Source organism: Aurantiacibacter sp. MUD61, assembly GCF_027912455.1.
Lineage (GTDB): Bacteria > Pseudomonadota > Alphaproteobacteria > Sphingomonadales > Sphingomonadaceae > Alteraurantiacibacter.
In genome coordinates, this window is the sequence record NZ_CP115446.1 from 2269194 (window position 1) to 2326864 (window position 57671).

49 protein-coding genes and 2 tRNA genes (2 of these 51 cut by a window edge) are annotated in these 57671 nt (G+C 60.8%); 34 read left to right on the plus strand and 17 right to left on the minus strand.

Going from position 1 to position 57671, the window contains the following annotated elements; genetic code table 11:
- The 3 genes in view from era to lepB are tightly spaced (each overlapping or abutting the next) and all read right to left on the minus strand, a layout consistent with a single transcriptional unit that may run on beyond the window.
- Positions 1-375, minus strand: the beginning of a protein-coding gene (gene era, locus O2N64_RS10945) for a GTPase Era (RefSeq protein ID WP_271077630.1). It extends 528 nt beyond the left edge of the window; only the first 375 of its 903 coding nucleotides appear in the window; it begins with the start codon at positions 373-375; the stop codon falls past the left edge of the window.
- On the minus strand, positions 372-1043 hold the full coding sequence (rnc, locus tag O2N64_RS10950; RefSeq protein ID WP_271077631.1) for a ribonuclease III: 672 nt from the start codon (positions 1041-1043) through the stop codon (positions 372-374). Before rnc ends, era begins: the two co-directional genes overlap by 4 nt.
- Positions 1040-1888 (minus strand): signal peptidase I, encoded by an 849-nt coding sequence (lepB, locus tag O2N64_RS10955; protein ID WP_271077632.1) that lies wholly within the window; start codon positions 1886-1888, stop codon positions 1040-1042. The genes rnc and lepB overlap by 4 nt, the downstream gene beginning before the upstream one ends.
- Positions 1889-2009: 121 nt before the next feature.
- Between lepB and pgi the strand changes: the two genes are divergently transcribed.
- The 11 genes from pgi to O2N64_RS11010 all read left to right on the plus strand — a co-directional run bounded on the left by pgi (position 2010) and on the right by O2N64_RS11010 (position 13166).
- Entirely contained in the window at positions 2010-3530 is a 1521-nt protein-coding gene (gene pgi / locus O2N64_RS10960) for a glucose-6-phosphate isomerase (RefSeq protein ID WP_271077633.1), read from the plus strand.
- 412 nt (positions 3531-3942) lie between these two features.
- Positions 3943-4428: a TspO/MBR family protein gene (locus O2N64_RS10965; protein ID WP_271077634.1), complete on the plus strand. Its 486-nt coding sequence runs from the start codon at positions 3943-3945 to the stop codon at positions 4426-4428.
- A gap of 109 nt (positions 4429-4537) precedes the next feature.
- Positions 4538-5581, plus strand: a complete 1044-nt coding sequence (locus O2N64_RS10970; RefSeq protein ID WP_271077635.1) for a PAS domain-containing sensor histidine kinase — start codon at positions 4538-4540, stop codon at positions 5579-5581.
- Between the two features lie 254 nt (positions 5582-5835).
- Positions 5836-7314, plus strand: a complete 1479-nt coding sequence (locus O2N64_RS10975) for a DEAD/DEAH box helicase (RefSeq protein WP_271077636.1) — start codon at positions 5836-5838, stop codon at positions 7312-7314.
- A 35-nt stretch (positions 7315-7349) separates the two neighbouring features.
- Entirely contained in the window at positions 7350-8378 is a 1029-nt protein-coding gene (locus O2N64_RS10980; protein WP_271077637.1) for a hypothetical protein, read from the plus strand.
- A 71-nt stretch (positions 8379-8449) separates the two neighbouring features.
- On the plus strand, positions 8450-9802 hold the full coding sequence (gene gorA / locus O2N64_RS10985; RefSeq protein ID WP_271077638.1) for a glutathione-disulfide reductase: 1353 nt from the start codon (positions 8450-8452) through the stop codon (positions 9800-9802).
- Between the two features lie 90 nt (positions 9803-9892).
- Positions 9893-10534 carry a DUF2975 domain-containing protein gene (locus tag O2N64_RS10990; protein WP_271077639.1) on the plus strand — a complete coding sequence of 214 codons (642 nt, stop codon included), beginning with the start codon at positions 9893-9895 and terminating at the stop codon, positions 10532-10534.
- Positions 10534-10758, plus strand: a complete 225-nt coding sequence (locus O2N64_RS10995) for a helix-turn-helix domain-containing protein (protein WP_271077640.1) — start codon at positions 10534-10536, stop codon at positions 10756-10758. The genes O2N64_RS10990 and O2N64_RS10995 overlap by 1 nt, the downstream gene beginning before the upstream one ends.
- A 61-nt stretch (positions 10759-10819) precedes the next feature.
- Entirely contained in the window at positions 10820-11665 is an 846-nt protein-coding gene (locus O2N64_RS11000) for a hypothetical protein (protein ID WP_271077641.1), read from the plus strand.
- A gap of 80 nt (positions 11666-11745) precedes the next feature.
- Complete coding sequence (locus O2N64_RS11005) at positions 11746-12093, plus strand: DUF488 domain-containing protein (RefSeq protein WP_271077642.1); 348 nt, start codon at positions 11746-11748, stop codon at positions 12091-12093.
- Between the two features lie 74 nt (positions 12094-12167).
- Complete coding sequence (locus tag O2N64_RS11010) at positions 12168-13166, plus strand: isoaspartyl peptidase/L-asparaginase family protein (RefSeq protein ID WP_271077643.1); 999 nt, start codon at positions 12168-12170, stop codon at positions 13164-13166.
- Here the strand turns inward: O2N64_RS11010 and aroB are convergent.
- Positions 13154-14263, minus strand: coding sequence for a 3-dehydroquinate synthase (aroB, locus tag O2N64_RS11015; protein WP_271077644.1), 1110 nt, complete (start codon positions 14261-14263; stop codon positions 13154-13156). The genes O2N64_RS11010 and aroB overlap by 13 nt on opposite strands.
- Entirely contained in the window at positions 14251-14829 is a 579-nt protein-coding gene (locus O2N64_RS11020; protein ID WP_271077645.1) for a shikimate kinase, read from the minus strand. The genes aroB and O2N64_RS11020 overlap by 13 nt, the downstream gene beginning before the upstream one ends.
- Before the next feature lie 224 nt (positions 14830-15053).
- Here O2N64_RS11020 and O2N64_RS11025 point away from each other — a divergent pair, with 224 nt between their 5' ends.
- The 4 genes from O2N64_RS11025 to O2N64_RS11040 all read left to right on the plus strand — a co-directional run bounded on the left by O2N64_RS11025 (position 15054) and on the right by O2N64_RS11040 (position 20396).
- Complete coding sequence (locus O2N64_RS11025; protein WP_271077646.1) at positions 15054-16907, plus strand: hypothetical protein; 1854 nt, start codon at positions 15054-15056, stop codon at positions 16905-16907.
- Positions 16908-16951: 44 nt separating this feature from the next.
- Positions 16952-17830 carry a tyrosine recombinase gene (locus tag O2N64_RS11030; protein ID WP_271077647.1) on the plus strand — a complete coding sequence of 293 codons (879 nt, stop codon included), beginning with the start codon at positions 16952-16954 and terminating at the stop codon, positions 17828-17830.
- 9 nt (positions 17831-17839) lie between these two features.
- The gene (locus O2N64_RS11035) at positions 17840-18799 is read left to right on the plus strand and encodes an acetyl-CoA carboxylase carboxyltransferase subunit alpha (protein WP_271077648.1); all 960 of its coding nucleotides are present in this window, start codon (positions 17840-17842) and stop codon (positions 18797-18799) included.
- Positions 18800-18887: 88 nt separating this feature from the next.
- Complete coding sequence (locus O2N64_RS11040; protein WP_271077649.1) at positions 18888-20396, plus strand: M48 family metalloprotease; 1509 nt, start codon at positions 18888-18890, stop codon at positions 20394-20396.
- A 160-nt stretch (positions 20397-20556) separates the two neighbouring features.
- On the opposite strand, the gene O2N64_RS11045 is transcribed toward O2N64_RS11040, so the two are convergent.
- Both O2N64_RS11045 and O2N64_RS11050 read right to left on the minus strand, forming a co-directional pair.
- Positions 20557-20739: a Flp family type IVb pilin gene (locus tag O2N64_RS11045; RefSeq protein ID WP_271077650.1), complete on the minus strand. Its 183-nt coding sequence runs from the start codon at positions 20737-20739 to the stop codon at positions 20557-20559.
- A 95-nt stretch (positions 20740-20834) separates the two neighbouring features.
- Positions 20835-20999, minus strand: coding sequence for a Flp family type IVb pilin (locus O2N64_RS11050; RefSeq protein WP_271079650.1), 165 nt, complete (start codon positions 20997-20999; stop codon positions 20835-20837).
- A 109-nt stretch (positions 21000-21108) separates the two neighbouring features.
- Here O2N64_RS11050 and O2N64_RS11055 point away from each other — a divergent pair, with 109 nt between their 5' ends.
- The 6 genes from O2N64_RS11055 (at position 21109) to O2N64_RS11080 (ending at position 24933) form a co-directional block, all read left to right on the plus strand.
- Positions 21109-21510 carry an NUDIX domain-containing protein gene (locus tag O2N64_RS11055; protein ID WP_271077651.1) on the plus strand — a complete coding sequence of 134 codons (402 nt, stop codon included), beginning with the start codon at positions 21109-21111 and terminating at the stop codon, positions 21508-21510.
- Positions 21511-21557: 47 nt separating this feature from the next.
- A tRNA-Arg gene (locus tag O2N64_RS11060) sits at positions 21558-21634 on the plus strand.
- Between the two features lie 146 nt (positions 21635-21780).
- The gene (locus tag O2N64_RS11065; RefSeq protein WP_442866731.1) at positions 21781-22266 is read left to right on the plus strand and encodes a hemerythrin domain-containing protein; all 486 of its coding nucleotides are present in this window, start codon (positions 21781-21783) and stop codon (positions 22264-22266) included.
- Positions 22267-22417: 151 nt separating this feature from the next.
- Positions 22418-23029 (plus strand): GTP cyclohydrolase I FolE, encoded by a 612-nt coding sequence (gene folE, locus O2N64_RS11070; RefSeq protein WP_271077653.1) that lies wholly within the window; start codon positions 22418-22420, stop codon positions 23027-23029.
- Positions 23030-23137: 108 nt separating this feature from the next.
- Positions 23138-24430: a UDP-N-acetylglucosamine 1-carboxyvinyltransferase gene (locus O2N64_RS11075; RefSeq protein ID WP_271077654.1), complete on the plus strand. Its 1293-nt coding sequence runs from the start codon at positions 23138-23140 to the stop codon at positions 24428-24430.
- A complete protein-coding gene (locus O2N64_RS11080; RefSeq protein WP_271077655.1) occupies positions 24430-24933 on the plus strand; it encodes a hypothetical protein in 504 nt (167 codons plus the stop codon). The genes O2N64_RS11075 and O2N64_RS11080 overlap by 1 nt, the downstream gene beginning before the upstream one ends.
- Before the next feature lie 88 nt (positions 24934-25021).
- On the opposite strand, the gene O2N64_RS11085 is transcribed toward O2N64_RS11080, so the two are convergent.
- Positions 25022-26809 (minus strand): multicopper oxidase family protein, encoded by a 1788-nt coding sequence (locus O2N64_RS11085; RefSeq protein ID WP_271077656.1) that lies wholly within the window; start codon positions 26807-26809, stop codon positions 25022-25024.
- A gap of 287 nt (positions 26810-27096) precedes the next feature.
- Positions 27097-27576 (minus strand): peroxiredoxin, encoded by a 480-nt coding sequence (locus tag O2N64_RS11090; RefSeq protein ID WP_271077657.1) that lies wholly within the window; start codon positions 27574-27576, stop codon positions 27097-27099.
- Between the two features lie 191 nt (positions 27577-27767).
- Between O2N64_RS11090 and ahcY the strand changes: the two genes are divergently transcribed.
- The 8 genes from ahcY to trxA all read left to right on the plus strand — a co-directional run bounded on the left by ahcY (position 27768) and on the right by trxA (position 40617).
- Positions 27768-29180 carry an adenosylhomocysteinase gene (gene ahcY / locus O2N64_RS11095; RefSeq protein ID WP_271077658.1) on the plus strand — a complete coding sequence of 471 codons (1413 nt, stop codon included), beginning with the start codon at positions 27768-27770 and terminating at the stop codon, positions 29178-29180.
- A gap of 135 nt (positions 29181-29315) precedes the next feature.
- Positions 29316-31655, plus strand: a complete 2340-nt coding sequence (locus tag O2N64_RS11100; RefSeq protein ID WP_271077659.1) for a PAS domain-containing sensor histidine kinase — start codon at positions 29316-29318, stop codon at positions 31653-31655.
- Positions 31652-32089 (plus strand): tRNA (adenosine(37)-N6)-threonylcarbamoyltransferase complex ATPase subunit type 1 TsaE, encoded by a 438-nt coding sequence (tsaE, locus tag O2N64_RS11105; protein ID WP_271077660.1) that lies wholly within the window; start codon positions 31652-31654, stop codon positions 32087-32089. The genes O2N64_RS11100 and tsaE overlap by 4 nt, the downstream gene beginning before the upstream one ends.
- Complete coding sequence (locus O2N64_RS11110; RefSeq protein ID WP_271077661.1) at positions 32086-33078, plus strand: aminoglycoside phosphotransferase family protein; 993 nt, start codon at positions 32086-32088, stop codon at positions 33076-33078. Before tsaE ends, O2N64_RS11110 begins: the two co-directional genes overlap by 4 nt.
- Complete coding sequence (locus O2N64_RS11115; protein ID WP_271077662.1) at positions 33075-33791, plus strand: nucleotidyltransferase family protein; 717 nt, start codon at positions 33075-33077, stop codon at positions 33789-33791. The genes O2N64_RS11110 and O2N64_RS11115 overlap by 4 nt, the downstream gene beginning before the upstream one ends.
- On the plus strand, positions 33784-36750 hold the full coding sequence (locus tag O2N64_RS11120) for a PD-(D/E)XK nuclease family protein (RefSeq protein WP_271077663.1): 2967 nt from the start codon (positions 33784-33786) through the stop codon (positions 36748-36750). Before O2N64_RS11115 ends, O2N64_RS11120 begins: the two co-directional genes overlap by 8 nt.
- A complete protein-coding gene (gene addA, locus O2N64_RS11125; RefSeq protein ID WP_271077664.1) occupies positions 36747-40199 on the plus strand; it encodes a double-strand break repair helicase AddA in 3453 nt (1150 codons plus the stop codon). Before O2N64_RS11120 ends, addA begins: the two co-directional genes overlap by 4 nt.
- 97 nt (positions 40200-40296) lie before the next feature.
- A complete protein-coding gene (gene trxA / locus O2N64_RS11130; protein ID WP_271077665.1) occupies positions 40297-40617 on the plus strand; it encodes a thioredoxin in 321 nt (106 codons plus the stop codon).
- A gap of 4 nt (positions 40618-40621) precedes the next feature.
- Here the strand turns inward: trxA and O2N64_RS11135 are convergent, their stop codons facing one another.
- Both O2N64_RS11135 and argJ read right to left on the minus strand, forming a co-directional pair.
- Entirely contained in the window at positions 40622-41428 is an 807-nt protein-coding gene (locus tag O2N64_RS11135) for an inositol monophosphatase family protein (protein ID WP_271077666.1), read from the minus strand.
- Positions 41425-42651, minus strand: a complete 1227-nt coding sequence (gene argJ / locus O2N64_RS11140) for a bifunctional glutamate N-acetyltransferase/amino-acid acetyltransferase ArgJ (protein WP_271079651.1) — start codon at positions 42649-42651, stop codon at positions 41425-41427. The genes O2N64_RS11135 and argJ overlap by 4 nt, the downstream gene beginning before the upstream one ends.
- 107 nt (positions 42652-42758) lie before the next feature.
- Between argJ and O2N64_RS11145 the strand changes: the two genes are divergently transcribed.
- The 3 genes from O2N64_RS11145 to O2N64_RS11155 all read left to right on the plus strand — a co-directional run bounded on the left by O2N64_RS11145 (position 42759) and on the right by O2N64_RS11155 (position 46584).
- On the plus strand, positions 42759-43022 hold the full coding sequence (locus tag O2N64_RS11145; RefSeq protein ID WP_271077667.1) for a hypothetical protein: 264 nt from the start codon (positions 42759-42761) through the stop codon (positions 43020-43022).
- A gap of 90 nt (positions 43023-43112) precedes the next feature.
- Complete coding sequence (gene secA / locus O2N64_RS11150) at positions 43113-45914, plus strand: preprotein translocase subunit SecA (protein ID WP_271077668.1); 2802 nt, start codon at positions 43113-43115, stop codon at positions 45912-45914.
- Between the two features lie 64 nt (positions 45915-45978).
- The gene (locus tag O2N64_RS11155) at positions 45979-46584 is read left to right on the plus strand and encodes a hypothetical protein (protein ID WP_271077669.1); all 606 of its coding nucleotides are present in this window, start codon (positions 45979-45981) and stop codon (positions 46582-46584) included.
- Here the strand turns inward: O2N64_RS11155 and O2N64_RS11160 are convergent.
- The 3 genes from O2N64_RS11160 to O2N64_RS11170 form a co-directional block, all read right to left on the minus strand.
- On the minus strand, positions 46581-47663 hold the full coding sequence (locus O2N64_RS11160) for a phosphatase PAP2 family protein (RefSeq protein ID WP_271077670.1): 1083 nt from the start codon (positions 47661-47663) through the stop codon (positions 46581-46583). The genes O2N64_RS11155 and O2N64_RS11160 overlap by 4 nt on opposite strands.
- A 112-nt stretch (positions 47664-47775) precedes the next feature.
- Positions 47776-47850: transfer RNA gene (locus O2N64_RS11165), tRNA-Asn, on the minus strand.
- 97 nt (positions 47851-47947) lie between these two features.
- Entirely contained in the window at positions 47948-48757 is an 810-nt protein-coding gene (locus O2N64_RS11170; protein ID WP_271077671.1) for an NAD kinase, read from the minus strand.
- A gap of 88 nt (positions 48758-48845) precedes the next feature.
- Between O2N64_RS11170 and O2N64_RS11175 the strand changes: the two genes are divergently transcribed.
- Positions 48846-49661 (plus strand): EAL domain-containing protein, encoded by an 816-nt coding sequence (locus O2N64_RS11175; RefSeq protein WP_271077672.1) that lies wholly within the window; start codon positions 48846-48848, stop codon positions 49659-49661.
- Positions 49662-49665: 4 nt separating this feature from the next.
- Here O2N64_RS11175 and O2N64_RS11180 read toward each other — a convergent pair whose 3' ends face one another.
- The 3 genes from O2N64_RS11180 to O2N64_RS11190 form a co-directional block, all read right to left on the minus strand.
- Entirely contained in the window at positions 49666-52077 is a 2412-nt protein-coding gene (locus O2N64_RS11180) for a prolyl oligopeptidase family serine peptidase (RefSeq protein ID WP_271077673.1), read from the minus strand.
- Positions 52078-52182: 105 nt separating this feature from the next.
- On the minus strand, positions 52183-55680 hold the full coding sequence (gene mfd, locus O2N64_RS11185) for a transcription-repair coupling factor (RefSeq protein ID WP_271077674.1): 3498 nt from the start codon (positions 55678-55680) through the stop codon (positions 52183-52185).
- Between the two features lie 65 nt (positions 55681-55745).
- Positions 55746-56015, minus strand: coding sequence for an FAD assembly factor SdhE (locus tag O2N64_RS11190; protein WP_271077675.1), 270 nt, complete (start codon positions 56013-56015; stop codon positions 55746-55748).
- A gap of 120 nt (positions 56016-56135) precedes the next feature.
- Here O2N64_RS11190 and recG point away from each other — a divergent pair, with 120 nt between their 5' ends.
- Positions 56136-57671, plus strand: partial view of an ATP-dependent DNA helicase RecG gene (recG, locus tag O2N64_RS11195; protein ID WP_271077676.1) — the 5' portion only. Its footprint extends 534 nt past the window's final position; the window shows 1536 of its 2070 coding nt (coding positions 1-1536); it begins with the start codon at positions 56136-56138; the stop codon falls past the right edge of the window.

The following is a 57671-nucleotide window of genomic DNA, read 5'->3' on the forward strand; positions in this document are numbered from 1 at the left end:
CTTGTTCAGGACGAGGATTTTCCGCTCTGGCCGGTCTTTCAGCAATTCCAGCAGGGGCATCAGCTCGTGGCGGCGCTGCTTGACTGGATCGACGACCAGCAACACAGCATCTGCAGCGGTAGTGCCTTCCCATGCGGCGCTCACCATTGCGCGGTCGAGCCTGCGCTTCGGCTCGAAAATGCCGGGCGTATCGACCAGCAGTATCTGTGTGTCCCCATGCAGCGCGATGCCGAGAAGGCGCGCGCGGGTTGTCTGCGCCTTGGCGGATGTGATCGCGACCTTCTGGCCCACCAGTTGGTTGACCAAGGTGGACTTGCCCGCGTTGGGAGCACCGATCACGGCGACCAGGCCGCATTTGGTCTCTGGCTGGCTCATCCGAATTTCTCCATAAACAGTTTTGCGGCTTCGGTTTCTGCATCGCGCTTTCCGCTGGCGGTCGCTTCGACTTCACCGACTTTGTAAACGCTCACCTTGACGGTGAAGCGGCGTGCATGATCGGGGCCTTGCACGTCGGTGACTTCATACTCGGGCGGCCTGCGCTGATTGCCTGCAGCCCATTCCTGCAGAGCGCTCTTGGGATGTTTGCTCTTGCCGGTTTTGCCTTTCAAGGCATCGTCCCACAGGTCCCGGATCAGCTGCTCTGTAGGGGCAAAGCCATTTTCAAGAAAGCTCGCACCCAGCAAGGCTTCCATAATGTCGCCCAGTACATTGTCGCTGTTCTGCGCGCCGTCCTCGCGGGCCTGCTTGCCCATGATGACATGATCGGAGACGCCGATTTCGCGCGCGCGGTCAGCACAGGTCTGCTTGCTGACGAGGGCGTTCAAGCGCTGCGCCATGCGGCCCTCATCATTCCGGCCGGTCTCATACAGCCTATGCGCGATGGTGAGGCCGAGTACGCGGTCTCCCAGGAATTCGAGCCGCTGGTAATCGCGCACTTCGCCGGTGCTTCCGTGGGTCAGCGCTTCGCGCCACAGGCTTTCGTCGTCGACGGCAAAGCCGATGTCCTCCAGCCAGTCACGCGTCGCACGCTCAAGCTTGCTCAAATGCCGTCCCCGATGCGGCCCCAGCGCGCAGCCGAGAACCACGTCCACGGCAACAGCCATTCGGCATTCCCATCGGTGGACCAGTACATGAAGCTGGCTTCGGCGACGAGGTTTTCCTGCGGCACAAGGCCGATGCCGCGACCCGGCTCTGCGGGAAAGCGACTGTCGAGCGAGTTGTCCCGATTGTCGCCCATGAGGAACAGCATGCCTTCCGGCACGACCACGGGCGCGGTATTATCCTGCGGCAGTTCGCCCAAATCCATGATGTTGTACGAAGCACCGCCCGGCAGAGTCTCGCGGAACTGCGGATAGGCGCAGGCAGGCGCGCCGTCCTCCGTGGTGGTGGCGAAGCGCTGGCTGCGGCACTGGTGGTTTGGCGTGACCGGCAGGACATAATCCTCGATCCGCTCCATCCCGACAGGCGCGCTGTTCAGGTGCAACACGCCGTCGACCATCTGAACCGTATCGCCCGGCAGACCGATAACGCGCTTGATATAGTCGGAGCGGTCGATCGGATGCTTGAAGATCACGATGTCCCCGCGATCGGGCTGGCTGCCGAAGATCCGCCCGTCGCCCGCGTCGATTCCGAAGGGGAGCGAGGCGCTGGAGTAGCCGTATGACCATTTCTGGCTGAACAGGTAATCGCCTACCAGCAGGCGCGGCATCATGCTCTCGGACGGAATGTTGAAGCTGGTGAAGAAGAAGGTGCGGAAAATCAGCACTACAATCACCAGTTTGACCAGGAACCAGCCGAAGCTTTTCCAGTCTTCTTTCTCTTCCGTAGCCTCCGCTTTGCTGTTCGCAGCGGCGGGCTCGTCGATCTCTCTGATATGCTCTTCAGTCATCGGTTTGGGTCATGTTGCGCAGCGCCGCGAAGGTCAAGCATGCTTCGCATAGGAATTCGCGGTTTTCATTCGGATGCGAAGCGCCTAGCCGTGAGACAAAGCTGCAAGAAAGGATTTCGTTTTGACCCTGTCGCGCGATGAAGCCTGGGAAAAGGTCGCTCTCCATCCCGATCCTACGCTGGAGGAATTATTCGCAGAGGACCCGAACCGGGTCGACAACCTGGCAACGCGGCTAGAGCTGGGCGGAGACATGCCGGGCATCTTGTTCGACTGGTCCAAAACGCATCTGACCGAGGATATCCTCGTCGATTTTGAAGAGCTGGCTATAGCGAGCGATTTTGACGGGATGCGTGCGAAGATGTTCGCAGGCGAAGTGGTCAATCCCACGGAAGGACGCGCGGCAGAACACTCCGCGCTGCGCGGTGTGGGCAAGGACAGCTCGGTCGAGGAAGCAGAGGCTTTGCGCGAACGCATGCGGCTCCTCGTCAGCGCTTTGCACGAAGGTGCGTTCGGCGAAATCAAGCACCTGATCCATGTCGGCATCGGCGGCAGCGCACTGGGGCCGGACCTTGCGGTAGATGCGCTCGCGCGGGACCTGCCGCTGGTGGACGTGCATGTCGTTTCCAACATCGATGGTGTGGCGCTGGAAGAGGCTTTCGAAGCCTGCGATCCGCAGACCACATTCGTCGCAGTCGCCTCCAAGACCTTCACCACCATCGAGACGATGACCAATGCGCAGAGCGCGCTCAAATGGCTCGCTGACAATGGCGTTTCCGATGCTAGTGGCCGGGTGATCGCGCTGACTGCTGCGCCGGAGAAGGCCGTCGAATGGGGCGTCGATGAAACCCGCATCTTGCCCTTCGCTGAAAGTGTGGGCGGCCGATATTCGCTGTGGTCCTCCATCGGCTTTCCTGTGGCGGTTGCAGTGGGCTGGGAGGACTTCCAGGCGATGCTCGACGGCGCAGCGGCGGTCGACCAGCACTTCCGCGACACTAACGGGCGCGACAATCTGCCGCTCCGCGCTGCCTTTGCAGACTTGCTCTATGCCCGGATCAAGGGCGCTCAGACCCGTGCGGTGTTCGCCTACGACGAGCGGCTACGGCTGCTGCCCGATTACCTCCAGCAGCTGGAGATGGAATCGAACGGCAAAAGCGTGACGGTGGATGGCAAGCCGAGCGGCCCGACCGCGCCGATCACCTGGGGCGGTGTAGGGACGGACGCGCAGCATGCCGTCTTCCAGCTTCTCCACCAAGGCACGCATCTGGTGCCGATCGACTTCATCGCCAGCATCGAGCCGGGCGATACGCTGGACGCGGCGCACCACACGATCCTGTTGATGAACTGCTTCGCCCAGGGCGCTGCGCTGATGGCAGGCAAAAGCTCAGACGATCCGCACCGCAATTATCCCGGTAACCGCCCCAGCGCGACAATCCTGTGCGACGATATCGACGCGGCAACCTTCGGTGCGCTGATCGCGTTCCACGAACACCGCACCTTCGCCAACGCCGTGCTGATGGACATCAACCCCTTCGACCAGTTCGGCGTGGAGCTGGGCAAGGAAATCGCGAAAAAGATTGAAAAGGGCGGCGAGCGGTTTGATGCGAGTACTGAGGCGCTACTAAAAGCTGCGGGGGTGGGGTGATGGGCCCAGATTACGCTTCCCAATTCGCGCGGCTACCGGATAACGAGTTAACGGCAATCGCATTCGCGCCTAATGGTGACGAATATGAAAGAGACGCTGTTGCAGCCGCGCTCGCAGAATTGCGCAGCAGGCGTTTGGATCAACGGGAACTCGGGTCACACATCGCTGAAGAGAACCGAATTCTCGAAGCTACTTCTGCACGTGCAACGGCGTCGAACGAGTGGTGGCGAAGGTCATTGGTCGTATTGTTGGCCCCGACCCTCTTAATTCCGCTCATGATGGCATCGCGACTAGACGCAAAGGGGTATCTGACGAAGGCCAAAGACACCCAAGCATGGGGTATCAATGCATTTCTTGGGTGGCTCTTGTTGTTCGTGCTTTTCTCCTTGGAATTGATCTGAGGGTACTGGAAATGACCTTCCCCCTCATCTTCGCGATCGCATGGGCGCTCATTCTCGCAGCGGGAGGAGGGCTGCTCACCACGATTGGCGAGTGGTACTATGATCTCAAGAAGCCGAGTTGGCAGCCGCCTGACTGGCTCTTCGGTCCGGCATGGACGACGATCTTCGCGCTGGCCGCGTGGGCTTTCGTGCGCAGTTGGGACGGGGCCGAAGCGGCGGGTGAGACATCGTTGCTCATCGCGCTTTACGTGATCAACGGTGTTGCCAATTTCGTCTGGTCGCCGATGTTCTTCACGCTCAAGCGGCCCGACTGGGCGCTGTATGAAGTACCGATCCTGTGGGCGAGCGTCCTCGCGCTGGTGCTGACGCTTGGCCGATACGACGATCTCGCGCCGTGGCTGATCGTGCCCTATCTCGCGTGGGTCAGCTTTGCGACGGTGCTCAATTGGAAGATCGTGCAGATCAACAAGCCTTTCGGCGAGGCGAGTGGCGGATAGCAGCGGATCGAAGGTTTTCGACAGCGCGCCAGAATTGCGGTAGAGCTGAATAATTGCGGCGGTACTGGGCCGTTTGGCCAAGTGGAGGTACCGGCAAGTTATGGCGTCTATGGACCACGCCGATCAGCAAGCGAGCGCAACCTGGCGGGTCTCCCCCGACATGATGTGCTTCTTTCACGCAGACGGAACATTTGCCTCGGTCAATCCGGCCTGGCACCGCACGCTTGGCTGGGCGCCAGACGAGCTTGTCGGCGAGCCATACATTCAGTTCGTCCACCCAGATGATGTCGAACGCTCGCAGGAGGCTTTTGGCGAAATTCTCGCGGGCCGACCGGTCCTGCGCTTCGAGAACCGCTACCGTCACCGCGATGGTGGCTATCGCTGGCTGTCCTGGGTCGCGGTGCCGGAGGATGACATGTATTTCTGCTCTGCCCGCGACATCACGATCGACCGCGAGCAGGCGCGCACGATCGAGACGCAGCAGGAGGAAGCGAGCCTGCGCGAACAATTCCTCGCCATCATCGGGCACGATCTGCGCAATCCTCTGGCCGCACTCGGGTCCGGATTGACGATACTGGAGCGGCGCAGTGAGGAAGAAAGCCTGCTCCCCATCATCAAGCAGATGCGCAGCAGCGTCACGCGCATGAATGAGCTGATCGACAACATTATGGATTTTGCCCGCGTCCGGCTTGGCGATGGGATCGGGCTGGACATCGGCGAGCATGACGATCTGGGCGAATCCATTGCGCGCGTGATCGCGGAGGTCAGCCTTGTTACGCCGGGGCTGAAATACAATTTTGATAACCAATCGACGCGGCCCGTGCGCTGCGATGCTTCGCGTGTTCAGCAGGTTGTATCGAACCTGCTCGCGAATGCAGCGAGCCACGGCGACTGGGATAAACCCGTCCAAGTTGTCTTTTGCACGAAGGAGGATCATTTCTTCGTGGAAGTCGCCAATGGAGGCGATGGCATGAGCGCCAATGCGCGGCAGAACCTGTTCCAGCCGTTCTTCCGGGGCGAACCGGAGGAAAGCAAGCAGGGTTTGGGGCTGGGTCTGTACATCGTGTCCGAAATCGTGAAGGCGCATGATGGGCGTATCGATGTGGAGTCCGACGATCTTGAAACGCGGTTTTCGCTCTGCATTCCAGGATAGTCGCTACTGCGAGCGTTAACCCCTCGGGCCGAATTGCCTTGCAATTTATGCTGCAATGCACCACATGCGGGCCATCGAAGAGAGCGCCAGCGTGAAGCGGCGATGGTGAGAAAGCCATCAAGCCCCGGCAGCCCTTCGGTCCTTTTCCTGAGACTTCCCTTTTCACGCGGGTCGTTTTGACACCCGCGCCGCGCCCGGATTCCATCTCGGATTCCGGATAGCGCGCCGCATATATTGCGAGTTTAATACATATAATGACTACCAAATTTTCCGATCTCGGTCTGTCGCAGCCTGTAATGCAGGCGCTCGATATGCAGGGATATGACACGCCGACGCCGATCCAGGCGCAGGCCATTCCGCCTGTCCTCAAAGGCCGCGACCTCCTCGGTATTGCGCAAACGGGTACGGGCAAAACCGCTGCCTTCATGCTTCCCAGCATCGACAATCTGCGCGCAGCCGACAACCGCATCCCGTTCAAGTCCTGCCGCATGCTTGTGCTGGCTCCGACGCGTGAATTGGCGGGTCAGATCGCCCAGAGCGCCAAGGATTACGGCGCGCTTGCTGGCCTGAAGGTCCACTCGATCGTTGGCGGTACCAGCGTCAACAAGGATCGCAACAAGCTGCACCGGGGCACCGATATCCTTGTCGCGACACCTGGCCGCCTGCTCGACCTGATCGACCAGAAAGCATTCAACCTTTCGGGTCTCGAGATCCTCGTCCTGGACGAAGCGGACCAGATGCTCGACCTCGGCTTTATCCATGCGCTGCGCCGCATTCGTGAGCTGGCCCCGGCAGAGCGCCAGACGCTGTTCTTCAGCGCCACCATGCCCAAGCAGATCAAGGAGCTTGTCTCCGGCTATTGCACCAATCCGGTGCAGGTCAGCGTCACGCCCGAAAGCACGACGGCAGAGCGCATCGACCAGTACCTCTTCATGGTGCAGGCCGACGAAAAGCAGAGCCTGCTCGAGCTGATCCTGTCGGGGCGCCACGATGTGCCCGGTAAGTTCGAGCGCGTTCTCATTTTCGCGCGCACCAAGCATGGCTGCGACCGGATCGTGAAGAAGCTTTCGCAGGTGGGCATCGCCGCCAATGCCATTCACGGCAACAAGAGCCAGCCACAGCGCCAGCGCGCGCTCGACGAGTTCAAGCGGGCGAAGACGCCTGTACTGATCGCGACCGACGTTGCCGCACGCGGGATCGACATTCCGGGCGTGTCGCACGTGATCAATTACGAGCTGCCCAATGTGCCGGAGCAATATGTCCACCGCATCGGACGCACCGCGCGTGCGGGTGCAGACGGGATTGCGATCGCTTTCTGTGCCGAGGACGAGCGCGCCTATCTGAAGGATATTAGCAAGACGACCGACGCCGAATTCGATCGCCTGCCGTTGCCTGAAAACTTCCGCGCAGTCGTTGAAGGGGTTGGCCCCACGAAGCGGGCGCAGCCGACCAAGCAGAAACGCATACACCCCAAGCCGCGCGGGAAGTCCGCAGCGATGCGGGGCGAGGGCGGCGGCGCTGCCGCTCCCAAAAAGAAGCATCCTGCGCGCAAGGGCAAGCCCAATCACGGCCCGCAGGGTGGCGGTCAAAACCGTGGCGGCAAGCCCGGCGGAAATCGCGGCGGCAGCAATTCTGGCGGTCGCAGTTTCAACAATCGGCGCAGCGGTGGCGGCAATCGCAATCGCGGCGCTGGTGGAGCTGGCGGTCAGGGCAATTCATCGCGCCAAGGCTAAGCCAATCTTAAGCATAGCGGCATAGCGTCGCGCCCATGATCAGAACGAAAACAACACTGGTCGTGGGCGCGGGCGCGTCTTGCGAGCTGCAATTTCCTGACGGGCGTGAATTCCTTGCCCGCATCTCCGCCGGTTTTGATTTCCAGCGTCTCGGTACGTCGCTCGAAACGCCCGATATCAAGGCGATGGCGGACCATATCGCCGATATCGCCAAGAAGGCGCGGGTGAAGAAGGCAGCGCTGATGGAAGCTGGGCAGACCATCCGCTCTGCCGCCCGCATTTCAAGCTCGATCGATTCCATTCTTGAGCAGCATGGCGACAATCCAATGGTGCTCGCCGTCGGCAAGCTCGCCATCGCGCATTACACGCTGGATGCAGAGGCGCAGTCTCCGCTGGGAGAGGAGCCGAAGGATCCGGGCGACCTGCCGGTACGCGGCAATGAGAATTGGTTGTTCCAGCTCGCTCGTGCGGTTGTGAACGGCGTTCCCCGCTCCGAAGCCGAGCGGTGCTTCGACAATCTCTCGATCATCTGTTTCAATTATGATCGTTCCATCGAGCATTACCTGCCGTGGACGCTGCACATGGCGTTCGGCATGAGCCTGACCGATGCGCGCTCACTAGTCGCGGAGAAGCTCAAAATCATCCATCCCTATGGCATGCCGGGGAAGCTCGACTGGCAGTCCGCAAAAATGCCTGTCGCCGAATGGGGAGCTGGCGAGCTTGAGGATTTGCCCTCCGTTGTCGAGCAGATCCACACACTTTCCGAACGTAAGGAAGAGCGCGGTTTCAGCCGCCAGATGTTCGCCGAAGTGGTGCAGGGCAAGCGCCTTGTCTTCCTCGGCTTTGGCTTTGATCCGATGAATTGCGCAATGCTTTTCGATGCGCCGTTCGAGCATAATCCCGATGTCCTCGTTACCCTGCCGCGCGCCAGCGATACGCAGCGCGCCGCGGTGATGCGCCTGCTGAAACGGCAGGCGGGCATCAAGGATGAGGGTCTGATTACAATCGAAGACCTGCGCGCGTGGGAGCTTATGCGCGATTACGCGCCTCTCCTGGAAAGCTAGTAACCCGGAACGGTTGCCCCGCGAATAGTGTTGGACCATAGCGCCTTCACGCAAACGGAGAACCTTCCCGCATGTCCGACAGTTACGATTTCGACCTTTTCACCATTGGTGCAGGCTCTGGCGGAGTGCGCGCGAGCCGCGTTTCCGCAGCCCACGGCGCGCGCGTCGCGATTGCGGAGGAGCACCGGGTAGGTGGAACCTGCGTCATTCGTGGCTGCGTGCCCAAGAAAATGCTCGTCTACGGCGCGCATTTTGCGGAGGATTTGGAGGACTGCCAGCAGTTCGGCTGGACGGTGGAGGGAAAAAGCTTCGACTGGATAAAGCTGCGCGACAATGTGCTTGCCGATGTCTCCCGCATCGAAGGCGCTTACACGGACACGCTGGAAAACCACGATGTCACGATTTTCAAGGAACGCGCCGAGATTACCGGCCCTCACGAGATCACTCTGGCAAGCGGCAAGACGGTCACCGCGAAATACATCCTGATTGCGACTGGCGCGCATCCGCACGTCCCCGAGTGCGACGGAATGGAGCATGCGATCACGTCCAATGAAGCATTTCATCTGGATGAGTTGCCGAAAAAGGTGATCATCGCTGGCGGCGGTTATATCGCCAATGAGTTTGCCGGCATTTTCAATGAGTTCGGCAGCAAGGTCACACTCGTCAATCGCGGCGACCGTCTGCTGCGGTCTTATGACGAAGCCGTGCGTGATCGCCTGTTGCAGATATCGACGATGAAAGGCATCGAGTTCAAGTTCAATACGGTGTTCGAGTATATCAAACCGTGTGACGATGGCGGCTATTTCGTCAAACTTTCGGATTGCGATGAAGAACATGTCGACCTGGTGATGTTCGCCACAGGGCGCGTGCCCAACACCAAGGGGCTGGGCCTGGACAAGGCTGGGGTCGAATTGGGCGATAAGGGCGAAGTCATCGTCGATCGTTTCAGCAAGACCAATGTCGATCATATTTATGCCGTTGGCGATGTGACCGACCGTGTGCAGCTTACCCCCGTCGCCATCCGCGAAGGTCAGGCCTTCGCCGATAGTGTGTTTGGCGATAGCGATCCGGTCGCCGTCGACCACTCATGCATCCCCAGCGCCGTGTTCAGTCACCCTCCGATCGCCGCTGTCGGAATGACGGAAGGGGAGGCGAAGAACGCGCTTGGCAGCGTGAAGGTCTACCTGTCCGATTTCCGCGCAATGAAAAACGTGGTGGCGGGGCGCAATGAGCGCAGCCTGTTCAAGATGATCTGCGATGGAGACAGCGGGCGGATTGTCGGAATCCACATGATAGCACCCGAAGCGCCCGAAATGATGCAGGCCGCCGCGATTGCCGTGAAAGCCGGCCTGACCAAGGCCGATTTCGACGCCACCACTGCCATACACCCCACTATGGCTGAAGAGCTCGTCCTTATGCGATGAGATGATTATTTTACGTAAAACATAAAATATCTATTGCGAAGCGCAAATCACCGCGGCATAGACCCCTTCAACGAATATTGGAGGGAAATCATGAGTGCGATTTGGACGAAACGGTTTGTCAATTTTCTGCTTGTGATCGTCGCGCTCGCGGCGGTCGGCGCGCTGTTGCAGGCGTGGAGCGCCTATAGCGAGGGCAAGTTCCACATGGTGGCCTACCCTGCCAAGAGCGAAAACATCATCATGCATTCGCTCGATGCTGCGGGAGATAACGACACGTTCTGGCAGCTTCAGGAAGGCACCGTCAGGGTCGATAATCATAGCTGGCTGCGCGGGGCGAGGCTTGTCGGGCGTCTCGCAGCGCTGGGGCTGATAGGCGCTGTCTTCTGGCAGTTACGGGGCCTGCTTTCCCGGATCGGAGTGGGCGAGGTTTTCTCTGATCAGAATGTCACCTCACTGCGCAATATCGGTAAGCTGCTGGTCGTCGGCAGTGTGCTGTCGATCTCAATGACGGTGATGACGCAATACGCGATCCTGGAAGCGATGCCCGATGTCATCGATAGCAATCGCGCCATCCACCCTTCGATCAGTTGGGGAGTGCAGGGCAAGGAAAATATCTGGATGGATTACACACCGCCGATCCTACCGATGCTGATGGCCATGATCGCCTTCATCACCGCAGGCGCATTCAAATCGGGTCAGCAGTTCCGCGAAGACAGCGAGAGTGTGGTCTGATGGCTATCATTACAAATCTCGACGTCGTGATGGCGCAGCGCAAGGTCAGCTTGAAAGAGCTGGCCGAGCGGGTGGGAATCTCGGCCACCAATCTCTCGCTGCTGAAAACCGGAAAGGTGAACGGGGTACGCTATCGGACTCTGAATGCCATCTGCCGCGAGCTCGATTGTCAGCCGGGAGATATTTTCGAATATCGCCCCGGTGACGACGATGAGGACGCTTAGAAGACATTCATTCAGAATGACGACAGGAGTGGCGGCGCAAATTGCGGATGAGGTGAAATTCATGCGTTTTTTGCTATTGTTACCGCTTGTTTCGCTCATTGCCTGTGCAGCTGGCGATGCGTCATCCGATCCCGGTGCTCCCACGCCCGGTTTCGCTACGCAGCGCGAAGCGCCCACGCCCGATTATGCGGAGATCATCGCCAACGCGCCAATGCTCGAGCCGCATGTGGGAAGTCGCGAACCCAGCGAAGCGGCGCCGGACAATGCAGCGGAGATCGGGCAGCTATGGCGTGGCCGTCTCGAAAGCCTCGGAGTCCTCGATGGCTACGGCCTTTCAGGCAATTCTGACAATTCGCCGATCTCCAGTTTCAGCCTGCGCATGACCGCGAGCGATTTCGACGACTGGCTGATGGAGAACGCATGGGAAGCGCCGCGACACATTCGCTTCGATTTCGTGCCGCCGATGGGCTGGCCGCGAATAACGCCAGAAGCAGAAGAGCAAGTTCGCATTTGGCCGGCGAGTGAGGCACGTACGGGTCTCCAACTCGAGGCGGCGAGTGGCGGGCAGATTTACCTCGAAGACGGTTGCTTCTTTGTCCTGCGGACAGGGCGGGAAGAGCCTGAACTGGCCTGGTTCCACACGGAAACCGGGTTGGATGTGGATTCTGACGGATATTTCGTCCTCGTCAATCGCACCTCAGGACAGGTCGAAGGCAGGCTGGGTGAGGAATTCACCTGGGCATCGCCAAATCCGATCACGCCTGGCGGACCTCCTGTCGAGGAGCTTCGCGCAGCCTGCGGTGTGGCGGAGATTTACGGCGTCGGAAATCCCACTGCGAATGCCAAGCTTGGCGAGATGTATCCACGCTCCGCGCCCGACGCCATTCCGCCGCCAGACATCCATTGATCTGCAAAATACATACCATCGGCTACGCGAGCCGCACGCAGGATGAGCTGGTCTCCGCCTTGCGACACGCGGGCATCACCATGCTGGTTGATGTGCGCGCGATAGCCAATTCTCGAAGGGCAGGTTTCTCCAAAACTTCGCTCAGATCAGCGGTGGAAGAGGCGGGAATCGCCTATCTCCATCTGCGTCAGCTCGGCACACCAAAAGAGGGGAGAGACGCCGCGCGGCGTGGTGATCAAGAGACGCTGGAGCGCGTTTATTCAGGACAATTGGAATTGCCGGAAGCGCTGGCGCAAATGGCGGAATTACAAAGCCTCGCGGAAGACCAAACAGTGTGCTTGCTCTGCTATTGCGAGGAAGCCGATCACTGCCACCGCCGCCTGCTGGTTGATGCGGTGTTTCCAGACCGGAAGCGCGTGGATCTGTAAACAGCCCTTTGGGCCCTTGAATTCGCGCCATGCTTGGCGGACAAGGTGCGCAAACAACAAAACGGGACTGCATCATGAACCGCCTCTTGCGCATTTTCCTTCCGCTTTTCGCAATCCTGCTGCCTGCTGCGGCAACAGCGCATGATGCGGAGCATTCCGAATGGTCGATTGCCATCCATGGCGGGGCAGGGACTATTGAGCGGTCGTTGATGACGCCGGAGCGGGAAGCCGCCTACAATGCGTCGCTTCAGGCCGCGCTCGATGCAGGTGCCGCGGTGCTTCGTGAAGGCGGCACGGCGGAAGATGCGGTGATCGCAGTCATCACGCTTCTGGAAGACGATCCGCTTTTCAATGCCGGGCGCGGTGCGGTGCTGACCTGGGAAGGCGGCATCTCGCTCGATAGCTCGCTGATGCTGGGGCAGGATCTGAGCGCTGGTGCAGTTGCCGGAGTGGACGATGTACGCCACCCGATCCTGCTCGCGCGCGAAGTGATGCGCAACAGCCCGCACGTGTTGCTGAGCGGCGAGGGTGCGAGCGAATTTGCAGCAGAGCAAGGCCTTGAGCTGATGGACGCCGACTGGTTCATCACCGAACGCCGCGCGCGTTCGCTCGAAGCTTTTCGCAACCGGCAGGAAGCCAGCATCGAAGATCGCGAGCACGCTTTCGGAACCGTTGGCGCAGTGGCGCGCGATCATCACGGCAATCTGGCGGCTGGTACCTCGACCGGCGGCACTACCGGCAAGCGCTGGGGCCGCATCGGCGACTCGCCGCTGATCGGCGCTGGTACCTATGCAGACAATCGCTCCTGCGCGGTCTCCGCGACAGGCACCGGCGAATATTTCATCCGTGCCAGCGTAGCGCGCGCGATCTGTGATCTCATTCGCCTTACCGGTATGGGGCCTCAGGAAGCCGCCGATCAGACCATGGCGGAAGTTGGCGAAATGGGCGGCGATGGCGGTGTGATTGTCGTCTCGAACCAGGGCGAGACTGCGTTCTCATTTAACACGTCCGGAATGTATCGGGGCCGTGCGGACAGCACCGGCGTGAATGAAATCGCGATCTACGCGGACTGAAGCTGTTGGGCGAGAAACGCGCCGACATCTTCGAGCGAAACCTCGCGGTCCAGAAAGGCGTCGCCAATCCCGCGCAGCAGGATGAAGGGCAGGGTGCCTGCATCCATTTTCTTATCGTGGAGCATATGCGCTGCGAGTGCCTGACCGGTGCAGTGGAGACCAAGCGAGGCAATTTCTACCGGTAGCCTGCTAGCGCCAATCGCTTCAGCGATCCGCTCCGCATCCTCAGCGGACAGATGGCCTTTGCGCGCAGAATATCGCGCGGCGAGAACCATGCCGAGCGCCACCGCTTCGCCATGCAGCAGGCGATCCGAATAACCGGTCTCCGCTTCCAAAGCATGGCCGAATGTGTGGCCGAGGTTGAGCAGGGCGCGCGCGCCGCTCGTCTCGCGCTCGTCTTCGGCGACGATCCGCGCCTTGGCTTGCACGCTTTCCGTCACTGCATATTCGACGGCTTCCCGATCGTGAGCGATCACCCTGGAGCCATTCGCCTCGCACCATTCGAAGAATGCGGCATCGCCAAGGATCCCGTATTTGATGACTTCGGCATAGCCGCAGCGCATCTCTCGCTCGGGCAGTGTCGAAAGCACGTCCGTATCGGCGAGCACAAGCGAGGGCTGGTGAAATGCGCCGACAAGGTTTTTGCCTGCAGCGACATTGATCGCCGTCTTACCACCAACCGAACTATCGACCTGCGCCAGCAGGCTGGTCGGCACCTGGATGAACCCGCAGCCGCGTTTCAGCATGGAGGCGGCAAAGCCCGTCAGATCGCCGATAACGCCGCCGCCCAGCGCCACAATGTGATCGCCGCGTTCTACCTCTTCGCCGAGCAACCACTCGACCGTGCGCGAAAGGCCATCCCAGCTTTTCGCGCCTTCTCCGGGTTCGTGGACCAGCCACGCGGGGTGTTTCCCGGCGGCCTCCAGCGATTGGGCAAGGGCCTCACCCCAATGGGCATACACATTACGGTCGGTGACGATAGGCACGCGCGTCTTGCGCAGCAGCCCACCGCATTCCTCAGCGAAATTGCCGATCAACCCGCCGCCAATGCGAACATCGTAGCTGCGCCCCGCAAGTTCGACTCTCACTTCAGCCATCGGTCGAGCCCTTCGAGGATGCGATTGACGGTTGTCTGGTGCGGCCCGCTGTCGCTTTTCACATGGATGTGCGCTTCGGCATACACCGGTTCACGCTCGGTCTTCATCTTGGTGACCTTTCCGCGAATGTCGCCGGTGCGCAGCAGAGGGCGGCGCTTGTTGCGACTGACCCGTTCGACCAGCGTGTCGATTGCCGCGTCGAGCCAGATGGCCACGCCTTCTTGCTTGATAAGCTCGCGGGTCTCTTCTTCCAGAAAAGCACCGCCGCCCGTCGCCAGAACGCAACCTGCGCCGCTTTCTTCCATCAGGCGCGCGATGACCCGCCGCTCCCCGTCGCGAAAATACTCCTCGCCGAACTGGTCGAAAATTTCCGCAACCGACATATTGGCCGCTTCGACGATCTCCTCGTCAGCGTCTGTAAAGTCCATGTCCAGCACATTGGCGAGGCGGCGCCCGACGGTGGATTTGCCCACCCCCATCATGCCGACCAGTACCAATGGCCTGTCGAGGCGCTGCTTGATGGAGCGCAACATCGCATCATCGGGCAAAGGCTTGGACATGGTCATTGCCGCAAGGCCTATAGATAGGCTAACCGCGCTGGCAAGGCTGCGAACAAACTTGCGCGCAGCGATGATGTAACAAACGGGAAGTGTCGCGAGGTGTCTAAACGCCTGATGATCATGCTTGCGCTGATTGTTATTTTGCTTGTTCTCGCTGTCGCCTGGTTCGATGGCGGGCGTGAGGAACAGCGCCTGATTGTAGAGCCCGTGGAATTGCCGGAGAGAAATTCTTGAAACGCGTTGGACTTTGGCTTGCCGGGGCGGGCTTTGCCCTCACATCGACGCTGGCGCTTGCCAGCGGGCCGGAAGACCTGTTGCCACCCGCATTCCGCGATCCCCCGCCGCAATCCACGCCGACGCCTACTCCCACCGCGACACGGACAAGCGCGCCCGCACCGTCGGGCGGCACCGCTGCACCATCGGTATCCGCGCCTGTCGTGCAGGATATTCCGTCGTCGAGCAGCCCTGCGCCGGGCCGGGCTCGCCTTCCGGCCGATTTTCCGACGCTGGAAGAGCTGGAGCGGATGGAATCGTTCGAAGTGAACGAGCTGTTCGGCCTGCGTCCAAAATTCGATATTCCAGCCGCCGCCCGCCGTGACCTTGCAGAAATCGGCGTCTTAAACCGCGCAGAGGGTGGCTTTGTCACCGGATCGCTGGCGAACCAGCCGGCCGCACTTGTACGTGCAGCGCTTGAGGCAAGCGATGGTCCGATCATCTCGCGCTGGGGGCATATTCTGATGCGTCGTGCGCTCGCCAGCAGGCTCGATGCGCCCGAGGGCATGGATGCGGTCGAATTTGCGGCTTTGCGCGCAGAGGCTCTCTCCGGAATGGGCGAAGCCGTCGTTGCTCGCACGGTGGTGCAGGATATCGACGCCGGCAATTACGATCGCGCGCTGACCGATGCGGCGGTTTCGGCCTATCTCGCTTCGGGAGATGTACTCGGCGCATGTCCTATCGCTGTGCTGCGCGGAGACCTGCGCGAAGATGGCGAATGGGAATTGCTGCGCGCGATCTGCGCTGCCTATCTTGGCCAAACGCGTAGCGCCGAGCGTGATCTCGACCGTGCTCTCGGCACCGGTGCAGCGCCAGAGATCGATGTCCGTCTGGCCCAACGCTTTGCCGGAGCGGCCGGCGATGGTGGCCGTGCCGTCAACATCGAGTGGGAAGGGGTGGAAGAGATCACCCCATGGCGCTTCGCCTTGGCACGCTCGCTCGGAGTGGAGCTGCCTGAGGGCTTGCCATTCACGGGGCAGACTCCCGATGATTATGCCATTTCCGACGTCCTGATTCCCGCGACTCCGCTGCTCCAGCGCGTGAATTCTGCCGATGCGGCGGGTGGCCGCGGTGTCCTGTCGTCAGCTGCCATGGTTGATCTGTATTCGCGGCTCTGGGCCAGCGATGCTTACGACCAGGCCGACAAGGCGGAGGCGGGCCTGCTGCGCGAAGCCTATGTCGCGTCGACTTCGGCGGAGCGAATTGCCGCCATGCGCGAATTGTGGGAGCAGGACACTGACGCGATGTATGCGCGCCAGGTCCTCACTGGCTATGCCGCGGCGCGCATTCAGCCGAGTGAGGAATTGCTGCAAGATGCGCCGGCGTTGATCGCTTCGATGCTGACCGCTGGCCTCGATCGCAATGCCATGCGCTGGGGCTCCATCGTTCCTGCTGGAAGTGAAGGCTGGGCGCTTTTGGCCCTTGCACAGCCGGAACGCGAAGGCACGGTAAGTGGCGGCGACGTCGATAGTTTCATCGATGACGATGATAGCACCGACATGCGCAAATCCGCCTTTCTTGTTGCAGGGCTGGCGGGTCTGGAGCGTCTCGACGAGGATGATTTTGGCGATTTCGCAGATCGCCTGGGCATAAATTACACGCGGCAAAGCGCGTGGAGCGGCAAGATCGAAGCGGCATCGTCCTATGGCAATCAGGCGCTCGTGGCGTTGCTTTCAGGCCTTGGCATGCAGGGGCGCAGCTGGGATCAGATGACGCCGCGCCATCTCTATCACATCGTGCGTGCGCTCAATCGTGCCGGGCTTTCGGCGGAGGCGCGGATGATTGCGGCGGAGGCCGTCGCGCGGAGCTAGGTCGCGGGCACAGGCCGCGAGCCAATTGGGGAGAGCAGGCGTCCATGTCCGCCGCGATCGACAGTTTTCTGGCGATGATGGCTGCAGAACGCGGCGCTGCGGCGAATACGCTGGCAGCCTATCGCCGCGATCTTGAAGCCAGCGAGGATCTGCTGGGGGATCTGTTGTCAGCCTCGCGCGAAGACCTGGCCAAGCTGAGCGGCCAGTGGGCGAATCTTGCACCTTCCACCGTCGCGCGCAAAATCTCCGCCCTGCGGCAATTCTTCGGCTTTTGTGTCGATGAGGGGCTGCGAGCGGATGATCCCTCCGCCGCCTTGTCACGCCCGCAGGCCCGCCGACCGTTACCCAAAATCCTGTCACATCAGGAAGTGGAGGCGATTTTCGCGCAGGTGGAAGAGGAAGCGAAAGGCGATGAGCCGAAAGCGGTTCGCCTGCTTGCGCTTTTCGAACTGCTTTATGGTTCAGGCTTGAGGGCGTCCGAACTCATTTCGCTTCCCGTCAGTGCCGTCCCGCGTGATGCGCCGTTCCTTACAATCACAGGCAAGGGCGGCCAGCAACGCATGGTGCCCGTCTCACGCCGTGCGCAGGCTGCATTGTCGCGTTGGCTGGAGGTGCGCGGCTCGGACAGCGCCTATCTCTTCCCATCGCGCGCCAAGCATATCAGCCGCATCCGCCTCTATCAGATGGTGAAAGAGCTGGCGGGGCGGGCTGGCATCGACCCGGCCAAAGTCAGCCCGCACGTGCTGCGCCATGCCTTTGCAACGCATCTGTTGGAGGGCGGGGCGGATCTGCGCGTGCTCCAGACTTTGCTTGGCCACGCCGATATCGCCACGACGCAGATCTACACCCATGTCGATTCCGCGCGCCTCGTGGCGCTGGTAAACGAGCGACATCCCCTTGCGGCACGCCGCAGAGAGGGCTAGCGGGCAGCTATGGCCACATTCCTCGAGTTTGAAAAACCGGTTGCCGAACTGGAAGCCAAAATCGCCGAACTGCGTGAAGCGGCAGGTGATGATGGCGATGTCGATATTTCGAAAGAGCTCAAACGGCTTGAGGCGAAAAGCGCCAAGCTGTTGCAAAGCACTTACGAGGGGCTGTCGCCGTGGCAGAAAACGCAGGTTGCCCGCCATTCCTCGCGCCCGCATTTCCGCGATTACGTGGAGCACGGCTTCGATGATTTCATGCCGCTTGGTGGGGATCGGCTGTATGGCGACGACCAGGCGATCATGGGCGGCCTTGCCACAATGTGCGGCCGCAAGGTCGTGTTGATCGGCCATGAAAAAGGCAACGACACCGAAAGCCGCATTCGCCACAATTTCGGCATGGGCAAGCCTGAGGGCTATCGCAAAGCCATCCGTCTGATGGAACTGGCGGACCGGTTCGGCCTGCCGGTGGTGACACTGGTCGATACATCCGGCGCATTTCCCGGCATCGAGGCAGAAGAGCGCGGTCAGGCCGAAGCGATTGCCCGTTCGACCGAAGCGTGTCTCTCGCTCGGCGTTCCGATGGTTTCGGCCATCGTGGGCGAGGGTGGATCGGGCGGCGCGGTTGCGCTCGCCAGTGCAGAGCGCGTGCTCATGTTCGAGCATGCCGTTTACTCGGTCATTTCACCTGAGGGCTGTGCCTCTATCCTGTGGCGCACAGCGGAAAAGGCTCCGCAGGCGGCAGAGGCAATGAAGCTGACCGCGCAGAACCTGCTCGAACTGGGTGTGATCGACCGGATCGTGCCTGAACCTGTCGGCGGCGCGCATCGCGATGCCGAGACCGCTATCTCCAACCTTATCGACGCTATCGATGAAGAGCTGGGGACGCTCAGCGTTCATGAGCCGGGAGAGCTCAAGCGCATGCGTGATGAGCGCTTCCTCGCCATCGGGCAGAGCCTTTCACGCTAATTTACAGCTTTTTGCGTCCCGTCATTCGGGAACCTGCCATCCCAGCATGCATTTGCGAATATAAGCGGCGACAGCCCGGCTGTGCCGCATGGAAATGCATCAGGAGATGGGAATGCCGCAGTTTAACACACGCAAGATCAAAGCGCTCGCAATAGCAGGAGTTGCGTCAATCGCACTCTCAGCCTGCGCCACTATCCCGGGCGCCAATGTCGCGCCTGGCTCGCCCATCACCGCTGAAGAAGCGCAGGTCGGTGCGCAGTACCATGAGCAATTTGTTGCCGAATTCGGCGGCGAGATGACAGGACCGCAGGCTCGCTATGTGCAACAGGTAGGACAGAACATCGCGCTCCAGTCCGGTCTGGCGACCAGCCCCGGCGCGTTCGATGTCACCCTGCTGAATTCCAGCGTGAACAACGCCTTCGCGGTTCCCGGCGGCTACGTCTATGCGACACGCCAGCTTGTGAATTTGATGAACAATGAAGCCGAGCTCGCGGCGGTTCTGGGCCACGAGGTCGGCCACGTCGCTGCTCGTCACTCGGCGCGGCGCCAGGCGGCGGCACAGCGCAATCAGCTTGGCGGTGTCGGCATCGCTATCCTTTCGCAGCTGCTCTTGGGCAACAGCCAGCTTGGCAACACTGTCTCGCAAGGGGCGATGCAGCTGTCTCAGTCCCTGACGCTTAGCTATTCGCGCAATCAGGAACTGGAAGCCGATGCGCTCGGCATACAGTATCTGAATAGTGCGGGATATGATCCGCGCGCCATGGCAACCCTGCTGCAAAGCCTGGCGGCGCAAAACCAGCTCGATGCGCAATTGCAGGGTCGAGACAACGCGACGATCCCCGAATGGGCGTCGACACACCCCGATCCTGCAAGCCGCGTGCAGAATGCGGTGCAGCTCGCCGGCAATGCGACTGGTGCGACCAGTCGCAACACCTTCCTCAACAGTATCGATGGGATGATCTACGGCGACGATCCCGAGCAGGGCGTTATCGAAGGCCGCCAATTCATCCATCCGATTCTGCGCTTCAGCTTCACTGCGCCGCAGGGCTTCTACATGGTGAACAGCCCGCGTGCGGTTTCCATCAATGGTGATGGCGGTCGTTCGCAGCTTACCCTCGCTCAATATGACGGAAATCTCGAAAATTATGTGCGCAGCGTTTTCCGCGCGCTTGGTGGCGAGCAGCAACAGCTGGCCCCGCAATCGCTGGAACGCACGACAGTGAATGGCCTGCCTGCCGCTTACGGTACAGCACGGGTCAACAACGGACAGAGCCAGGTGGATGTGACTGTGTTTGCCTATGATTTCGGCAATGGTCAGGCTTACCACTTCCAGTCGATCACACCGGCAGGGCAGGCGGGCACTTTCAACTCGCTGTATAACTCAATGGAGCGTATCAGCGCCGCAGAAGCTGGCAGTGTTGTTCCACGCCGGATCGACATCGTCACCGCTCAGCCTAATGACACAGTCGCACGGATGGCGCGCTTCATGGCCTATGATGATGCGCAGGTCGCGCGCTTCCGGGTGCTGAATGGCCTCTTCGGCGATGCGGAAGTTGTGCCGGGCCAGCAGTACAAGATCGTCGTTCGCTCAAACTAGGAAACCGCTGCCGAGCAATCGCGCCAGCGCAACCACCAAGGGCCGCCCCGTGGTCGGGAGCGGCCCTTTTTGTGTCGGTATTCCGACACTCAGATGGTGTGCAGACAAAAAGAAAGGGCGGCAGGTTTCCCTGCCGCCCCTCTTTTAGTCACCGACCAGATTACTGGTTCTTGGTGTTAGCAGCGTCGAGCTCGGTCTTCACGTTGTTGAACGTGGTGCTGAGTTCGTTACCGAGGCTCTGCATTGCAGTGATAGCAGCAACAGCGATGAGGGCAGCGATCAGGCCATATTCGATGGCGGTTGCACCCTGCTCGTCGCGGATCATGTTCTTGAAGAAAGTCATTACGTAGTCTCCTGGTTTAGTTCTTCGGTACCCGGCTCTTTCGGGTTTCCCTGATTGAGCTCGTCCCTGAATACGGGCGAATTCTGAAGAAAATCCTAAGATCGTGCGTTCGAACTTGCAGTCTCAACTTTGGTCTCGACGCTGCTCCACATGTTGGTGGTAGAAGTCGCCATGCCCTGCAGCGCGGTGATCATCGCAATCGCGATCAATGCCAGGATGAGGCCATATTCTATGGCAGTCGCACCGCGCTCATCGCGCATCAGCTGCTTCAGGAAGATTGCATTCGACACAGGATAGTCCCCTAGTTAGGTGCGATGTTGTAAAATTTCGCAGCGAGGAGTTAACGCGAAGTGGGCGGGCAGGGTTAACGTGGAAAATATCCCGACATGGCTGGCGGTCGTGGCCCTTGCTCTGGTGGACAAGGACGGGCGCTTGCTGCTGCAGCAACGGCTTCTTCACAAGCACCATGGCGGCCTCTGGGAATTCCCGGGTGGCAAGGTGGAAGCGACTGAAAAACCAAGGTTTGCCTTGGTGCGCAAGATCGAAGAAGAGCTGGGCATGACGCTCGATCCCGGCACGCTTCAACCTGCAGGATTTGCGGAAGAGGATGGCCGGCAGCACATTGTCCTGTTTCTTTACACCGCATCGGCAGGCGAGGCTGAGCCAATCGCAAAGGACGGGCAAGAGTGGGGGTGGTTTACTCCGGGTGCAGCGGCGGACCTTCCGCTTGCCCCGATGGATCGCGAATTACTGGCAAGACTTTCGGCATAAGCCCTTGCCAAGCGATACAGACCCCCTTATGTGGCCGCCTCTACCGCGCGCCAGTAGCTCAGCTGGATAGAGTACCTGACTACGAATCAGGCGGTCGGAGGTTCGAATCCTTCCTGGCGCGCCAAAAAAGGCCATCCCTCATGGGGTGGCCTTTTTTGGTTCTACGCGGCCTTCAGCGATGCGCCTGTCTCCCGTGCTTTGGTCCATGCGGTCCGGAAAGCCGGAACCATGTCCCACCAATCGCCGTTGATCGGGCAAAGGAGAAAGACCGTGTCCGAAGATATTTTTGCCCGCCTGAAACAGGATCATGAAGACCACCGCGAACTGCTCGACAAGATTGCCGATACCAGCGGTGACAGCGACGAGCGCCGTGAGTTGTTCGAGAAATTCACGCTCGACGTGAAGAGCCATGCCGCTGCCGAGGAGCAGGCGCTCTATTCGACCATGCTGCGCAAGCCCAAGGCGACCGACGAAACCCGTCACTCTGTTGCCGAGCATCACGAACTCAACGAACTTCTGAACGATCTGGCCGCGACCGACATGTCATCGCCGGCATGGCTGCAGAAATTCAAGCAGCTCGATCACGATTACCGTCACCACATCGACGAGGAAGAAGAAGATCACTTCCCCGATTTCGAAGAACTGCTGACCGAGGAAGACCGCGAGCATATGCGCTCGGTCTTCGATCGCCGGAAGAAGGCCGAAAAGGCAGATGCCGAAATCACCCCGGAAAAGATGGAAGACGCGAAGGAATAATCGCGCGACCGATTGATGAGGGGCGCGGTGCGGAAAGCATCGCGCCCTTTTTGCTGCGCGGGTGACGGACTTTCGTAGGCGTGGCAATTTTTCACGACCGGGCCTATTGGCCTCAGTCACACAGGTCATTCACAGTGAAAGCAGGGTTTTCATGAACAGCGAAGAAGGCGCCGGATACACGGCACCCATCACCAAGGCCGAAGTGCCTGACGATGTGCAGGATGCCATCCGCACGCTGATTCGCTGGGCAGGGGACGATCCGGAGCGTGAAGGGCTGCTCGATACACCAAAGCGCGTGGCCCGCGCCTGGAAAGAATACTGCCAGGGCTATGAAGAAGATCCTTCCCAGCACCTCTCCCGCGTTTTCGAAGAGGTGGGCGGTTATGACGAGATCGTCCTGCTCAAGGATATCCCGTTCCAGAGCCACTGTGAGCATCACATGGCCCCGATCATTGGCAAAGCCGCTATTGCTTACCTTCCGACCGACCACGTCGTTGGGATTTCAAAACTGGCCCGCGTCCTGCACGGTTACGCTCGGCGTCTTCAGATCCAGGAACGGCTGACGGCCGAAGTCGCACAGGCGATCTGGAAGGGCCTGAAGCCCCGCGGCGTCGCGGTCGTAATCGAAGCGAGCCATGCCTGCATGACCGCACGCGGCGTTCGCACGCCGGGTGTGAACATGGTGACCAGCAAGCTCATGGGGTGTTTCCTCGACGACGCGCGCAGCCGCAAGGAAGTGCTCGCGCTGATGGGATACTCCTGACGCAGGACACGCGCGCTCTTGCCTCTGCAAGAGCGATCTGGAATGGACTTCGTCAAATCAAATCATTGAACGGGTGAGGCAAGTGCCGCCCCCGGCGAAAGGACTTTCATGACCGCATTGTATGTCCGCGGTGGGCAAAAGCTTCAGGGCAAGATCGAGCCCTCTGCCAACAAGAACGCTGTTCTCCCGGTGCTGTGTGCCACGCTGCTGAGCGAAGCGCCGATCATGCTGCGCAATGTGCCCGAAATTACCGATGTGACGCGCATCCACGCGTTCTTCACCGATCTCGGCAGTACGGTGGAGTGGGACAAGGACGCCCACACGCTGGCGATTGATCACTCCACCATTCCCAGCGACGCGAAGGCGAAGCTGCCGCAGGCGATGCGCGCATCGATCATGATGATCCCCGGCCTGCTCGCAAGATTGGGCGAAGCGCGGCTGGAGCATGAAGTAAAAGGCTGCACACTCGGCGCACGCGAAATCGATCCGCATGTAAAGGTGTTCGAGGCGTTCGGCGCGACCGTATCTTACGAAGGGAAGGACATTGTCTTTCGAAAGACGGTGAAAGGCGAGGGCACACGCATGTGGCTCGAATACGCCTCTGTGACGACCACCGAGAACTTTATCATCAGCGCGCTGACCGCGAAGGGCACCAGCCAGATCGTCAATGCCGCTTGCGAACCGCATGTGCAGGAAATGTGCACATTCCTTGAGCAGATGGGCTGCACCATCCGCGGCAAGGGAACCTCAATGGTTTCGGTCGATGGCTGCGAGAACTTCAAGCCGGTCGATTACACCTTCGTGGAAGACTTCCACGAAATCGCGACCTTCCTTGCCCTTGCGGCCGTGACAGGCGGCGATATCTCGGTGCGCAACACGCAGCCTGAAGATTTCATGCTGATCGACCGCACGTTTGAGAAATTCGGCGCGCATGTGGAGCACAAGGACGGCTGGTCACGCCTCAATGCGCCTGAACAGCTGGTCGTGCAGCAGAACTTCACCAGCCACATCACCACGAAGGTGGAAGCCGCTCCGTGGCCTTATATCCCTGCTGACCTTCTGCCGATCTTCATTGCGCTCGGCGTGCGAGCGGACGGTCCTGCCATGTTCTGGAACAAGGTCTACGAAGGCGGCCTTACCTGGCACACAGAGCTCAGCCTGTTTGGCGCGCATACGCTGCTATGCGATCCGCATCGCCTGATTACCTTCGGCGGCGATAAACTGCGCCCGGCAACCGTCACTAGCCCCTATATCATCCGCGTCGCCATCGCGATGCTGATGATCGCGTCGAGCATCGATGGCGAATCGACGATCCTCGATGCCGACCCTATCCGCCGTGCACACCCGAAATTCACCGACAACATCGATATGCTCGGCGCAGACGTGAAGTGGGTCGATTGATGCGGACGCTTCTCGCTCTGGCTGGACTGGCCCTCGCTTCGCCAGCCTTTGCACAGGAAGCAAACAATCCGCTCGATGAGTTCACGCCGCTATTGGGCAATTGCTATCTCGCTTCCGGTGGTATCGACGATGGCGATGACCGCCACTGCTGGAGCGAGAGCGAAGACGGCACCGCCGTTTTGCAGCGTCACGAGATTACTGGCGGGTCGCTCCACGGCTATGTTGGCGAGGCGATCTACAGCTTCAATCCTGAGACCGGCGAGGCAAGCTATCGCTATCGGAACAATCGGGGCGGCAAAAGCGGGGGCAGTTTCACCGGCGCAAACGGGAGGCTGACTTTCCCAGATGAGACCTATCGTTTGGACGAGAATACCAGCGTTACGGTCGACAGCAGATTCATCATTGCCGGTCCGCACTACTACTCCGCCCAAGAGCGGCAGCAGATCGAAGGTGAGTGGAGCGAGCCATCGATTATCGAATTCAACCGGATCGATCAGGATTGATGGCAAAAACAAGGGGCGCCGCAATGGGCGCCCCCTTGTCGTTACGCCAAGTTTTTAATCAGGAGCTGCTGGAGCCAAACGCTGAAGATCAGTGTGGCATTCCGCCCATGGTCTGGTCGCCGGGTAAGACCACGCGGATGCCTTGCATCATCCCTTCATCGCCATGGCTCGCAAAGTGGCAATGCAGGACGAAGTCGCCGACATAGCGCCGGTACCGTGTACGCATTCGCACCGTATATCCTTGCTTGATGATGACGGTATCGCGCCAGCTCCCGATCATCCCGGCATAGTCCCGATCAAAAGCATCGCTTCCTTCAACTGTCACGTCGCGGCCTTCTTCATCTATGACCGAGACGATCTGGAACGGATTGACGTGGATGTGAAAAGGATGGCTGCCGAGGTTCGATGTGATCTCCCATTCCTCGACATCTCCCAGCATCAATGTGCGATCGATCCGTCCGTGCTGGTATGGAGAACCATCGATGCTCAGGATGGCTCCCCCGCCTTCGATTTCCTCGATGCTCATCGTTGCGGTCTGGTGGCCGGTAAGCTCGTCATCGGCGACCGGCTCGTGCCAAGTAAAGGCACCAAGCTGCATTCCATCGTTCAGATCGCTTAGGACGCGGCTGCGAATATCCTGATCCGCGATCTGTGTTTCCGCTGCGGCTTCCAGCGTCTGAACAAGGTGTGCCGCGATGTTCGGCACTTCCGCGCTTTCGCCTGCAACCTGCAGAATGCCGACCATTCTCCGCTCATCCGGTTGCATTCGCCATGTCTGGTCATTGATCATGCAATACGAACCCGGCTCAGCGAAGTAGACCAGCGAATCGTAGCGTGATCCAGGATACATATTGGCTTCAGACACCGGTCGCAGGGCGGGACGGGTAAGACCATCATCGGCAAAATGGAATTGCTCCACGATTTCGCCCGTACAGTGTTCCAGAATCCATGCGCGTTGCTGATCTGCCAGAACGCTTCGAAGCGGCGGTGCATCGTCTGCGAGCCTGCGGATCGTCATCCGGACAGAGCGCCGCAATCCGGCGTGAATCATGCGAAGCCGCTGGAACCGGCCGGTCTCCAGGCCACCGATGGTCGGCTGCATTTCCCCGTTGACCGACAGCAATCGGCCCGAGGTCATTTCATTAGCAGGCCCGAACTGCCTCCAGCTGTCGACGCTGCCTACATCGTCGCCTTCGCATTGCCATGCGGGATGTTCCCATGGGCGCGCTTCCGGATCGGGTGACCGCGGTGCGTTGAGCTGACCTTCATCGTCGAAACAGCCATACTGTATCTGCGAGAACACCATGATCTGCTCGCCAAATCGCTCGCCCGATTGGTCTTGCAGGAGAATGTCGATGTCTCCGGGCATGTCGTTCGTCGGAATGCGATCGCCTTCGATGATGAGAGCGCCTGCCATACCCGATCCCAGCTGGATACTGGTCGCCCCGTGCATGTGCGGGTGATACCAGAAGGTACCGGCAGGGTGATCTTCCGGGATCGCGAATTCATAGTTGAAACGTTCCCCCGGATTGATCGAAATCATCACGTTATCGCTGTTGCCGCTGGGTGAAACCCACAGACCATGCGTGTGGATGTTTGTCGAATTGAAGCACTCGGCTCGCGCGATCTGCTCGGCCGAGCAGTCAGCGAGATCATTCTGAACACCCAGTCTAAGGACTTGGCCGGGGCGCACTCGCAGCGTTGGCGCGATGAAGCGGGTGTTTTCTTCGCCGCGGAATGCACGCAGTTCGACACGATCCATTTCTCCCGTCCAGGGATTGAAATAGGTGCCCTGCACACGCTCGACATTCACTTCATAGCTTGGTGCGTGGCGCTGTTCTGCATCTTGCGCAGATGCAGTTGCGGTGAACGCCAAACTGCAGAGTCCGAGCGTCATCATATCTATTCGCATTGTGATTGCCCCCCCAAGCATATCACCGCTCTTCGCGCCTTATCAGGCGCTTATTGTCCAGCCATCCTCAATTCGTACGACCCCTCGTCCGAATTGTATGCGGAGGAGACGATAGCTGGCTCCTTGCGCGGTATCGACTGGGTACGATCAACTAGAGCAAAGTGCAAATCTGCGCCCCGGTTTCGTCTGCCTCGGAAACAAAAAGGGCGCCGCAGCGGGCGCCCTTTCCGTGTCAGTGTGAATTCGTGCGCTCAGAGCTGTCCGAGCAAGTGGTCGGCGCTTGAGACATTAAATTCGCCGGGTCCTTCGACATTGACCTGCTGCACCACGCCATCATCGACAATCATCGAATAGCGGTTGGAACGGGTGCCCATGCCGTAGGCGGAGAAATCGGTGTCGAGGCCGACAGCCTTTGCGAAATCGCCATTTCCGTCTGCCAGCATCGTGATCTCGCCAGCGTCATTGGCATCTTTCCATGCGTTCATGACGAAAGCATCGTTCACGCTGGTGCAGGCGATGACGTCCACGCCCTTTGCCTTCAGCTCGTCTGCCTTTTCGACAAAGCCGGGCAGGTGCTTCGCGCTGCAGGTCGGCGTGAAAGCGCCGGGCACAGCGAAAAGAGCAACCTTCTTGCCAGCGAAAAAGTCGCTCGCCTGAACCTGTTCCGGCCCTTCGCTCGTGGCCTTGGTCAACGTTACGTCGGGAAGCTTTTCGCCTTGGGAAATGGTCATCGTAATCTATCCTCCAATTGCCAGGTACGGCTCTAGATAAGGTGGGAATGATCGAGCGCCAGTAACGTGCCTGAATTTCGCAAAAATGCGCAGGGGTTTACGGGCTTCGCCGTGCAGCCTATGTGGCGCTGCAACACAGCGTTGCATGGAGCCCCGGCAGCGCGCCATCCGTAATTCACAGGAGACGTGCCGTGGCTGACGCCGCTTTCAACGACTACATCATTAAAGATATCGCTCTCGCCGATTATGGCCGTGCGGAAATCAACATTGCCGAAACGGAAATGCCTGGCCTGATGGCCACGCGCGAGGAATTTGGTGACAGCAAGCCGCTGAAAGGCGCTCGCATCACCGGTTCGCTGCACATGACCATCCAGACCGCCGTTCTGATCGAAACGCTGGTAGCGCTGGGCGCAGAAGTGCGCTGGGCGACCTGCAACATCTTCTCGACGCAGGATCACGCGGCTGCCGCCATCGCTGCACAGGACATTCCGGTGTTCGCCGTAAAGGGTGAAAGCCTGGCGGAATACTGGGACTATGTCGGCAATATCTTCGACTGGGAAAACGACGGTGACGGCCAGACCGCCAACCTCATTCTCGACGATGGCGGCGATGCTACGATGTTCGCGCTCTGGGGTGCTCGCCTTGAAGCGGGCGAAGAAATGCCCGAGCCGACGAACGACGAAGAAATCGAAATGCAGCGCTCGCTGAAGGCCTTCATCGCCAAGAAGCCGGGCTATTTGACCGAGACGGTGAAGAACCTGAAGGGCGTTTCGGAAGAAACCACCACCGGCGTTCACCGCCTCTATCACATCGCCAAGCAGGGCAAGCTGCCTTTCCCGGCGATCAATGTGAACGACTCCGTCACCAAGTCGAAGTTCGACAACCTTTACGGCTGCCGCGAATCGCTGGTCGACGCCATTCGCCGCGCGACCGACGTGATGCTTTCGGGCAAGGTCGCTTTCGTTGCTGGCTATGGCGACGTGGGCAAGGGTTCCGCGCAGTCGCTGCGTGATGGCGGCGCCCGCGTTCTCGTCAGTGAAATCGATCCGATCTGCGCTCTGCAGGCGGCGATGGAAGGGTTTGAAGTCACCACGCTGGAAGACGCTGTTTCGCGCGCTGACATCTTCGTCACCACCACCGGTAACGAAGACGTGATCACCGCCGATCACATGAAGGCGATGAAGCCGATGAGCATCGTCTGCAACATCGGCCACTTCGACAGCGAGATCCAGATCGGCGCGCTTTCCAACTACGAATGGACCGAACTGAAGCCGGGCACGGATCTGGTGAAGTTCCCCGACGGCAAGGAAATCATCGTGCTGGCCAAGGGCCGCCTTGTGAACCTCGCGTGTGCGACCGGTCATCCGAGCTTCGTGATGAGCTGTTCCTTCACCAACCAGGTGATGGCGCAGATGGAATTGTGGGAGAACCACGGCAGCTACGACAATGACGTTTACGTCCTGCCGAAGCACCTCGACGAAAAGGTCGCCTCGCTCCACCTCGACAAGCTCGGTGTGAAGCTCACCAAGTTGAGTCAGAAGCAGGCCGATTATATCGGCGTGCCGGTGGAAGGTCCGTTCAAGCCGGAGCACTATCGCTACTAAGCGCTACGTCCACATCCAAAACATCCGCGACGCCTCGGCACGATCTCTTCCAGATTGTGTCGGGGCGTTGTATTTTTGGGCGTAGCGCATTCTGGGTCATTGCATCCCGGCGCGCGCTCACATAGCTGCAAAAGCATGGAACTTTCTCCCACCGCGCTTGCTTTGCTCGGCCTGCTTTTGGCGGCCTGGACGGCAACAGCGGTATGGCTGGTCGTGGGCTCGCTACAGCGGACGCGGGCGGCGCGGCAGACCAAGGGGACACTGCGCCGTCTCTCGCGGATGATAGACGATTCTCCGGCCATTCCTTTGCTGGTGAAAGCGGATGGCAAGATCGAGGGGCCTGAGCGGCTCGCCGCATGGCTCGGCCTCGATGCGCTCCCGGATTTCCTGAGTGAGCTTTCTGACCGTCAAAACGGCCTGTCCGAAGGCGATCTCGAGCAATTGCATGAAGCTGTCCGGCGCACGCAAAAAACCGCTGCCCCGTTTCGCATGATGGTGACGCCCCAAGGATCGGAAAAGAGCCTCGCGGTGCGCGGACAACTGGCCAATGCGGCGATTGCCAGCGGCGGCGCCGCGCTGATCTGGTGGTTCGATTTCTCGGAAAGCCAAGGCGAACTCTCGCGCCTCCGGTCCGAAACGGCGCGTGCGCGCAATGATTTCGCGGCGCTTGTGGGCCTGATCGAGGCTGCTCCGATGCCGATGTGGTTCCGGTCCGCCGATATGGAGCTGCGGCTCGTCAATTCAGCCTATGTCGATGCGGTGGAAGCGAAGAATGCCGCCGAAGTCGTCGACCAGCAGATCGAACTGGTTGAGCGCGTCGACGGGCTGGATGCCAAGCAGATCGCCAAGCAGGCGCAGGATCGCGACACGCCGATAGAGCGCATCGTCCAGGCAACGGTGGGCAATCAGCGGCGCACCTTGCGCGTCAGCGATTTGCCGCTCGGTGTGGAGGGTGTCGCAGGCTACGCCATCGATATCGAGGAGTTGGAAGAGCAGGGCAGGGCGTTCCGCGCTTTCCGTGCCGCCCAGCGCTCGATGCTCGATCAGCTTTCCGTTGGTGTCGCGCAATTCGATGAAGACCGGCGCATGACCTTCGCCAACCAGCCGTTCCAGCGCATCTTTGCCCTCCCGACATCGATGCAGGTCGAGCCGCCGCGTTTCGAGCGATTCCTCGATTACGCGCGCGACAAGTCACGCCTCCCCGAAGTGCGCGACTTCCCCGAATGGCGGGCCGAACTGGCGCAATGGTTCCAGGCCGATGCGCCTGAGGAAGACCAGTGGACGCTGCCCGACGGTACGCACCTTCGCATTGTCGCCCAGCCCATGCCCGATGGCGGGCTCGTGATGGTGGCGGAAGACCGCTCGGAACAGCTCGCCCTGTCGGCAACCCGCGATACACTGCTGCGCACCCGAACAGCCACTTTCGATTCGCTCTTCGAGTCGCTCGCCGTGTTCGCGCCTGACGGTCGCATGCAGCTGTGGAATCGCAGTTTCCCGGCAATCTGGGGCTTGCCGGAGGAATTCTTCGACGAGCATCCGCATGTCGACAAATTGCTCGATCGCATCTCCAACCGGCTTGCGCGACCCGGTCAGCGCAAGGCCATTGGCGAGACGGTGCGTGCGGCAACGCTCGATCGCAAGGAAATGGGCGGCCGCGTTGTTTTGTCGGATGGACGCACGGTGGAGTTTGCTGGCGTTCCTCTGCCAGACGGGAACGGCCTGCTCACTGTCATGGACGTGACCGATTCCACCAAGGCCGAGGCGGCGTTGCGCGAACGGGCGAAAGCGCTGGAAGAGGCGGATGCGGTGAAAACCCGCTTCCTCGCCAATATGTCCTATGAATTCCGCACGCCGCTCACTTCGATCGGCGGCTTTGCCGAGTTGCTGCAATCCGGCGTGGCGGGCGAATTGTCCGAACAGGGCCGCGAATATGTCGGAGCGATTCTCGCCTCGGTCGAGCGTCTGTCGACTCAGATCGAAAGCGTGCTGGACCTGACGCAGAGCGAGGCAGGCCTCCTCCCGATCGCGCGCGAAGATCTCGACGTCCTCGGCTTCATGACGCATCTTGTGCGCAGCCGGGAAGAAGCGCTCGATGCGAAGAACATTACGCTCGATCTGCGCGGCGACAAGAGCGCCGGCACGGTGAAAGCGGATCGCCGCCAGCTTGGCCGCGCGTTGGGTAATCTGCTCGACAACGCCATCTCAGCAACACCCAACGACGGCCGCATCCTGGTGGCACTCACGCGGCGAAAGTCAGGTGTCAAAATGGTTATCTCCGACAATGGCGACGGGATGAAGCCGTCCGAATTGGCGCGCGCGCTGGACGGCTATCGCCTCGCGGGAAGCGACGGCAAGGATGGCAAGCGCGGGCTGGGATTGCCACTCGCCCGCCAGCTGGTCGAGGCACATGGCGGAAGGCTGGAAATCCAGTCTGAAAAGGGCGCCGGCACCACTGCGACGGTGCTTCTGCCATGACGGTGAACCTGCCCAATCTCGCGGCGATGGAGGCATTCGGAGATCGCATTGCTTCGCGGCTTTTGCCGGGTGATGTCGTGGCGCTGACTGGTGGGCTGGGTACGGGCAAAACCACGCTTTCACGCGCGATCCTGCTTGCGCTTGGGCATGAAGGCGAAGTGCCATCACCGACTTTCACCATTCTCGAGGCATACGATCACCTCAACCCGCCGGTGGTGCATGCAGATTTCTACAGGCTTGAAGACCCGTCTGAGGTGGAGCAGCTTGGCCTCGATCACTATCGCGAGGGCGCAGCTTTGCTAGCCGAATGGCCGGACCACGCAGGCGGTTTCGATACCGAACCTGCCTGTTTGCAAATCACACTCGAAATCGCTGGAGAAGGGCGCGTGGCGACTGTCACCGGCGGTGAGGATTGGCTAGGGCGAATACCATGAGTGAATTTCCTGATGGCATGCACGCATTTCTTGCCGATGCGGGCTGGGACGACGCGCTGATTGAGGCCATTCCCGGCGACGCCAGTTTCCGCCGCTACTTCCGCCTGCGCCGCGCCAGCGGAGAAAGCGCCATGCTGATGCATGCGCCTCCGCCGGAGGAAGACCCCAAGCCATTCCTGCATGTTGCGCGCTGGCTATCGGACCAGGGTATGCGCGCGCCCGCCATCTTCGCCGATGATGCGGAGAAGGGCTGGGTGCTGACAGAAGATTTCGGCGACGACCGGATGAAAGAATGGATCGAGGCCAATCCAGCGCAGGAGCTTGGCGCCTATGCCTCAGCCATAAATGCGCTGTGCCAGTTGCACCGGCAGGCTCCGGGACCATTCGATCCGTATGACATCGCTGTCTACCAGCGAGAGGCGGGCCTCTTTACGGAGTGGTTCTGTCCGGCTGCGGGAATCGATGCTGACGAGGCGAGCTTCCGCGCCGCATGGGACGAAGCTCTCGCGCCCGTCATCGCCGAGCAGGCACCCGGCGTTACCGTGCTGCGCGACTATCATGCTGAGAATATCATGATGCTCGAGCCCGATGATGAGGGGCAGGGCGAGCAGGGGCTGATCGACTTTCAGGACGCGCTGGTCGGGCATCCGGCTTACGATCTCGTTTCGCTGCTACAGGACGCGCGGCGGGATGTGTCGGTCGAGCTCGAAGCGAAGATGCTCGGGCTGTATGAGGCCGAAATGCAGCCCGACTGGGACGTTGCCGCGAGCTACGCCGTGCTCGGCGCGCAGCGCAATGCCAAGATCGTGGGGATTTTTACGCGGCTGTGCAAGCGTGACGGTAAGCCGAAATATCTCTCGCTCATCCCGCGCGTCTGGGAGGCGATGGAGCGCGATTTGCAGCATCCGGCGCTTGCCCCGGTTGCCGCGTGGTTCGATGCCAATGTGCCCGCACACATTCGCGAGAAACGCGGAGATGTCCTGAAATGAGCAAACTCGCATCGGATACGGCCATGGTGATGGCCGCCGGCATGGGTAAGCGGATGCGGCCGCTTACGGCGACCCAGCCGAAACCGATGGTGCGGGTTGCGGGAAAGCCTTTGGTCGATCACGCGCTCGATCGCCTGGCCGCAGCGGGGATCGCCAAGGCGGTGGTGAATGTCCATTACCTCGCCGACAGCCTCGAAGCGCATGTGAAGGACCGGCAGGCACCCAGCGTGGTCATTTCGGACGAGCGGGATGAATTGCTCGAGACAGGCGGCGGGTTGGTGAAGGCGCAGCACCATTTGCCCGATACCTTCTTTTGCCTGAACTCGGACAATATCTGGCTCGATGGCCCGCGCGATTGCTTTGCCGATCTTTCTGCGATGTGGGATGATGAAAAGATGGACGCGCTGCTGCTGCTGGTGCCGCACAAGGGCGCGCATAATTTCAACGGCAAGGGTGATTTTCATATCGACCCGTTCGGCCGGCTGAGCCGCCGCGCTACGGGGCGGATTGCGCCCTATATCTATTCAGGCATCCAGCTCGTCTCGAAGCGACTGCTGCGCGATGCGCCCCATGGCGCCTTCTCCACCAATGTTCTGTGGTCACGCGCCATGGAAGAGGGCCGGTTGTTCGGTATTCCGTTCACCGGCAAATGGTTCGAAGTGGGAACGCCTGACGCCATCAAGCCGACCGAAGCCGCGCTGCGGAATGTCTGATCGGCCCGGCCCCGAAGTCTATTCCATCGCCGCGCACCGCGGCTTTGCCGATGCGCTGGTGGCTGGCCTGGTGCCGCGATATTCGGATGAAAACTTCGGCCTTGCCAAGCTTACGCTTCTGCTCCCCTCGGCCCGCGCTGCGAGAACCATGCAGGAGGCATTCGTCCGCCACAGCGGTGAGACCGGGCAGGCCGGTCTATTGATGCCTCGCATGGTGATGATCGGCGATCTCGATCTCGACGAGACGCTAGGGCCGTTGTTCGATTCGCTGGGAGCTGGCGCTGCGATTCCGCCCGCTGCCGATCCTACGCGTCGCTGGCTGCGCCTCGCCCAGCTGATTAGTGAGACGCAGGAGGATGCGCCCAAGGGAGCGGCGCTGCTGCGGCTCGCCTTCGAAACAGGACAGGTGATGGACCGCCTGCTGGTGGAGGAGATTGCACCAGAGGCGCTGCGGCAAGACGAGGTGCTGTCCATCTTCGAAGAGAAGCTTTCCAAGCACTGGCAGGATAATCTGCGCGACTTTGCCAAATTGCAGCAATATTGGCTGGGCGACCTGAGCGCACGTGGCGAGCTGGATGCTGCCGCTCGGCGCAATGCCCTGTTCCGCGAGGCAGCCAAGCGCATGCGCGACGATCCGCCGGAAACGCCTTTCGTTGCCGCCGGTGTCACCAGCGCTGCGCCCGCTCTCGCGCGATTGCTCCGCACCGTCAGCGAATTACCGCAGGGCGCGGTGATCCTGCCCGATCTCGATCTCTCGATGGGCGAGGAGGTGTGGGATGAGTTGGGCGCCGCGGGCGACACAGGCGCGGAAAGCCCGTTCGGCAGGGACGATGCCGTCACTCATCCGCAATATCACCTGAAGTTGCTGCTGAACCGGATGGGCGTTCGCCGCGATGAGGTCCAGCAATGGCACCGCGCAGGGCTTGGAAAAGGTCCGCCGGAGCGCACGCATGCGATCTCCAGCCTGTTTCTCCCGCCCGAAGCGAGCAAGGCCTGGGTCGATCTGCCCGCCAACCGCCGGCGCATGGCAGGCGTGCGGCTGATCGAAAGCGCCAATCCCGAAGAGGAAGCGCAGGCTGTCGCTTTGCTGGTGCGGCAAGCTCTTGAGGAGCCCGAGAAACGCGTGGCCGTGGTCACACCCGATCGCGGATTGGCCGGGCGCGTCGCGCAGCATTTGCGGCGGTGGAACATCACGGCAGACGATTCAGCGGGTAGACCGCTCGCGCAGACGGCGGCGGGGCGTATTGTGCTGCTGCTCGCAGAAGTCGCTGCAGAAGATGCTGCGCCAGTCCCGCTGCTTTCCCTGCTGCAACATCCTTTGGCGGGAGCAGGCGAGGACCGCGCCGACTGGCTCGATTCGGCGCGCGCGCTCGAAATGCGATTGCGCGGTCCGCGCACGGCTCCGGGTCTCGCACCCCTGCAAGCGGCGGCTGAAAAGGCGGGAGTTGGCGAATGGTTTAGCGGCATTGCGGAGGCGATTGCTCCGCTTCTCAATCATGCGGAGCCTTTGGGTCTGGCCGAGTGGCTCGATCTGCTTGCCAGCGCTGCGGAAAATCTGTGCGGCGATGCCGTCTGGTCGCGCGAGGATGGACGGGCGCTTTCCAGCTTCATCGAAGAGCTGCGGCTCAATTCGCGCGAAGTGCCCGTGGAACTGGACGCTGCGGACCTGCCGTCTGCCCTGCGCGATGCGATGGACCGGGTCGCGGTGCGTCCGCCCTATGGCGGTCATCCGCGCGTCGCAATCTATGGCCTGCTCGAAGCGCGCATGACACGCGCCGATCTGGTGATCTGTGCTGGCCTGAATGAAGGCACATGGCCGCCGACGCCTTCTACCGATCCACTGCTGGCGCCCGCCGTGCTACGCGCGCTCGGCGTTCCGGGTGCTGATTTCCGCATCGGGCTGGCGGCGCACGATCTGGCTGGCGCGCTTGGTGCGCCTGAGGTTGTGCTCAGCCGCGCCGCCCGTGACACGTCCGGTCCGGCCATTCCCTCGCGCTTCCTGCTGCGTGTCCGCGCCTTGCTGGATGAGGATATGACCAAGGCCGCGACCGATGATGACCTGCGCGCGCTCGCCCGGGCCATCGACGATCCGCCGCCTGTCCCGCCGCATTCGCAGCCTCAGCCGCGGCCTTCGTCAGCCCAGCGAGAGCAGGTCATCAGCGTGACGGCGCTCGACCGACTGCGATCCGATCCATACGAATTCTACGCGAAGAAAATTCTCGCGCTGCCGGAGCTGGAGAAGCTCGATGCGGTGCCCGGCCCGGCGTGGCAGGGCTCGCTCGCACATGCCATTCTGGAGGACTGGCATGCGGGGAAAGGAAGCCTCGCAGAATTGGCCGACAGGCATCTGTCCGAACTTTCCGCCCACCCCTTGCTGCGTGCGCTATGGCAACCGCGCCTGATGCGCGCGCTTGAATGGATCGAAGCAGAACTGAAGGGCGAGGCCGGTCGAACCCCGCTCAAATGGGAAGCCAAGGGCAAGATCAGCGTGAAGGATATCACCATTCACGGCGTCGCCGACAGGATCGATCGCATGCCCGACGGTTCGCTCGCCGTGGTGGATTATAAGACAGGCAAGCCTCCCAGCGGCACTCAGGTCGAGAATGGCTATGCACTGCAACTCGGTACGCTTGGCCTGATCCTGCGCGATGGTGATATCGGCGGCGTGTCGGGCGAGGCGAGTTGCTTCGAATATTGGTCCTTCGGCAAGAATGCGGATAGCGACACGGGCTTCGGCTACAAGGTGACGCCGCTCAAAGTCGGCAACAAGCGCAGCGGTATGGAGCCGGATGAATTTCTGCCCAAGACTCAAGCGATGCTCAACGAAGCGCTCGATAAATGGATATTGGGCGATGAACCTTTCACCGCGCGGCCCAATCCCGATGCCCCCGGATACAACACCTATGATCAGCTGATGCGGCTCGCCGAATGGCAGGGACGGGAGGAGGACGAGGGATGAGCGGCGTCGTGTACCCCCTGCAGGACACTCAGCGCGATGCGGTCGTGCCGGGTGACAGCGTGTGGCTCTCCGCCAGCGCGGGCACGGGCAAGACGCAGGTGCTTTCCGCCCGCGTGCTGCGGTTGTTGCTCACCGAGGGCGTGCGGCCCGAACAGATCCTCTGCCTCACATTCACCAAGGCGGGCGCTGCCGAAATGGCCACGCGCGTCAATGAAGTGCTCGCAAATTGGGTGCGCATGCCGGACACCGAACTGGCGCAGCAGCTCGATAATATCGGCGCAGGCATGGATTCTGAAACGCAGGCGCGGGCGCGGATGCTATTTGCCAGCGTGCTCGATTGCCCGGGAGGCGGCCTTCGGATCGACACGATCCACGCCTTCTCGCAATGGCTGCTCAGCGCGTTCCCCAATGAAGCGGGACTGATCCCCGGCACCAAGGCCATGGAGGACCGCGATCGAGACCTGCTGGCGGACCGCGTGCTGCGCGAATTGCTCGTCGAATGGCAGTCGAGCGATCCGCAGGCCATCGCCGCGCTGGAGACGCTCTCGGTCAAGCTCGGCCCAGACGGTGTGCAGAAATGGCTGATGCGCTGTGCTGCCGCGCGGGACATGTGGTTCGGCAAGGCGGCATGGCAATCGCCGATGGAAGAGCGGGTGAAGCGGTTGCTCGGCGTGCCCGCCGATACCACTGCCGAAACTGCGAGCGCGGCCTGCGCCGATGGATCGGGCGGCGTGGATGCTGTGCGGCAGGTCATGTGGCTCTACGATGAGTGGGGTGCTGACAAAGGGCGGGATTATGCTGCGATTGTCGGTGAGTGGCTGCTCGGTTCGCCTGAGCAACGATTTGCCGAAAGTGCCGACCTGCTTGGCAAGCTCTACAACGATAAAGGCCTGCTCAAATATCAAAGCAATCTGGAGAAAAAGGTCGATGGCGCTGCGGCCATTGCGGAGACCGCTCGGCTTTGGCTCGAAAGCGTTGCCGAGCAGGCGATCCTGCTTGATCTGGTCGCTCTGCTGACACCCTCACTCGAAGTCGGACGCAAATTCGCGCTGGCTTGGGATGAAGCGAAGAAGCGCGAGGGGCTGGTCGATTTCGACGATCTGATCCGGCAGGCTGCTGAATTGCTCAATCGCAAGGACATGTCAGACTGGATCCGCTTCAAGCTGGATCGCACGTTCGACCATGTGCTGGTGGACGAGGCGCAGGATACCAACGAAGCGCAATGGGATATCGTCGATGCGCTGACCGATGATTTCTTCTCCGGAGCCGGGCAACGCGGTGACCGCCAGCGCACCATTTTCGTGGTCGGCGATTACAAGCAGGCGATTTTCGGCTTTCAGGGCACGAGCCCGCAGAACTTTGCGCAGGCGCAGGCGCGCTATCGCGAAATCCTGGCCAATCGACGGGAGACCGCCCAGCAGGCGCGCGCCAATATCAGCGTCCGCGATTTGCAGGAGCTGGGCCTCGGCCGATCCTATCGCACATCGCAGCCGATCCTCAGCTTCGTGGACCTCGCCATTGCGGCGATTGGCCATGAGAACCTTGGACTCGACAACGAGCCAGAGCCGCATGTCGGCGAGGACCGTGCTGGCCTGATTACCCTCTGGAAACCGGTTTCGGGTCTCGAAGAAGATGCCGAGCAAAGTGACGGAGACGATGGCTCGGAACACCGCGTCTCGCCATCGGAGCGGCGGATGGCGGACAAGATCGCGCGGCAGGTAAAGCAATGGTTGGACGAAGGCTTCGCGCTCGAAAAGGGCAAGCGGCGCAACGCTACTCCTGGCGACATCATGATCCTTGTGCGCAAACGCGGCGAGCTGGTGAACCCCATCGTCGCACGCCTGCATGCGCTGGGCGTACCCGTGGCCGGTGTGGACCGCCTGCGCCTCGGTGCGCCGCTTGCCGTGCAGGATCTGATGGCGGCGCTTCGTTTCGCAGCCCAACCGAGAGACGATCTCTCGCTCGCCAGCCTGCTCGTGTCTCCCATCTTTGGATGGTCGCAGGAGCAATTGCTGGAGCATGGCTATCGTCCAGACCGCGTGCATCTGTGGGATCATTTGCGCAAATCGGCGCATGCGGAGGCGGCCAGAGCAGTCGAGCAGCTGAAGGGCCTGCTCGCCATCGCCGATTTCGAGCCGCCACAAGCGCTTCTCCATTGGATGCTTGTCGGCCCGTGGCGCGCGCGGGCGAAGCTGGTCGCGCGGCTTGGCCGGGAAGCGAACGATCCGATCGACGAATTGCTTGGTGCCGCGCTGCAATTTTCTGCATCGCATACGCCGAGCCTGCAGGGTTTCATCCGTTGGTTCGATATCGGCGATGGCGAGCTGAAGCGCGAAGCGGAGGGCAGCGGCGATCTGGTGCGTGTGATGACGGTCCATGGCTCCAAGGGCCTACAGGCGCCGATCGTTATCCTCGCCGATGCTTGCAGCGATCCCGATGCGTCCCGCGCCGTTACGCTGGAACTTGAAGAGAAGTCGCTGGATGAGAAAGACAAGTGGATGGTCCCCCTGCTGCCGCTCAGCAGTGCAGAGCGGGTAGGCCGCATTGCCGAAGTCGAGGAGGAAACCAAGGCCGCAGACCGGCAGGAACACTGGCGGCTCCTCTACGTCGCGATGACCCGCGCGGAAGAGGCTTTGTTCATCGGCGGCGCGCTCAAAAAGCGTGAGAAAGCGCCGAAGCCCGATAGCTGGTACGCGCGGCTCGAACCCCTGTTTGACGATGAGTTTGTCGACGATCCGATCTGGGGAGCGCGCGCTGAACTCGGCACGCATGCAGCGCCGGTGGCGCGTGAGAAGGCGGAAGATTCGTCTGAACGTTTGCCCATTCCCGCGTGGGCGGCGCGCCCCATCGGCCCCGAACCGCGCCCGCCGCGCCCGCTTGCGCCTTCTGCCGGCGCGGATGATGCCGGTGCCGATCCTCCGCTGCCTTCCGAGCAGGCCGCCGAAGCCGCGCGGCGCGGAGTGCTGATCCATGCCTTGCTCGAACGCCTGCCTGCTACTCCGCGTGATATGCGGCAGTCTGGCGGCGAAGCCTGGCTGGAACGCAACGCGCCCGATCTTTCCGAAAGCGCGCGTGCCGAGATGCTCGACCGCGCCCTGGCGGTGCTTGATCATCCTGACTGGCGCGAGCTGTTCGGCCCCGATGCGCTGGCCGAGGTGCCGCTCGCCGCAACGGTCGGCCCACGAGTCATTGCAGGCACGGCGGACCGCCTGTTGGTGACCGAAAACCGCGTCCTCGTCGCCGATTTCAAGACAGCGCGCCGCCCGCCGCAGTCGCTGGAGCAGGTGCCGGAGACCACGCTCGCGCAGATGGCGGCCTATGTCGCGGCGCTGAAGGTAATCTATCCGGGAAGCACGGTGGAGGCAGCGGTGCTGTATACCCAAACGCCGCAGCTGATCGCCATTCCCGCCGAGCTGCTATCGCGCCACGAGCCGGGTCTGAAAGAGTAACCCCGCCGGGGATAAACAAAAGCTATCGTGCGTTAGTTGTTGCGATAGCCCATGCGATGCCCAGATAGGGCGCAAGTGAAATTCAGGAGAAGCCACAATGGCCACAATCAATGTCACCGATGACAGCTTCCAGTCCGACGTGCTGGATGCCGACAAGCCCGTTCTCGTCGATTTCTGGGCAGACTGGTGCGGCCCGTGCAAGATGATTGCGCCCGCGCTGGAAGAACTGTCTGATGAGCTGGCCGACAAGGTCACCATCGCCAAGATGGACATCATGGAAAACCCCGATGTCCCCGGCAAGATGGGTGTCCAGTCGATCCCCTTCCTCGTCGTGTTCAAGAATGGCGAGCCGGTTGCCCAGCAGATGGGTGCCGCGCCGAAAAACGCTCTCAAGCAGTGGCTTGAATCGCACGTTTGACGGATTACGCGGGAAGCGCGTTCAGCCGCTCCACCATATCATCGTAAAGGCGAGGGCTGGCGGCACCGACCAGCCCTTTTCTTTGCCATTCATCCACGCGGTAGGGTGATCCATCGAGCCGCGCGGCCTTGCCGCCGGCTTCATTGAGCCACAGCACGCCTGCCGCATGGTCCCACGCGAGTGTACGCTCGAAAATCGAGACATCGTTCGTGCCGAGCACGAGGCGCGGGTATTGCTCCGCCGCGCAGTACGGAATGTCGGTGAGGCGATAGTGCGGGCAGATGTGCGCCTTAACAGCCTCGCGCTGCGCATCATCCATGAAGATGAGGGAGATCGCAGCGACCGGCGGTGTTTCTCCAGTTGAACCGGCTGAGACCTTTTCCCCGCCGATAAACGCACCCGTGCCGCTGTGTGCAACGCAGAAGCGGCCGGACAGGCAGTCATAGATCCAGCCCGATTGCGCCTCTCCGCCCGATGCGCGCGCGATGAGGATGCCAAAAGGCGGCTCACCATTGGTGAAATTGCGTGTGCCGTCGATCGGATCGACGATCCAGCAATCGCCTGCCAGATACTCAAGGACGCTCTCGTTGGCATGGGCGGCTTCTTCGCCGACCACCGGCACGCCCGGTGCGAGTTTGGATAACGCATCATGCAAAGCCTCTTCGCTTTCACGGTCGGCAATCGTTACCGGGTCATTTCCGCCTTTATCCTCCACCTGGTGGTCCGCAAGATTGCGAAAGCGCGGGAGAATGACCTGCTCACTAACCCGCCTCATCAGTCTGTGAATTTCGCGGTCGAGAACCTCGCTCACGAGCGGTAATCCGCATTGATGCTGATGTAGCCATGGGTCAGGTCGCAGGTCCAGACGGTGGCGTGGCCGTTGCCGATGCCGAGATCTACGGTGATCTCCACTTCATCCCCTTGGAGATGTTTCGCGACCGGACCCTCGTCATAATCCTCGACCGGCAGGCCGTTCTTCGCAGCCCAATGCCCGCCGAATGCAATGGAGAGTGTATCGCGGTCCGCAGGCTCTCCGGCCTTGCCGACGGCCATCACAACACGGCCCCAATTGGCATCACCGCCCGCGATAGCCGTCTTCACCAGCGGCGAATTCGCAATTGCCAAGCCCACGCGGCGCGCGCTGTCATCGCTTTGAGCACCGGACACCGAAACGGTAATGAACTTGCTCGCCCCTTCGCCATCGCGGACGACGAGATGAGCGAGCTCGCGGCAGACATCTTCCAGCGCCGCCATAAAGGCATCTGCGCCGGGATCATCAAAAGAGGTGAGGGGTGCATTGGCCGCCTTGCCAGTGGCGAAGGCCAACACCGTGTCGCTGGTCGACGTGTCGCTATCGACGGTGATACAGCTGTAGGTGCGCTTGTTTGCGGCGGAGAGGCATTCCTGCAGAAACGCAGGCTCGACCGCAGCATCGGTAAAGATATAGCCCAGCATCGTCGCCATGTCTGGCGCGATCATGCCGCTGCCCTTGATGATGCCGTTGAGCGTGACCTTCGTTTCGCCGATCATCGCGGTGGCCGTGGCACCCTTGGTAAAGGTATCCGTCGTGCCGATAGCCGCTGCTGCCTCTTCCCAGGTGCACGGTTCTGAAGTCAGGGCAGTGCTGACACCGTCGCGCGCCTTGTCCTGGGGCAAGGGCACGCCGATCACACCGGTCGAGGAAACGAGCACCTCTTCCGGACCGCAGCCCAATTGTTCCGCCACCTGTCCGGTGATCTGCTCCACCGCCTCGCGCCCGCGATAGCCGGTAAAGGCGTTCGAATTGCCCGCATTGACGATCAGCGCCCGCGCGCGGCCTTTGGCAACCCTCTCGCGACCCATTTCGACTTCGGTCGAGCAGCACACATTGCGCGTAAAAACGCCCGCCAGCGCGGTGCCCTCGGCCAACTCGGCATAGGTCAAATCCGCCCTGTCCCAATTCTTGTATCGCGCCCGCGCGACGCGCAGCGTCACTCCGTCGATCGCGGGCATGTCTGGAAAAGGGCGGGCAAGCGGGGAAGTCTCAAGATCCATGGCCATGTCTTTAGGCGGCGCATCCGCGCACGACAACGCAAGCTTTCACCCGCAATTCACCCAATCCGGCGTAGACTTCGCGGACATAATCGCTATCTGGAACCCAAATGCTACGCCAATTGCTCACCTTGCTTGCCGTTTTCTCGGGCTTTACGCTCGCGGCAGAGCCTGTGCAGGCTGCACAGGGCGCGGTGGTAAGCGTTGCCAGCGCGAGCGAATGCACGGAGGCTCAACCGGCTGTTTACGCATCGGTGGAGCATTCTGCGGTTGCGCAGGCATCGGCGGTGGTGGCGGACAAGGGCTGCGAACAGCGCGCCCAGATCCTGCCCGCGCCCAGCATTATGCTTCAGGCAGACCGCGCGCGCGAATAGCGCCCGCATTCCAGACACATTCCCGAATTTCTCAGGCAGGCGCAGCTGTGCGCGGCCGCCATTCCCATATTATCAGACAGGTAATCCGCCATGTGGCAGACAATCGCCAAATCCGTTTTCGGTTCTTCGAATGATCGTTACGTCAAATCGCTCGACAAGATCGTCGCGCGGATCAACGGCCTTGAAGAACAACTCGCCGACTTCTCCGATGACGAATTGAAGGCACAGACGCTCAAATTCCGCAAGAAGCTGGAAGAAGGCCAGACGCTCGACGATATCCTGCCCGAGGCTTTCGCCACCGTGCGCGAAGCATCGAAGCGCGTGCTCGGCATGCGTCACTTCGATGTGCAGATGGTCGGCGGCATCGTGCTCCATCGCGGCGAAATCGCCGAAATGAAGACGGGTGAGGGTAAAACCCTCGTCGCCACGCTCGCCACCTATCTCAACGCGATTGAGGGCAAGGGCGTGCATGTCGTGACGGTGAACGACTACCTCGCCCGGCGTGACGCTGAATGGATGGGCCGCCTGCACGGCTTCCTTGGCCTGACCACCGGCGTCATCGTGCCGAACCTGCCCGAAGCTGCACGTCGAGAGGCCTATGCCGCCGACATCACCTACGGCACGAACAACGAATTCGGCTTCGATTACCTGCGCGACAATATGAAGCAGGAACGCCGCCAGATGGTGCAGCGCCCCTTCAACTTCGCTATCGTGGACGAGGTCGACTCCATCCTGATCGACGAAGCGCGTACGCCGCTGATCATCTCCGGCCCGACCGAGGACAAGAGCGAGCTCTACATCGCGCTGGACGAGCAGGTGAAGAAACTGGTCAAGGACCAGGAAGCGATGGAGAAGGAAAACGGTGGCCCGATGCCTGAAGGCGAGGGCTATTACACCAAGGATGAGAAGAGCCGGAACGTCCAGCTGACCGAAGATGGTGTCGAGGAAATGGAGCGCCGCCTGATCGAGGCTGGCCTGCTCGAAACCGACAATCTCTATGACGTCGAGAACACCCAGGTCGTCCACCACATGGATCAGGCGATGAAAGCCGTGGTCATGTTCAAGAAGGACACTGATTACATCGTGAAGGATGACAAGGTCATCATCATCGATGAATTCACCGGCCGCATGATGGACGGTCGCCGCTGGTCGAACGGCCTGCACCAGGCGGCAGAGGCTAAGGAAGGCGTGGAGATCCAGCCTGAAAACCAGACGATGGCCTCCATCACGTTCCAGAACTACTTCCGCATGTATCCCAAGCTTTCGGGCATGACGGGTACGGCGGCGACCGAAGCGAGCGAATTCTGGGACATCTACAAGCTCAACGTCGTCGAAATACCGACCAATGTTCCCATCCAGCGCGTGGATGAGGAAGACGAGTTCTACAAGAATACGATGGATAAATTCGCGGCCATCGCGAAAGCCATCAAGGAAAAGAGCGACGGCGGACAGCCCGTTCTTGTGGGCACGGTTTCTATCGAAAAATCAGAGCTTTTGAGCCAGTTCCTCGAAAAGGAAAAGGTCAAGCACGCCGTGCTCAATGCGCGTATGCACGAGCAGGAAGCGCATATCGTGGCGCAGGCCGGGCGTATCGGCGCGGTGACCATCGCCACCAACATGGCGGGCCGCGGTACCGATATTCAGCTCGGCGGCAACGTCGAGTTCCGGATTGATGACGAATTGTCCGAGATGGAAGACGGCCCTGAAAAGGATGCAGCGATCGAAAAGATCAAGGCCGAGGTCGCCGAGGAAAAGCAGAAGGTGCTCGATGCGGGCGGCCTGTTCGTTCTCGGCACCGAGCGCCATGAAAGCCGCCGGATCGACAACCAGCTGCGCGGCCGTTCGGGCCGTCAGGGTGACCCGGGACTTTCGCGCTTCTACCTCTGCCTTGAAGACGATCTCTTGCGCATTTTCGGGCCGGACACGCTGTTCGCCAAGATGATGAACGCCAATCTGGAAGATGGCGAGGCGATTGGCTCGAAATGGCTGTCCAAGGCCATCGAGACGGCGCAGAAGAAGGTCGAAGCGCGCAATTACGAAATGCGCAAGCAGGTCGTCCAATACGATGACGTGATGAACGACCAGCGCAAGGTGATTTACGAGCAGCGCAGCGAAATCATGGACTCAGAGCGTGTCGACGATGTGGTCGAAGACATGCGACGCGACGCTATCAATGCGATGGTTGTCAGCGCGTGCCCGCCGGGCTCCTACCCTGAGCAGTGGGATACCGATGGGTTGAAGGAAAAGATCACCGAAGTCCTCGGCCTCGACGTGCCGATGGATCAGTGGTTGGAAGAAGACCAGATCGAGCCTGAAATCTTCGAAGAGCGCTTGCAGGAACTTTCCGAACAGAAGATGACCGAAAAGACCGCCGACATCCCCGAGGATGCATGGCGCCGCGTCGAAAAGAGCATTCTGCTCGAACGCCTCGATTACCACTGGAAGGAACACCTTGCGACGCTCGATGCCCTGCGTCAGGTCGTGTTCCTGCGCGCCTATGCGCAAAAGCAGCCGATCAATGAATACAAGCAGGAAGCTTTCGGCCTGTTCGAGCTGATGCTCGATACGCTGCGCGAGGATGTGACGAAGGTCCTCCTGACGTCCCAGTTCCGCCCCGCACCGCCGCCGCGTCCGCGCGATTTACCCGATCTGCCCGATTTCATGACCGGCAAGATCGATCCGCTGACGGGAGAAGATAACTCGCGTGACAATGACGGGTCGGCGCAGCGGGCTCCGCTGTTCGGTACTCTGGCTGGCGCTCCGGTAGCGTCCACAGGTTCAGGCGGCGCGCAATCGGAAGACCCCTACAAGGACATGAATATCAGCCGCAATGCGCCTTGCCCGTGCGGTTCGGGCAGCAAGTACAAGCATTGCCACGGCGCGCAGGCCTGATTTTTCGCATCTTTCCTTGCCGATAGTTGCTGGTCCGCTAGCACTGTCGGCAGGGAGAGAATTCATGCGTTTCCATATCACCTGCCTTGCTCTCGGCGCATTGGCGCTCGGCGGCTGCACGGCCGTCGATCTGCCGAGCGACCTGAACAACATCCAGCGCGAGGAAGCTTTGCTCGCCGCGGTCGTCAGCCCGGCACGGCCAGCAGAACACATTGCGCAGGATGCGCAGCGGCAGCCGCTCGAAACCATGCTCTTTGCAGGCGTTGCTGAGGGGCAGCGGATTGCTGAGATCTCTCCGGGAGACGGATATTACACCCGGTTGCTCGCGCAGGCGGTGGGGTCTACGGGACGCATCTATGTGGCGGTCGCGGTCGATAACGCGACCTCTGCAGCGTTCTTCCAATCGCTGGCCGAGCAATATGGCAATATCGAAATCGTGAGCGGCATCTCAGGTCTGACGGAACTCGATATGGTGTGGGATATCGCAGCCAGCGGCAGCATGGATGCGCAAAATTATTCCCAAGCGCTGAGGTCCGGCGGCGTCACTTATCTGGAGACCGAGAGTCTAGGCGATCTGTTTGAAGTTGCTGCGGAAAACGATCTTGTGCTTGATGGCCGTCAGGATCGTACCGCTCCGCCAATCATCGGCCTGCGGTTCCGTCGGCGTTAGACGCGGGAACCAATTTCAAAGTCGGTATTTTGTTTTGCCAAAGGCCGCGCTGGCTCCCTGGCTGAAAAGTCAAAGAGGCGCGGCCTTTTGCTTTCTGACCGGCGCGGGGCGACTTCAATGAAAGCGCTCAATTTCCACGCAGCAATCACGACCACGGCGGATACGATACCGTCCCAGGCGTAGTGCCATGCAAGGTGGAATGATCCGATCCAGATCAGGAATGCGTACACGCCGGCTACGCGGTGTGCCCAGCGCGCTTTCACGCGGTCGCGCACGATCAGCCAGCTGAGGACGGCAAAGCCGACATGGACTGACGGCATCGCTGAAATGCCTGTGCCGAATGCGTCGGTCTCGTGCATTTCGATGAGGTAATCGGACAATCTCAAGACGGTCAGTGGGGCGACCTCATGCGCTGCGTGCAGCCGCGCCATCAGCTCTGCGTAGTACGCGTTGCCATAGAAGTATTCGTAGAAGATCGGGCCGACGCTCGACATGGACACGGCCATCACATTGCCGAGGAGAATCAACACGACCAGCACGCCGATCATGGCGCGAAACTGGAAAGTGCGATCTGCCGATCCGCCGATGAAAATCGCCAGGAAAGGGAAAAGCAGGAACCACAGGACATAGAGCCGATCGAGCGCGATCGTGCCCCACGTGCCCAAAAGTGCATGGCTTACGCGCCATGGGTCATTACCGAAAAACAGTATCCTGTCCGCGTCCACGAAAGGCGGATCGAGGTAATAAGGCACGTAATCCGCAATGTTCGCCTTGATGAAAGAGAAGCCTGCGCTCGCGAAAGTGATCAGCACGATCAGCACAGCCGGAACAAGCAGTGCGATGGGGTTGTCGCGGACGACTTCCACAATGTTTTTAGGTTCACCCTCTAGGCGAGCGGCGCGGACGCGCTGCCACAGGACCAGAAGCGATGCTGTGAGCGCTATAGTCAGCACGCGCGGTGAAAACGGCGCGTACCAGAGGCCGGCATGTCCGCCGAAGAATGCGATGGCCACCACCGTCGGTAGGAGAGAGGCGGCGATGATGATTGTCGCAGCAAGGGGGCGCGAAAGGGTCAGCATGCAATCCCGAAACGGCAAATTGAACTCACCGTCTTAGTGCCACGTAAACCCTAACAATTTACCCAACGCGCGAGCGGGCGCGGGGCGGGTTTACTCGCAATGTGCTGAAAAGTGGCTCCCCGAGTTGGATTCGAACCAACGACCAAGTGATTAACAGTCACCTACTCTACCGCTGAGCTATCGGGGAGCAGCCCGATGGGCAGGTGAGCGCCTATATTGGGGCGGATTCGGTTTGGCAAGACCAGTTTTTAACAAACAGCGCATTGGCGTGCGATAAGCGCGATTTAGGTGACGAATTGCTCGGCGACGATGCGTTCATCCAGCGCATGGCCGGGATCGAACAGCAGAGTCATTTCCATTTCGGCGGCAATTTCCACACGCACTTCGGCGATATCGCGGACTTCCTTCTGGTCGGCCACCACGGCGACCGGACGCTTCGCGGGTTCGCGAACGCGGAACGTCACTTTGCTCGTCTCCGGCAGGATCGCGCCGGGCCAGCGGCGCGGGCGGAAAGGGCTGATCGGAGTGAGGGCAAGCATGCGCGAATCGAGCGGGAGGATGGGGCCATTCGCGCTGAGATTATAAGCGGTCGAGCCGACAGGCGTTGCCAGCAGAACCCCATCGCCGGCCAGCTCACGTATGCGGCCTTTGCCATTGACCATGATCTCGATCTTGGCGGTCTGCCGGGTTTCACGCAGCAGGCTGACTTCATTGATGGCGCAGCTGCGTTCGGTCCGCCCGTCCTGCGTGATCGCTTCCATCTTTAGTGGACGCACTGCCATCGGTTTTGCGGCATTCACCCGCTCCACCAGACCACCGGCCCCGTGATAGCGGTTCATGAGGAAGCCGACCGTGCCGAGATTGAGGCCGAATACCGGAATGATGCGATCTGCTTCGAGCATATCGTGCAGCGCATCGAGCATCGTACCGTCTCCGCCGAGCGCGATCACCGCGTCAGCATCCTCCACGCCGACGAAATCATAGCGATCGGTCAGCTCGCGCGCGGCTTTGCGTGCACGGTCCGACTGCGAATAGACGAGCGCCAGCTTTGCAAAGCCCGCGGCGCTTTCGCCTGTGGATGTTCCCGCTCCCATGCGCGCAACCCTATGGAGACGCGTCCCGATTTGCAACGCGGCATTCTTCATGCAGGACTTAAGGCAATTTCATTGTCACAGGGTTGTCATGTCAATTCCCACACAGGTTCACGATCGCCGGCGTCGCCAGGATCGCCGCCGCAGTGAACCGCATCCGATCACCGAAGACCTTGCCGAGGCACTCACCGGAGACGAGCTGGAATTGTTGTTTCAGCCGCAATTTTCGGCGGAGGATCATGCTGTCGTGGGGGCCGAGGCACTGGTGCGCTGGGAGCATCCCGATCACGGCAAGCTGGCAGGCGATGCGCTGGTAGCGATTGCCCAAAGCGGCGGGATTGCACGGCGACTGTCACGGCATATCACCCGCGCTGCCCTGATCGCGGCGAGTGATTGGCCGCCAGAGCAACGCCTGTCGATCAATGTCACCGCGATGGACCTGTTCGATCGCACTTTTGCCGAAGATTTGCTGGCGATGCTGGCCGAGCTCGACTTTCCGCCCGAGCGCCTGACGCTGGAGATCACCGAACAGGCGCTGGTCGCCGATCTCGACCGGTCAGCCGAGAAGCTGAAATTGCTGTCCGCCCATGGCCTGCGCATCGCACTCGACGATTTCGGCGCGGGGTTCTGCAATTTTCGCTATCTGAAGGTCCTTCCGCTCGATGCGCTCAAGCTCGATCGCTCGATGATCGAAGGCATCGCCAATGACCCGCGTGATCTTGCCGTGCTGCGCGGTATCATCGCTATGGCGCGAGCACTGGACCTGACGGTGATTGCCGAGGGCATAGAGACAGATGCCCAGCGCGGTGTCGCGGTGCAGGAAGGCTGCGCGGTGTGGCAAGGCTTCCTTGGCGGAAAACCCGTTCCCGCCAAGGATTTCGACACAAAGTCAGCCTTTTCCTTCTGACCGATTACTCGGCAGGCGGTTCTGCGTCTGCCACGTGTTCGTCAAACCAGTCGATCATCTCGGCAAGCGTGTGCAGGACGCTTTCCCGCCCGCGATAGCCGTGGCTTTCGTGCGGCAGCATCACCAATCGCGCCGTGCCACCCGTTCCGCGAACGGCGGCGAACATACGCTCTGATTGCTGCGGGAAAGTGCCCGAATTGTTGTCATTGTCGCCGTGGATCAGCAGCATCGGCTCGTTGATTTGGTCGGCGGCCATGAAAGGCGAGAGCATGTAGTATGTCTCCGGCGTTTCCCAGAAAATGCGCCGTTCCGACTGGAAGCCGAAGGGTGTCAACGTCCGGTTGTAGGCGCCAGAGCGGGCGATGCCGGCGCGGAAGATGTCGCTTTGCGCGAGCAGGTGCGCGGTCATGAAGGCGCCATAGGAATGGCCGCCCACACCGACGCGGTAGCCATCGCTAATGCCACGTTCGGTGGCAAAATCCACGGCAGCCTGCGCGGAGGAGACGATCTGCTCGATGAAAGTGTCGTTCACCGTTTCAGGATCGTCTCCAATGACCGGCATCGCGGCATTGTCCAGCACGGCATAGCCCTGTGTCAGGAAGAACAGATGCGAATAGCCGCCGATGCGGGTGAAGCGATACGGGCTGTCGCGGTTTTGCGACGCGGTGGCGGCATTGTTGAATTCGCGCGGATAAGCCCACACGACGAGCGGTAGTTGCTGACCCTCGACGTAATCTGGCGGAAGGTAGAGCGTGGCGGTCAGCTCCGTCCCATCGGCGCGCGTATAGGTTACTAGCTCGCGGCTGATGCCGGTCAGTTCCGGATGCGGATCGGGGAATTCGGTAAGCGCCATCACTTCGCCATCGCTGCGAAGACGGAAATTGCCGGGATTGAGCGGGCTCTGGAAATAGGTGATGAAGCGTTCGCCATCATCATCGAGCACGTCGACGACGCTTTCCAGCTCCTCGCTATCATTGCGCCAAATCTCTTCGGTTTCCAGCGTGGCGAGATCGAAACGGCGCAGGAACGGGCGCAGGCCTTCGGGCGTGGCACCGCTGCCTGACAGCAACAGCACACCGTCATCATTGCGCGCGACGTTGAAACCGGCAGAAGTGCTGGTGGTGACGGGCGAGCCCGGATCGCCGTACGCGTCCTGAATATTGCGCAGGATCAGCTCACGCGGTGCGTTGTCTCCGATGACATCGATTTGCGAAATGCGCAGCTCACGCGTGTCGCGATCGTAATCGTAGGCGAGTACGTCATCGGTATTCTCCATACCGACGAAGCCGGAGAAACGATCTTCGAATTCGGCAATCCGCATCGGCTCACCAGTGAACGGCGCGGCAAGTCCGAACATGGCATCGCGGACGTCGGTCTCGACGCGCGGGTCGCCGCCGTCTTGCGCCTCTGCCCACACAATCAGCGCAGGCTCTGTCGGATGCCAGATGATGCTGCGGCGGCCCGTGGGCACGCCCTGCACAGGCAGATTGTCGGCAAGGGGCTGGCGCGCGATTTCGCTGACCATATTGCCGCTTGCATCGGTAACCACAGATGTCAGCGGGAAGCTGGAATAGGGGACCTGATAGCTGAAAGGCTGCTCTATCCATTCCATCAGCATGTATTCGCCGCTCGGCGACGCGGCAGCATAGGTGTAGAGGCGCGGCTCACCGAGCGTCTCGCTGGTTCCACTGTCGAGATCGAATGCCACGGGCTGGCTGGTGCCGAGCCATGTGAACATAGCCTCATCATGCGGATCTTCGAGCAGATCCTGATAGGTGCGCGTCTGCGCTTCTTCGCCGCCGCTCGCCACCTGGATGGCGGGGCCGCGCGGTGTCAGCGATTCCTCTGGCATCGGGCCGCGATCATCGGGGATTTTCAGGGCCAAAAGGCGGCCGTCAGGCAACCAGCGTGGACCCTGGAAGATCGGGTTGATGCCGCGTTCCATGACCGTGGTCGTCTCGCCGGTAGCGGTGTCGAGAACCATCAGGGCCATGCCATCGGCATAGGTGTTGGTGAAAGCGACATGCCCCCCATCGGGAGACCAGGCCATGTCCGAGATATCGGCATTGGCAGGCAGCGAAATGCTCCGTTCGACCGATCCATCGAGATTGCGCAATGTCATGCCGACATAGGCGCGCGTGCCGTGCCGATCGTTGATGTCGGCATCGAGCCGTAGGCCGGCGAGCTTTTCCATCGGCCGTGCCAGTTCAGCGACAGGCGGCAGGCTCTCACGCTCCAGCAACAGCAGGGTTTCGCCATCGGGAGAGACGGAAACAGCAGGCGAGGGCGGCCGCGTTACGATGTCGGTGATTTCGGCGGGCGGCTCGCGATAGCCTTCGGTCTCCTGCGCGAGCGCGGGAGTGGCGAGCGGGGCAGCCAGTGCAGCGGCGATAGCGGTGGTCAGCAGATAACGCATGGGGTGATTTCTCTCCTTTGGCCGCACACTAAAACGCGCGCGGCCAAGGAAGGCAATAGGGTCATGGAGTTATCGGCAGGGTCATGGAGTTATCGGCAACCGAAGCTAAGCGGCCTCTTTCTTCTTCGCGCGCTTCACGATGCCGGACAGACCCTTGGTCAGCTGGAACAGGCCGTTGAGGCGGCTTTGCGGATCGCCCCATGCGCGGTTGATCTGCAGTTTCATGTCGGGGCGCAGCTTAGCGGAGCCCTCACGGTTGCCGTTCAGGCGCTCGACATAGGCGAGAAGCCCTGCCGGATCGGGGAAGTGATCCTTGTGGAAAGTGACCAGCGTTGCACGCCCACCGACTTCGATCTTGGCGATCTGTGCCGCAATAGCCTGCGCCTTGATTTCGATCAGGCGAATGAGGTTCTTGGTCGGTTGCGGCAGTTCACCGAACCGGTCGATCATTTCAGCGGCAAGGCTTTCGATCTCGGATGATCCCTCTGCCTGGTTGAGGCGGCGATAGAGCGCCATGCGGACCGCGAGGTCGGGCACATAATCCTCAGGGATCATGATCGGCGCATCGACAGTGATCTGCGGGCTGAGACCGGTGGTATCGCCTTCCAGCCCGGCATCGCCTGCCTTGGCCGCCATAATCGCGTCTTCCAGCATCGACTGGTAAAGCTCGAACCCGACTTCGCGGATATGGCCTGACTGCTCGTCACCCAACAAATTGCCTGCCCCGCGAATATCGAGATCGTGGCTCGCGAGCTGGAAGCCCGCGCCAAGACTGTCGAGATCGCCGAGCACTTTCAGGCGCTTCTCAGCCACTTCGCTCAGCTGCGTATCAGCAGGCGTGGTCAAATAGGCATAGGCGCGGATTTTCGATCGACCCACGCGGCCGCGCAGCTGGTAAAGCTGGGCGAGGCCAAAGCGATCCGCACGGTGGATGATCATGGTGTTTGCGGTCGGCAAGTCGAGCCCGGATTCGATGATCGTGGTCGAGAGCAGGACTTCATATTTGCCTTCATAAAAGGCGCTCATCCGCTCTTCGATTTCGCCCGCGCTCATCTGGCCATGCGCGTCTATGAATTTTACTTCGGGCACAAATTCGCGCAGCCATTCGATCACCGGCTGCATGTCCGAAATGCGCGGCACGACGATGAAGCTCTGCCCGCCGCGATGGTGTTCGCGGAGCAGAGCCTCGCGCACCACCATATCGTCCCACTCCATCACGTAAGTGCGCACGGCGAGGCGATCGACTGGCGGGGTCTTGATGGTGGAAAGTTCGCGCAGGCCCGTCATCGCCATCTGCAGCGTGCGGGGGATCGGCGTGGCGGTGAGCGTCAGCACATGCACATCCGCGCGAAGCTGCTTCAGCTTCTCCTTATGGGTCACGCCGAAACGCTGTTCCTCATCCACGATCACCAGCCCCAGATCCTTGAAATTGGTGTTCTTGGAGAGGATTGCGTGGGTGCCGATCACGATATCGATATCGCCCGATGCAAGGCCATCGCGCGTGTCCGACATTTCCTTGCTCGGCACGAGGCGCGAAAGACGACCGATTTTGAGCGGGAAACCGGCGAAGCGGTCGACGAAGTTCTGATAGTGTTGGCGCGCGAGCAGAGTCGTCGGCGCGATCATGGCGACTTGCTGGCCATTCATCGCCGCAACGAAGGCTGCTCGAAGAGCAACTTCGGTCTTGCCGAAACCGACATCGCCGCAGACGAGCCGGTCCATCGGGCGGCCGCTTTCAAGGTCGCGTAGCACATCGGCGATAGCCGCTTCCTGATCCTCGGTCTCCTCATACTGGAAGCGGTCGAGGAACTGGTTGTAGCTTGCCTCCTCTGCCGCGAGCACCGGAGCCTTGCGCAGTGCCCGCCGAGCGGCAACTTCCATCAACTCGCCCGCAATTGCGCGGATGCGTTCCTTAAGCTTGGCGCGGCGTTTCTGCCATGCTTCCCCGCCCAGTTTGTCGAGCGGGACGATCTCTTCGGACGAGCCATAGCGGCTCAGCACTTCCAGATTCTCGACCGGAATGTAGAGCTTGTCGCCGCCCTTATACTCCAGCATCACACAATCGTGCTTGCTCTTGCCGACAGTGATCGGCTCCAGCCCGATATATTTGCCGATGCCGTGATCGACATGGACGACGAGGTCGCCGCGCGCGAGCGCCTGCAACTCGGCGAGAAAAGCGTCGGCGTCTTTCTTCTTCTTGCGACGGCGGACAAGGCGATCACCCAGCAGATCCTGCTCGGTAATCAGCTCCATCTCGTCATTGGCGAAACCGGTATCGAGCGGCAGCACCATCGCAATGGGCTGGCCTTTCGCCGATGCGCCGAGCGCTTCCTGCCAGCTGTCCGCCTTGCCGATCTTGGTGCCAGCTTCCTCGATAATCGAGGTGATACGGCTGAGCGAGCCTTTGGTGTAGGCGGCGAGAAGCGGGCGTTTGCCGGCCTTGCCGATTGTCGCGAAATGCTTTGCCGCCGCTTCGTAGACGTTTGCGCCCTGGGAACGCTCCGGCGTGAAATCGCGCGCCGATTTGAAGCCGAAGTCGATGACCTTGTCGCTCTCGGGCTCGTCGAAAATCGTGGTGCGGTGGATCGGTTTTTCCGCCAGCGCGTCCGAGAATTCGTCCTGAGTCAGATAGAGCAAATCCGGATCAATGGCGCGATAGCTGCCGCGTGACTGGCCTGAAGTCTCGCCACGCTGCTTATGGTAATCGGCAATATCGGACAGGCGCTCCTCCGCCGCCTGCAGGCCGGAGGAATCGATCAAATAGGTCGCATCATCGCCGAGATGATCGAACAGCGTCGCCAGGCGATCTTCGAACAGCGGAAGCCAGTGCTCCATTCCGGCAAGGCGCCGCCCATCGCTGACGGCTTCGTAGAGCGGATCCTGCGTTGCCTCTGCACCAAAGGTCTCGCGGTAGCTCTTGCGGAAGCGCTTGATGCTGTCGTCATCGAGCAATGCCTCGCTCGCGGGCAGCAGCAAGTGGCTGTCGATGACTTCGGTTGTGCGCTGGGTATTCGGATCGAACAGGCGCAGGCTCTCGAGCTCATCACCGAAGAAATCGAGTCTCAGTCCGCCTTCGAGGCCGCTGGGATAGATATCGACGATGGAGCCGCGCATGGCGAATTCGCCGGTGTCCACCACCGTATCAACGCGGGTGTAGCCCTGCTTCCGGAGCAGTTTGGCAAGGTTCTCATGGCCGATTTCGAAGCCCGGCTTGAACTCGCGCACAGCCTCTCGAATGCGGTAGGGGGTGAGCACGCGTTGGAGGAGCGCATTCACTGTGGTGACGACGAGCTGCTGTCCGGGTTTTGCAGTCTGCATCCGGTGCAGCGCGGCAAGTCGCTGCGCGCTGACCGACATGGCCGGGCTCGCGCGATCATAGGGCAGGCAGTCCCACGCCGGGAATTCGATCACCTGCAATTCGGGCGCGAAGAAGTGCGCCGCATCCACCACCGCGCGCATTGCCGCATCATCGGGAGCGATGAAAACGGCGCGGCCTTTCGCGGCCCGGGCGATATCGGCAAGAACAAGCGGCTGCGCACCACGCGCGACCTGGACCAGCGTCAGCGGCTGACTGGCGTTCAATATGCGGGAAAGATCGGGCATAGGTGCATCAACTATCGGCAAGCAAAAAAGCCCCCAGCTCGAACGAGATGGGGGTGAATTGCCGCCTAGATGCGCACGTAATCCATTTTGCGCAAGGCAGTCATTTGGTCGCCCTGCATTTCTTCCGGCGGCTCCTGTGTGCCCATGGTCCAAGCGAGAACGTCGGGGTCTTCATAGGTCAGCAGCTTTTCGAACCACGCGAGCTCTTCCTCGCTCCAACCCTCGTGGAAGGTGTCGAAGAAACAACCAAAGGTGTAATCGGCTTCGCGCGTGCCGCGGTGCCAGGCGCGGAATTTGGCCTTGGCGATGCGGGTTTGGCGATCTGTAGAGGTCATGGTGAGCCTCCTAACAAGCTCGTCATTCCAGCGAAAGCTGGAATCTCTTTCCACAAGAGAGCGCTTTTCCGACAAGATCCCAGCTTCCGCTGGGATGACGGACTGGGTTAGAGTGGCCGAATGCGCCCCGAAATCCTCAATCCCCTGTTTGCCGAGATCGAAACGCTCGATGGCGTCGGGCCGAAGCTGAAAAAGCCATTGGAACGGCTCGGCCTCGCGCGGGTGCGGGACGTGCTTTACCACCTGCCCGAACGCTTCGTTACGCGGCGAGCGGTGAAAGACCTCGATGAGGCTGGGGTGGGTGAGCAGATCGTCGTGCCGCTCACCGTGGTCGAGCATCGCAGTCCGCGCAATCCGGGGCGTGGGCCGTACCGCGTGCTGGCGCAGGATGTGCTTGGCAATATTTGCGCGCTGACCTATTTCGGGCGCGCCTCCTACACGGCGAAGAAACAGCTGCCGGTCGGCGAGACACGCTGGGTGGCGGGGCGGCTCGACCAGTTCGACCAGACTCTGCAGATCGTCCATCCCGACCACGTGGCGGAGAAAAGCGCCGATGCGATGGGCAAGATGGTGGAGCCGATCTATCGCCTTGCCGAAGGGCTGACCCAGCCGCGGATCGGTGGATTTGTCGAGCAGGCAATCGCCAAGGCTCCTGAAATGCCCGAATGGATCGAGCCCAAGACTTTCGAGCGCGAGGGCTGGCCGAACTGGCATGATGCGATTGCGCTGGCGCACAAGGGCGAGAACGGGAAAGCACGCGATCGGCTCGCCTATGATGAGCTGTTCGCCAATGCCCTTGCGCTGATGCTGGTGCGGCAGAGCAACCGTGCGCGGCGCGGGCAGGCGCTGAAGGGTGACGGCTCTCTGCGAGACAGGCTGGAGCTGCCGTTCCCGCTTACGGGAGCCCAGCGCCGCTCGATCGACGAAATCACGGGAGACATGGCGCAGGCCAGCCCAATGCTTCGCCTGCTTCAGGGCGATGTCGGCGCTGGCAAGACTGTAGTGGCACTGGAAGCGATGCTCGCAGCGGTGGAGGCGGGGGCGCAGGCAGCCCTGCTCGCGCCGACCGAATTGCTCGCCCGCCAGCATTTCGAAACCCTGCGTGCGATGGCCAAGCCCACCGGCGTCGAAATCGCGCTGCTGACAGGGCGTGACAAGGGGAGGGCGCGCGAGAGTATCCTGATGGGCCTGCTCGACGGCAGCATCCAGATCGTCGTTGGTACCCATGCGATTTTTCAGGACACGGTGAGCTACAGGAACCTGGGTCTCGTCGTGATTGATGAGCAGCATCGTTTTGGCGTGTCCCAGCGCCTGATGCTGGCGCAGAAGGGCAAGGTGACACCGCATACGTTGGCGATGACGGCAACGCCGATCCCGCGCACGCTGGTGCTCGCCAATCACGGTGAAATGGAAGTCAGCCGCCTCGATGAACTTCCGCCCGGCAGGCAGGCTATCGACACACGCGTTCTGCCGCTCGACAGGATCGACGAGATCGCCGCCGCCGTGGGTCGCCATGTCGAAAGCGGCCAGCAGGCCTATTGGGTGTGCCCGATGGTTCGCGACAGTGAAACCATGACGGACGATATCGCCGCTGCTGAAGCGCGCTACGCTGCATTGAAGGAGCGGTTTGGCGAGGATGTCGTGATGGTCCACGGC

What these genes read in the sequence shown, in the direction of transcription:
- O2N64_RS11110 (WP_271077661.1), top strand. Translation starts at nt 32,086, where the DNA reads ATGAGTGAATTTCCTGATGGCATGCACGCATTTCTTGCCGATGCGGGC.
- O2N64_RS10970 (WP_271077635.1), top strand. Translation starts at nt 4,538, where the DNA reads ATGGACCACGCCGATCAGCAAGCGAGCGCAACCTGGCGGGTCTCCCCC.
- O2N64_RS10975 (WP_271077636.1), top strand. Translation starts at nt 5,836, where the DNA reads ATGACTACCAAATTTTCCGATCTCGGTCTGTCGCAGCCTGTAATGCAG.
- O2N64_RS11030 (WP_271077647.1), top strand. Translation starts at nt 16,952, where the DNA reads ATGTCCGCCGCGATCGACAGTTTTCTGGCGATGATGGCTGCAGAACGC.
- O2N64_RS11190 (WP_271077675.1), bottom strand. Translation starts at nt 56,015, where the DNA reads ATGACCTCTACAGATCGCCAAACCCGCATCGCCAAGGCCAAATTCCGC.
- lepB (WP_271077632.1), bottom strand. Translation starts at nt 1,888, where the DNA reads ATGACTGAAGAGCATATCAGAGAGATCGACGAGCCCGCCGCTGCGAAC.
- O2N64_RS11180 (WP_271077673.1), bottom strand. Translation starts at nt 52,077, where the DNA reads ATGCGTTATCTGCTGACCACCGCTATCGCCGCTGCACTGGCTGCCCCG.
- O2N64_RS11115 (WP_271077662.1), top strand. Translation starts at nt 33,075, where the DNA reads ATGAGCAAACTCGCATCGGATACGGCCATGGTGATGGCCGCCGGCATG.
- O2N64_RS10965 (WP_271077634.1), top strand. Translation starts at nt 3,943, where the DNA reads ATGACCTTCCCCCTCATCTTCGCGATCGCATGGGCGCTCATTCTCGCA.
- addA (WP_271077664.1), top strand. Translation starts at nt 36,747, where the DNA reads ATGAGCGGCGTCGTGTACCCCCTGCAGGACACTCAGCGCGATGCGGTC.
- mfd (WP_271077674.1), bottom strand. Translation starts at nt 55,680, where the DNA reads ATGCCCGATCTTTCCCGCATATTGAACGCCAGTCAGCCGCTGACGCTG.
- O2N64_RS11120 (WP_271077663.1), top strand. Translation starts at nt 33,784, where the DNA reads ATGTCTGATCGGCCCGGCCCCGAAGTCTATTCCATCGCCGCGCACCGC.
- gorA (WP_271077638.1), top strand. Translation starts at nt 8,450, where the DNA reads ATGTCCGACAGTTACGATTTCGACCTTTTCACCATTGGTGCAGGCTCT.
- O2N64_RS11175 (WP_271077672.1), top strand. Translation starts at nt 48,846, where the DNA reads ATGTCAATTCCCACACAGGTTCACGATCGCCGGCGTCGCCAGGATCGC.
- aroB (WP_271077644.1), bottom strand. Translation starts at nt 14,263, where the DNA reads ATGGCTGAAGTGAGAGTCGAACTTGCGGGGCGCAGCTACGATGTTCGC.
- O2N64_RS11090 (WP_271077657.1), bottom strand. Translation starts at nt 27,576, where the DNA reads ATGACCATTTCCCAAGGCGAAAAGCTTCCCGACGTAACGTTGACCAAG.
- O2N64_RS11155 (WP_271077669.1), top strand. Translation starts at nt 45,979, where the DNA reads ATGCGTTTCCATATCACCTGCCTTGCTCTCGGCGCATTGGCGCTCGGC.
- folE (WP_271077653.1), top strand. Translation starts at nt 22,418, where the DNA reads ATGAACAGCGAAGAAGGCGCCGGATACACGGCACCCATCACCAAGGCC.
- O2N64_RS11000 (WP_271077641.1), top strand. Translation starts at nt 10,820, where the DNA reads ATGCGTTTTTTGCTATTGTTACCGCTTGTTTCGCTCATTGCCTGTGCA.
- O2N64_RS11170 (WP_271077671.1), bottom strand. Translation starts at nt 48,757, where the DNA reads ATGGGAGCGGGAACATCCACAGGCGAAAGCGCCGCGGGCTTTGCAAAG.
- O2N64_RS11045 (WP_271077650.1), bottom strand. Translation starts at nt 20,739, where the DNA reads ATGACTTTCTTCAAGAACATGATCCGCGACGAGCAGGGTGCAACCGCC.
- secA (WP_271077668.1), top strand. Translation starts at nt 43,113, where the DNA reads ATGTGGCAGACAATCGCCAAATCCGTTTTCGGTTCTTCGAATGATCGT.
- O2N64_RS10980 (WP_271077637.1), top strand. Translation starts at nt 7,350, where the DNA reads ATGATCAGAACGAAAACAACACTGGTCGTGGGCGCGGGCGCGTCTTGC.
- O2N64_RS11010 (WP_271077643.1), top strand. Translation starts at nt 12,168, where the DNA reads ATGAACCGCCTCTTGCGCATTTTCCTTCCGCTTTTCGCAATCCTGCTG.
- O2N64_RS11160 (WP_271077670.1), bottom strand. Translation starts at nt 47,663, where the DNA reads ATGCTGACCCTTTCGCGCCCCCTTGCTGCGACAATCATCATCGCCGCC.
- argJ (WP_271079651.1), bottom strand. Translation starts at nt 42,651, where the DNA reads ATGGATCTTGAGACTTCCCCGCTTGCCCGCCCTTTTCCAGACATGCCC.
- O2N64_RS11075 (WP_271077654.1), top strand. Translation starts at nt 23,138, where the DNA reads ATGACCGCATTGTATGTCCGCGGTGGGCAAAAGCTTCAGGGCAAGATC.
- O2N64_RS11035 (WP_271077648.1), top strand. Translation starts at nt 17,840, where the DNA reads ATGGCCACATTCCTCGAGTTTGAAAAACCGGTTGCCGAACTGGAAGCC.
- O2N64_RS10990 (WP_271077639.1), top strand. Translation starts at nt 9,893, where the DNA reads ATGAGTGCGATTTGGACGAAACGGTTTGTCAATTTTCTGCTTGTGATC.
- O2N64_RS11005 (WP_271077642.1), top strand. Translation starts at nt 11,746, where the DNA reads ATGCTGGTTGATGTGCGCGCGATAGCCAATTCTCGAAGGGCAGGTTTC.
- O2N64_RS11100 (WP_271077659.1), top strand. Translation starts at nt 29,316, where the DNA reads ATGGAACTTTCTCCCACCGCGCTTGCTTTGCTCGGCCTGCTTTTGGCG.
- O2N64_RS11080 (WP_271077655.1), top strand. Translation starts at nt 24,430, where the DNA reads ATGCGGACGCTTCTCGCTCTGGCTGGACTGGCCCTCGCTTCGCCAGCC.
- O2N64_RS11145 (WP_271077667.1), top strand. Translation starts at nt 42,759, where the DNA reads ATGCTACGCCAATTGCTCACCTTGCTTGCCGTTTTCTCGGGCTTTACG.
- O2N64_RS11020 (WP_271077645.1), bottom strand. Translation starts at nt 14,829, where the DNA reads ATGACCATGTCCAAGCCTTTGCCCGATGATGCGATGTTGCGCTCCATC.
- tsaE (WP_271077660.1), top strand. Translation starts at nt 31,652, where the DNA reads ATGACGGTGAACCTGCCCAATCTCGCGGCGATGGAGGCATTCGGAGAT.
- O2N64_RS10995 (WP_271077640.1), top strand. Translation starts at nt 10,534, where the DNA reads ATGGCTATCATTACAAATCTCGACGTCGTGATGGCGCAGCGCAAGGTC.
- O2N64_RS11050 (WP_271079650.1), bottom strand. Translation starts at nt 20,999, where the DNA reads ATGCGCGATGAGCGCGGTGCGACTGCCATAGAATATGGCCTCATCCTG.
- trxA (WP_271077665.1), top strand. Translation starts at nt 40,297, where the DNA reads ATGGCCACAATCAATGTCACCGATGACAGCTTCCAGTCCGACGTGCTG.
- O2N64_RS11040 (WP_271077649.1), top strand. Translation starts at nt 18,888, where the DNA reads ATGGAAATGCATCAGGAGATGGGAATGCCGCAGTTTAACACACGCAAG.